The 42,410-nt window shown below is 40.7% G+C and carries 42 protein-coding genes and 1 pseudogene (1 of these 43 cut by a window edge); 21 read left to right on the forward strand and 22 right to left on the reverse strand.

Features of this window, described 5'->3' with window-relative positions; genetic code table 11:
- The 13 genes in view from F957_RS03730 to pseB are tightly spaced (at most 28 nt apart) and all read right to left on the reverse strand, a layout consistent with a single transcriptional unit that may run on beyond the window.
- On the reverse strand, window positions 1-750 hold the 5' portion of the coding sequence (locus F957_RS03730; protein ID WP_016542515.1) for a nucleotide sugar dehydrogenase. The gene continues 510 nt to the left of window position 1, outside the view; the window shows 750 of its 1,260 coding nt (coding positions 1-750); it begins with the start codon at window positions 748-750; the stop codon falls past the left edge of the window.
- Window positions 751-767: 17 nt separating this feature from the next.
- Entirely contained in the window at window positions 768-1,643 is an 876-nt protein-coding gene (gene galU, locus F957_RS03725; protein WP_032861086.1) for a UTP--glucose-1-phosphate uridylyltransferase GalU, read from the reverse strand.
- A gap of 28 nt (window positions 1,644-1,671) precedes the next feature.
- Window positions 1,672-2,292, reverse strand: a complete 621-nt coding sequence (locus F957_RS03720) for a sugar transferase (RefSeq protein ID WP_016660541.1) — start codon at window positions 2,290-2,292, stop codon at window positions 1,672-1,674.
- Window positions 2,293-2,304: 12 nt separating this feature from the next.
- A complete protein-coding gene (locus F957_RS03715) occupies window positions 2,305-3,147 on the reverse strand; it encodes a glycosyltransferase (RefSeq protein WP_016542512.1) in 843 nt (280 codons plus the stop codon).
- An 8-nt stretch (window positions 3,148-3,155) separates the two neighbouring features.
- Window positions 3,156-4,484 carry a DUF6418 domain-containing protein gene (locus F957_RS03710; protein ID WP_016542511.1) on the reverse strand — a complete coding sequence of 443 codons (1,329 nt, stop codon included), beginning with the start codon at window positions 4,482-4,484 and terminating at the stop codon, window positions 3,156-3,158.
- Window positions 4,481-5,911: a capsular polysaccharide export protein, LipB/KpsS family gene (locus tag F957_RS03705; RefSeq protein ID WP_016542510.1), complete on the reverse strand. Its 1,431-nt coding sequence runs from the start codon at window positions 5,909-5,911 to the stop codon at window positions 4,481-4,483. Before F957_RS03705 ends, F957_RS03710 begins: the two co-directional genes overlap by 4 nt.
- Window positions 5,889-7,142, reverse strand: coding sequence for a lipopolysaccharide biosynthesis protein (locus F957_RS03700; RefSeq protein ID WP_016542509.1), 1,254 nt, complete (start codon window positions 7,140-7,142; stop codon window positions 5,889-5,891). The genes F957_RS03705 and F957_RS03700 overlap by 23 nt, the downstream gene beginning before the upstream one ends.
- Window positions 7,139-8,191 (reverse strand): pseudaminic acid synthase, encoded by a 1,053-nt coding sequence (gene pseI, locus F957_RS03695; RefSeq protein ID WP_016542508.1) that lies wholly within the window; start codon window positions 8,189-8,191, stop codon window positions 7,139-7,141. The genes F957_RS03700 and pseI overlap by 4 nt, the downstream gene beginning before the upstream one ends.
- A 1-nt stretch (window position 8,192) precedes the next feature.
- Window positions 8,193-8,708 (reverse strand): UDP-4-amino-4,6-dideoxy-N-acetyl-beta-L-altrosamine N-acetyltransferase, encoded by a 516-nt coding sequence (gene pseH, locus F957_RS03690; protein ID WP_016542507.1) that lies wholly within the window; start codon window positions 8,706-8,708, stop codon window positions 8,193-8,195.
- Window positions 8,702-9,799 carry a UDP-2,4-diacetamido-2,4,6-trideoxy-beta-L-altropyranose hydrolase gene (pseG, locus tag F957_RS03685; RefSeq protein ID WP_016542506.1) on the reverse strand — a complete coding sequence of 366 codons (1,098 nt, stop codon included), beginning with the start codon at window positions 9,797-9,799 and terminating at the stop codon, window positions 8,702-8,704. The genes pseH and pseG overlap by 7 nt, the downstream gene beginning before the upstream one ends.
- A 3-nt stretch (window positions 9,800-9,802) precedes the next feature.
- Window positions 9,803-10,495: a pseudaminic acid cytidylyltransferase gene (gene pseF / locus F957_RS03680; protein WP_016542505.1), complete on the reverse strand. Its 693-nt coding sequence runs from the start codon at window positions 10,493-10,495 to the stop codon at window positions 9,803-9,805.
- Window positions 10,496-10,497: 2 nt separating this feature from the next.
- Entirely contained in the window at window positions 10,498-11,658 is a 1,161-nt protein-coding gene (gene pseC, locus F957_RS03675; protein WP_016542504.1) for a UDP-4-amino-4,6-dideoxy-N-acetyl-beta-L-altrosamine transaminase, read from the reverse strand.
- A gap of 1 nt (window position 11,659) precedes the next feature.
- Window positions 11,660-12,658, reverse strand: a complete 999-nt coding sequence (gene pseB / locus F957_RS03670) for a UDP-N-acetylglucosamine 4,6-dehydratase (inverting) (RefSeq protein ID WP_016542503.1) — start codon at window positions 12,656-12,658, stop codon at window positions 11,660-11,662.
- A gap of 633 nt (window positions 12,659-13,291) precedes the next feature.
- On the opposite strand from pseB, the gene F957_RS03665 reads away from it, so the two are divergent.
- From F957_RS03665 to F957_RS03640, 6 genes and pseudogenes are all read left to right on the forward strand, one after another.
- A complete protein-coding gene (locus tag F957_RS03665; protein ID WP_016542502.1) occupies window positions 13,292-14,392 on the forward strand; it encodes a polysaccharide biosynthesis/export family protein in 1,101 nt (366 codons plus the stop codon).
- 5 nt (window positions 14,393-14,397) lie between these two features.
- Entirely contained in the window at window positions 14,398-14,826 is a 429-nt protein-coding gene (locus F957_RS03660) for a low molecular weight protein-tyrosine-phosphatase (RefSeq protein WP_016542501.1), read from the forward strand.
- A 17-nt stretch (window positions 14,827-14,843) separates the two neighbouring features.
- Window positions 14,844-17,030: a polysaccharide biosynthesis tyrosine autokinase gene (locus tag F957_RS03655; RefSeq protein ID WP_016542500.1), complete on the forward strand. Its 2,187-nt coding sequence runs from the start codon at window positions 14,844-14,846 to the stop codon at window positions 17,028-17,030.
- 177 nt (window positions 17,031-17,207) lie between these two features.
- Window positions 17,208-17,915 (forward strand): FKBP-type peptidyl-prolyl cis-trans isomerase, encoded by a 708-nt coding sequence (locus F957_RS03650; protein ID WP_016542499.1) that lies wholly within the window; start codon window positions 17,208-17,210, stop codon window positions 17,913-17,915.
- 96 nt (window positions 17,916-18,011) lie between these two features.
- Window positions 18,012-18,602 (forward strand): annotated as a pseudogene (locus tag F957_RS03645) (FKBP-type peptidyl-prolyl cis-trans isomerase); the annotation flags it as partial.
- Between the two features lie 42 nt (window positions 18,603-18,644).
- Window positions 18,645-19,328 carry an FKBP-type peptidyl-prolyl cis-trans isomerase gene (locus tag F957_RS03640; protein WP_016542497.1) on the forward strand — a complete coding sequence of 228 codons (684 nt, stop codon included), beginning with the start codon at window positions 18,645-18,647 and terminating at the stop codon, window positions 19,326-19,328.
- A 48-nt stretch (window positions 19,329-19,376) separates the two neighbouring features.
- Here F957_RS03640 and murJ read toward each other — a convergent pair whose 3' ends face one another.
- Entirely contained in the window at window positions 19,377-20,927 is a 1,551-nt protein-coding gene (gene murJ / locus F957_RS03635; RefSeq protein WP_171068324.1) for a murein biosynthesis integral membrane protein MurJ, read from the reverse strand.
- Window positions 20,928-20,989: 62 nt separating this feature from the next.
- Entirely contained in the window at window positions 20,990-21,583 is a 594-nt protein-coding gene (ampD, locus tag F957_RS03630; RefSeq protein ID WP_016660542.1) for a 1,6-anhydro-N-acetylmuramyl-L-alanine amidase AmpD, read from the reverse strand.
- Window positions 21,584-21,728: 145 nt separating this feature from the next.
- Here ampD and nadC point away from each other — a divergent pair, with 145 nt between their 5' ends.
- Window positions 21,729-22,574 carry a carboxylating nicotinate-nucleotide diphosphorylase gene (gene nadC, locus F957_RS03625; protein ID WP_016542494.1) on the forward strand — a complete coding sequence of 282 codons (846 nt, stop codon included), beginning with the start codon at window positions 21,729-21,731 and terminating at the stop codon, window positions 22,572-22,574.
- Here nadC and F957_RS03620 read toward each other — a convergent pair.
- Window positions 22,571-22,762 (reverse strand): ABZJ_00068 family colistin stress protein, encoded by a 192-nt coding sequence (locus F957_RS03620; RefSeq protein ID WP_016542493.1) that lies wholly within the window; start codon window positions 22,760-22,762, stop codon window positions 22,571-22,573. The genes nadC and F957_RS03620 overlap by 4 nt on opposite strands.
- Window positions 22,763-22,957: 195 nt before the next feature.
- On the opposite strand from F957_RS03620, the gene F957_RS03615 reads away from it, so the two are divergent.
- A complete protein-coding gene (locus F957_RS03615) occupies window positions 22,958-23,194 on the forward strand; it encodes a hypothetical protein (RefSeq protein ID WP_016542492.1) in 237 nt (78 codons plus the stop codon).
- 68 nt (window positions 23,195-23,262) lie between these two features.
- Here the strand turns inward: F957_RS03615 and F957_RS03610 are convergent, their stop codons facing one another.
- The 4 genes from F957_RS03610 to F957_RS03595 form a co-directional block, all read right to left on the reverse strand.
- The gene (locus tag F957_RS03610) at window positions 23,263-25,443 is read right to left on the reverse strand and encodes a phosphocholine-specific phospholipase C (RefSeq protein WP_016542491.1); all 2,181 of its coding nucleotides are present in this window, start codon (window positions 25,441-25,443) and stop codon (window positions 23,263-23,265) included.
- Window positions 25,444-25,752: 309 nt separating this feature from the next.
- Window positions 25,753-26,469 carry a ribonuclease PH gene (gene rph / locus F957_RS03605; RefSeq protein ID WP_005277792.1) on the reverse strand — a complete coding sequence of 239 codons (717 nt, stop codon included), beginning with the start codon at window positions 26,467-26,469 and terminating at the stop codon, window positions 25,753-25,755.
- Window positions 26,470-26,566: 97 nt separating this feature from the next.
- A complete protein-coding gene (locus tag F957_RS03600; protein WP_171068325.1) occupies window positions 26,567-27,709 on the reverse strand; it encodes a fatty acid desaturase family protein in 1,143 nt (380 codons plus the stop codon).
- Window positions 27,710-27,742: 33 nt separating this feature from the next.
- Entirely contained in the window at window positions 27,743-28,768 is a 1,026-nt protein-coding gene (locus F957_RS03595) for a flavin reductase family protein (RefSeq protein ID WP_016542489.1), read from the reverse strand.
- Window positions 28,769-29,080: 312 nt separating this feature from the next.
- Here F957_RS03595 and F957_RS03590 point away from each other — a divergent pair, with 312 nt between their 5' ends.
- Together F957_RS03590 and F957_RS03585 are read left to right on the forward strand one after the other, a co-directional pair.
- Window positions 29,081-29,731: a TetR family transcriptional regulator gene (locus F957_RS03590; protein WP_004656756.1), complete on the forward strand. Its 651-nt coding sequence runs from the start codon at window positions 29,081-29,083 to the stop codon at window positions 29,729-29,731.
- 107 nt (window positions 29,732-29,838) lie between these two features.
- On the forward strand, window positions 29,839-30,474 hold the full coding sequence (locus F957_RS03585; protein ID WP_016542488.1) for a TetR/AcrR family transcriptional regulator: 636 nt from the start codon (window positions 29,839-29,841) through the stop codon (window positions 30,472-30,474).
- A 51-nt stretch (window positions 30,475-30,525) separates the two neighbouring features.
- On the opposite strand, the gene F957_RS03580 is transcribed toward F957_RS03585, so the two are convergent.
- The gene (locus tag F957_RS03580) at window positions 30,526-31,146 is read right to left on the reverse strand and encodes a thiol:disulfide interchange protein DsbA/DsbL (RefSeq protein ID WP_016542487.1); all 621 of its coding nucleotides are present in this window, start codon (window positions 31,144-31,146) and stop codon (window positions 30,526-30,528) included.
- Between the two features lie 178 nt (window positions 31,147-31,324).
- On the opposite strand from F957_RS03580, the gene ubiG reads away from it, so the two are divergent.
- The 11 genes from ubiG (at window position 31,325) to F957_RS03525 (ending at window position 41,527) form a co-directional block, all read left to right on the forward strand.
- The gene (gene ubiG, locus F957_RS03575; protein ID WP_016542486.1) at window positions 31,325-32,041 is read left to right on the forward strand and encodes a bifunctional 2-polyprenyl-6-hydroxyphenol methylase/3-demethylubiquinol 3-O-methyltransferase UbiG; all 717 of its coding nucleotides are present in this window, start codon (window positions 31,325-31,327) and stop codon (window positions 32,039-32,041) included.
- Window positions 32,038-32,736, forward strand: a complete 699-nt coding sequence (locus tag F957_RS03570; protein WP_016542485.1) for an HAD family hydrolase — start codon at window positions 32,038-32,040, stop codon at window positions 32,734-32,736. Before ubiG ends, F957_RS03570 begins: the two co-directional genes overlap by 4 nt.
- Before the next feature lie 37 nt (window positions 32,737-32,773).
- Window positions 32,774-33,520: a YciK family oxidoreductase gene (locus F957_RS03565; RefSeq protein ID WP_016542484.1), complete on the forward strand. Its 747-nt coding sequence runs from the start codon at window positions 32,774-32,776 to the stop codon at window positions 33,518-33,520.
- 181 nt (window positions 33,521-33,701) lie between these two features.
- The gene (locus tag F957_RS03560) at window positions 33,702-34,085 is read left to right on the forward strand and encodes an RcnB family protein (RefSeq protein ID WP_016542483.1); all 384 of its coding nucleotides are present in this window, start codon (window positions 33,702-33,704) and stop codon (window positions 34,083-34,085) included.
- Between the two features lie 111 nt (window positions 34,086-34,196).
- A complete protein-coding gene (argA, locus tag F957_RS03555; RefSeq protein ID WP_016660543.1) occupies window positions 34,197-35,552 on the forward strand; it encodes an amino-acid N-acetyltransferase in 1,356 nt (451 codons plus the stop codon).
- A 313-nt stretch (window positions 35,553-35,865) separates the two neighbouring features.
- A complete protein-coding gene (locus F957_RS03550) occupies window positions 35,866-36,858 on the forward strand; it encodes a sulfonate ABC transporter substrate-binding protein (protein WP_016542481.1) in 993 nt (330 codons plus the stop codon).
- Window positions 36,859-36,871: 13 nt separating this feature from the next.
- Window positions 36,872-37,861, forward strand: a complete 990-nt coding sequence (locus tag F957_RS03545) for an aliphatic sulfonate ABC transporter substrate-binding protein (protein ID WP_016542480.1) — start codon at window positions 36,872-36,874, stop codon at window positions 37,859-37,861.
- A 32-nt stretch (window positions 37,862-37,893) separates the two neighbouring features.
- Window positions 37,894-39,069 (forward strand): FMNH2-dependent alkanesulfonate monooxygenase, encoded by a 1,176-nt coding sequence (gene ssuD / locus F957_RS03540; protein WP_016542479.1) that lies wholly within the window; start codon window positions 37,894-37,896, stop codon window positions 39,067-39,069.
- Window positions 39,066-39,869, forward strand: a complete 804-nt coding sequence (gene ssuC, locus F957_RS03535; protein WP_016542478.1) for an aliphatic sulfonate ABC transporter permease SsuC — start codon at window positions 39,066-39,068, stop codon at window positions 39,867-39,869. Before ssuD ends, ssuC begins: the two co-directional genes overlap by 4 nt.
- A 13-nt stretch (window positions 39,870-39,882) precedes the next feature.
- A complete protein-coding gene (locus F957_RS03530; protein ID WP_016542477.1) occupies window positions 39,883-40,683 on the forward strand; it encodes an ABC transporter ATP-binding protein in 801 nt (266 codons plus the stop codon).
- A 232-nt stretch (window positions 40,684-40,915) separates the two neighbouring features.
- Entirely contained in the window at window positions 40,916-41,527 is a 612-nt protein-coding gene (locus F957_RS03525) for a TetR/AcrR family transcriptional regulator (RefSeq protein WP_004907340.1), read from the forward strand.
- A gap of 225 nt (window positions 41,528-41,752) precedes the next feature.
- On the opposite strand, the gene F957_RS21690 is transcribed toward F957_RS03525, so the two are convergent.
- Window positions 41,753-42,410: hypothetical protein (locus F957_RS21690; protein WP_016660545.1), on the reverse strand; the 658-nt coding region annotated here is incomplete at its 5' end.

Raw genomic sequence — 42,410 nt, forward strand, 5'->3', positions numbered from 1 at the left:
ATCATGAGAAAAATTTTCACCACCAAAACCCGCACCTGGCGCCAAGTAAGCTGAACCAATCCGGTTATCCGCTGCCATGCCCTGTCGAACAGAAGCAATATCAATTCCGAGTTTCTCAGCGACCACCGCCAAGTCATTGATATAGCTAATCCGTGTCGCCAACATGCCCGAGATACTAAGTTTGGTAAACTCGGCATCTAAAATTGGCATAAACAGATATTGCTGCGCTAAAGGGAAAAAAGGGCGAAGCAATTCTTTGACTTTAATCTGAACATCGGTTTGAGTACATCCCACAATCAGCTGTTTGGCCTGAGTCAAACTATGTAAAGCATTCCCTTCCTGAATCGTATCCGGCAAATACACCCAGTCATCTTCAGAAAGAATTTGCTTAAAGCGCTCAGTACCCTGCAAACCAAAAGTTGAAGCATTGATCATTAACTTCGGATGAATAATTGGGCGCTGTTTTAAAGATTGCAGTAGTTGAAAAACTTGCTGTTCTTGAGTCTGATTAAAACTAAATAAATAGGCATCAATATCAAGCGGAATACCATCCAACTCACGATAACTTAAGAAACCGCTGTTCCGCTGTTTTTCCAGAAGATGGCTGACATTTTCATCATGAAATGAATATTGCTGCCCCTCCACATTCCCATCAAGTTGAGAACACCAATATACAAAGTGCCCAGATTCGGACAATAAGGCAGACATGACGCCTGCATATAAAGTATTACCAAAAATTGCAACTTTCATAAACATTTGCCCCCAATCTAGAGAGCCAGCTCTTTGATTAAGCTTTTAAAATCTTCGCCAAGTTTTGGATGTTCAATCCCATAGTGTAATACAGCTTTTAGATAACCCAGCTTACTACCACAGTCAAAGGTCTGTCCCTTCATACGATACGCTTCAACCGCTTCCGATTGCTGCAATGCTGCAATCGCATCAGTCAGCTGAATTTCATTGCCCGCTCCACGTGGGGTATGTGCTAGAAGCTCCATAATCTGAGCAGGTAGGATATAACGACCGACAACAGACAAGTTTGAAGGTGCTGTACCTACTGCAGGTTTCTCTACAATACCCTGCATGACGATACTTTCACCTTCATTTGGAGAAACAGCTACATCTACAATGCCATACTGGTCAACCAAGTGATCTGGCACGGCCTCAACCATAATCTGTGCAGCCTGAGATTGATCAAACCGTTGAATCATCAGAGATAAATCATTCTCAGCAGTCTGATTTTTAACTAAAACATCAGGTAATAACACGGCAAAAGCCTCATCACCTACAATATCTTTAGCGCACAATACCGCATGCCCAAGACCTAAAGGCTGTGGTTGGCGCACACTGATAACACTGACATGTTTTGGTAAAATATCAGTGATCTCTTTCAGCAGATCAAACTTCTTTTTCTGCTCTAAGGTTGTTTCTAACTCAAAATTACGATCAAAATAATTTTCAATCGATGCCTTTGATGAGTGTGTCACTAAAATAATTTGTTCAATACCGGCTTCAACAGCTTCTCGAACCACATATTCAATTGCGGGACGGTCAACAACGGTCACCATTTCCTTTGGAATAGATTTGCTTGCAGGCAGGAATCGGGTACCTAGACCTGCGACGGGTAAAATTGCTTTTTTGATCATCATCATTATTACTTTAAAAAATAAATCGTTACTTTACAGATTGGTCAACGTTTTCTTGAGGTCCATTCCCCTTAAACAGTGAAGGACCAACGTGACCAGGGGCATTGATTCCCTCTTTTCTCAACATCACTTTAACGGTCTGGAACATCAATTTAAAGTCAACCCAAGTATTGTGATTATCAACATACCACACATCACATTTGAATCGTTCTTCATAATCCAGTTCATTACGCCCACTCACTTGAGCCAGTCCTGTCATTCCAGGACGGACTTCCAAACGACGAGCTTGTTCTGGAGAATATAGTTCAACAAAATCTTTGAGCATTGGACGAGGTCCGACCACACTCATGTCGCCTTTTAATACATTCAGTAGCTGCGGCATTTCATCCAGACTGGTTGAACGTAGTTTTTGTCCAAACGGTGTTATACGAGCTTCGTCAGGTAATGGATTTCCTTCTGCATCAAAGGCATCCTTCATTGAACGGAACTTGATCATTTTAAATAATTTTCCGTCCTTCCCAGGTCTTTCTTGATAGAAGAATATTGGAGATCCGAGATTCTTACGTACCTTAAAAGCTACGATTATAAATATTGGCGACAACACTACTAAAGCTATTAAAGAGATAACTATGTCGACTAAGCGCTTCATATTTTCATTCACTCATTTTTTAATATCTTTACGAAGAAAGCTATTATAAATTTTCCCTAGCATATTTGCTGGCAACAGCCTAAATGCAGACCTTACCAAGAACAGCATGTTAGCATATAGAGGATTTTGTAACTTTAGCTGTTTCTTTAAATCTAGTAACTGTTTTTCACTTTTAATATATTCGAAACCTTTACGACGTGCATGCATACCATTGCCAACACGAGCATATAGCAGAACATCTGGCAAGTTCGCCACTTTATGATTGTTACCGATCACACGCAACCATAAGTTGTAGTCCTCCATGAACAAGTGATGTTGGTATCCACCAAGAGCTAAAATAACTTCACGTTTGTAAGCAACAGTCATATGGTTAAAAGGGCATCGTTTTTTTGCAAATTCTTTAATTTCTTCATAAGTTTGTGGTACAGCTTTCAAAACATTGGCATCAGAGATATCCTGATCAAATTCCATCACCTGCCCACTAAACAATACTACATCTGGATGCTGTTGTATGAAAGCAGCCTGCTTTTCAAAACGATCAGCGGTACAGATGTCATCCGTATCCATACGAAAGACCCAATCGTAACTACAATGTTTTAAACCTTCATTTAATGCTTTTCCAAGTCCAACATTTTGAGGGAGTGCGATAATTTTTAGCGTCTCACCAATTTTTGACTGCCAATTTTGTACGCAAGCAGTAAGTTCTCCACCTATGGGACCATCAAGTACTAATACAATTTCATTTGGTTTTAAATTTTGATTATCCCAAATGCTTTTCAAACAATTATCTAAATAAACAGGATTCTCTTTATGATATAAAGAGGCCAATACTGAGAAGAAAAAACCATTAAACATATAACACCTTATACATTTTTCCGCATAGACAGCACTATTAAAAGCATGATTACCAACAGGAATAAAAGGTATTTAAAAGTAAATAATTGGTAATTTGTAGCAGAAACAATAACAATCTGCATAGTATACATTAGCCTAAAAACTAGCAGAACAATTATTAAATTATTAGATCTAACAGAACTAACAAACAGCCAAGTACAAAAAGCTAAAACTAATCCGTATATGAAATTTAATAGGCCACCAAGAAAATAACCAAAAAAATACACATGATTAAAAACACCAACTGATGTAAAAGTACTTCCAGTTTCAAATAAACTTTCAGCAACATATGTAGGTGCAAATTGATACATAAAAAAATATGGACCAACTGATTTTGGTTCGGCTCCAAAACCTAAATAATGAACAAAAGCTAAATATATATCACGTGGAAAAACAGAGGAATTTAAATCAGTAATCCACCACATCTGTGGTTGCAAGCTTACACGAGTAAAAAATCTTTCAGATGTTGAAACATCATCTAAGCTTTGGAACCCTAGAAAAATCCCAACCACAACAAAACTAAGAATAAAACCTGATGCAACTATTACTTTCTTATTAAGAAGCCTAACTGAGTTTGCATTTAAGACAATAAAGGGGGTGAAAAACAAAAATAGGGTTGTTATTATTCCAGTAAATCGAACACCAGCGCAAAAAAGAACAAAAATAGATATTAACATCAAATTTAGATATATTTTTGATTTTTTCTTATAGAACAAATACCCCAATCCAAGGTTAAATTGAATTATTGCATTAACTAATGTAGCCCCCCATTCAGGAGCATAAGATGCCCAATAATTCTGCCGATGTAAACTCATTAAAAAAGGGAAACCATAAATTAAAAAAATACCTAATAGCGTCAAGAAACTTATAATAACTACTGCAACAAAAGATCTTTCTATTAAAAAATTAGAATAAGAGTCAAACCTAAAAAACTCGATTTTTCTAATATACCTATCAAGACAAGAATACCCCAAAAAAAGTCCTCCAAATAAAAGAAAGACTTGCATTGCAGCCCGTGTAGGCAGACCAGTTCTGTATGTAATTTCTTGGATTTCCGTAAGAAAAATGCCGTGCTCTAAAATTATAGAAATACAGACTGTAGTTAAGACAGTTAAACAGAAATAAATATTAGATAAAAATGGAACTTTAACTCTCTTAACCACAGCTACAAACCAGCATACCAATATAATTATTGAAAAATAATCAACATAAATACGCATAGTTGGCACTTCATTAGAAATAGAAATGTTTATTCCCAACAATATAAAAGTCAGAATAGATATTATTAGCAAATTCATATTGACATCTTTTCTTCTATATTTTTTGAAAGTTGATCAAAGAAATGTTTATTCTTATCGTACTCAACCATATTAAAGTTAAGAATCCCCTCATAGGTTACACGTCTATAAGCAACAATATCTGCCACGCTCTCTGTAAAAGCAGTGGGGTTTTCTAAACAAGATTTAAGACTATCAAAATTTTCTAGACGAGCAACATTAGAAAAATTTTGATAGAAAACATTTCCTAATAAATATACAGGCTTACCTAAGATAAGAGCTTCATAACCAGCAGTACTATTAACCGTAATCACACCAGCAGAATATTTTATTAAATCCTTAATGTTATACTCTGCGGGAATTAATCTAACTGCAGGCAATGCTGAAATTTTTCGATAAAACTCATCGGAGTTTAAGCCTATAGCACTTCTATGATCTTTCACATACAAATATTGCCCAAACGGCAAATTATTAGAAATATTTAATATATTGTGATACTCATTCGTATATTGAGGGGCTAATACTGACGTTGATGATTCAGGATGATAGTGCATAGGATAGACATAAAACCTATGTTGCTGTTTAATCTCATTAACCTCACTCACCTTCAAAAAGTATTTTTTTGTTTTTTTATGGTTTAATCTTCTATTTATAGCAACTTTCAAAGCCGACAAAATTCTCAGAAACAGAAGCCCACTAGCATAATCTGAGTTTGCTCCATATTTAATATCAGCTTTTATAGACCTGAGAATTTTATAAAAAATATTAGAGCTCACCTTATTCAACAAAGAAACATTATCTAAACCATTTTGTTTCATATAGTCGGGTTCGATTTTATTAATATTAGATTTATAATCTTTATACCAACTTATTTCTTCTTCTGTAAGCGGCTTTTTCTTTACCTGCTCTAAATCTACTAATAAATCATCAATAATAGAAGTTTGAATTTCATAACGTCCAGGTATACGTGATGCAATTAAACCAAAATACTTTTTACCTAACGTTTGAGCTACTCTATATGCTGAGTACTCAAAACTATTGGAAATATTTTCATACAACACGAGGTCGATATTTTTTTCTGTTATAATTTTATAAAAAAAACTATCCATCTTTTTACGGATCTTTACCCACTCTTCAGCATCTTTTTCTAAATTATAACCATGAGTTAAAAATCTATCAAAATCTGAATAGAAATACTCCCCCCAAGTACAATCAAAAAGAAACTCATCATTAGATTGAAAATTTTCTTCTTGACTATTTTTTAAAAAAACGTCGAAAAAGTAACTGTTAGAGGATTCATCTATTTCAGGAATAGGAAATAAAATTTTATTTTTTTCCGTATCATATGCGTAATATACACTATGACCTAAATCCACCAACGATTTAGCAACATTATAGAAAAAATATTTATAATTTTTCGCGGGATTAACTAGAATAAGAATGTTCATATCTCTTTAACAATCTCCAAGAATAGATATATTTCGACAAAAACAAGAAAGAGAATGAAACTAATAGTGCAACAAATATCCCATAATCTTCCCGCAATAATCCAATCAGACCAAAACAGAATAAAAGAAAGATAACTAAACTAGATATTTGAGTTACAATAATAGGCTTATCTGCATCCAAGGCATATAGAATATAATGAGGGATCATGCTAAAAGCATATAAGACCTGCACTAACATTAACAAATAAAAGTAATTTAGATAAGAATTAAAAATATCTTTTCCAATTAGTTTCAACAATAAATCAATAAAAATATATGCGCTAAAATTAATCAAAACCAATAAAAATGCTACTTTTTTATATAGTTTTTTTATAAGTTCCCTATGCTTATTGTCTCGTGTATTCATTGATCTCACTAGTTCAGGGTAATCAAATGAAAAAACTGCTGCATCCATAAAACTCATTGTTGCAGCAGCTAACGAAGCAAAAAAGACATACGCTGCTAAAATATTAGCGTCATAAAAATATTCTAGTATGTAGCGATCACCAGTAAATATTGCGCGTACAGCCAAAGTACCTAGCATAAAAGGCAAGCAAATTTTTAGCCCCTTCCAGATCCAGCTCCAATTCACTTGTTGAAATAAGTAAAGACGAACCTGCTCTCGATAAAGCAGAATAATGCTTAATACAAAACATAATACTTCAGCAATTATCCAGACATTTAAAACATCCATTAAAGTTAAATTAACATGCAAAAAATGCATGAGAATTATAATAAAACTCCAACCACCAGAGCGTACAAACAACAGCAAATTAGAACTAATTGGTTTTTTCAACACAATTAATAAACGCGTAAACTCTTGATTTAAATGCTCAAGTATAATTAGCCCATAAAATGGAATAAGGTATTCCAGTGACAAAAAATCTTTAAAGAAAATAATAGACAAAGTAGGTAAAGCAAATAGATAAGCAAAACATAGCAGTTGTGCATGACTACTCACAATAGTATTTCTTTGAGTATCTGAACTTTTCAGTAGTTCCCGATTGCTGTAAACATAAAAATCAAGCCCGATAAAATACATAGCAAAATTAATTGTTGCAGCAATCAACCCATATAATCCTAGCTCTGCAACTGTTAAAAATTTAGCCAGAAAAACAATTAAAATAAATTTACTGGCTAAATTTAATCCTCGTACTGCTAGATTAAATATGGATAATAAATGCTTTTTCATCTATCAATACAATCAAAACTTGTAGCTGTATTTTTTGAAATATCTTGATTAACTCTTTTTCCTAAAAGTTCATCATAAAATTTTGGTGGTAAACCATAACCAGGTCGTACACTACGAATGCAAGATTCATCAATAATATCGCCAGCTTTTAAATCTTTGACAAAATAAAGTGAACGTCTAAATTGAGCATTTCCTTGTTCACTAGACTTTCTACCGTAATCTACATTGCCCAGTGCTTGCCAAGCCGTTTTAGCACCTTGACACAACTGCTGTAGTTCTTTTGGCTCTAAAGAGAAACTATCATCTGGCCCGCCCCCTTTACGATCTAGCGTAAAATGCTTTTCGATGAGACATGCACCCAAAGCAACAGATGTAATTGCAGTCGTATTATCTAGTGTATGGTCAGAAAGTCCGACTGGCACATTAAAAGATTTTGCCATATCGACCATGGTGTATAGATTATAATCTTCTGCAGGTGCAGGATAACCGCTTACACAGTGTAGAACCACAAGCTCCTTACAACCACCATCATAAGCAGCTTGAATTGCCTCACCTATCTCATCTTTGTCTGCCATTCCAGTCGAAATAATCATTGGCTTCCCTGTCGAAGCCACATATTTAATTAATGGCAAGTCTACCGCTTCAAAAGAAGCAATTTTATATGCAGGGGCATTCAGATCTTCAAGTAAATCTACTGCTGTTTTATCAAATGGGGAACTAAAAATCGTGATATCTAAAGCACGTGCATGCTCAAAAAGTGGCTTGTGCCATTCCCATGGCATTTGAGCTTTTTGATAAAGTTCATATAAAGACTGGCCATCCCATAAACCACCACGAATCATAAACTCTTCAGTTTGACTATTTAGTGTGATGGTATCTGCACTATAAGTTTGTAATTTAATCGCATCGGCACCACAGCGCTTGGCTTCTTCAATAATTTTGAGTGCCGTATCTAAGCTACCGTTATGATTTGCAGAAAGCTCAGCAATAATATACGGTGGAAAGCCTGTACCAATATCACGATTATTAATTGTAATTTTTTTGCTCATTTCATTTATCCTCTAACCATTCTGCTTGTAGCAAACCAAACTGATATATATCAAATGTGCCTCGATGATCTTTGAAATGCTTTCTCAACAAACCCTCTTGGACAAAACCCATTTTTTTATGGAAACTTAATGATTTTTCATTAAATGCCAAAACCTGACCAAAAATCTTATCGAGTCCAAGCTCCTCAAATGCAAGGGTTAATGCAGCACTCCCTAATAAATGCCCCATTCCCTTTTCTGCATCAGGTTTCACATAGAAGCCCCACTCATATGCCGTACTATTTGGAATAGCAACAAAAGAGATGTAGCCTTGTGGTCGATGCTGATATTCAAAAATATAGAACAAGCGGTCAGCTCTATTCTTATTTCTCTCAAACCAAGCAAGATGGTCACTTAAAGCAATTACATCCGAGTTAACCATCCACTTGCGAATATCATCATGGTTACGCCATTGCAGTACCATTTCCAGATCATCATCACTCAATACTCTGAGCTGTGCATCTTTTAGATCTAACATGCATTAAATTCCTCAGAAAAAATGATTTGCAACAATAAATCTGCACCAATACCATCCGTAATAGCTAAGGCTTTTTGATGCATGAGTTGCAATCGTTCTTGATCAAGCTGTTGTAATATCTGTAATAGCTTTGCATCAATTTCTGTTTGATCTAGGGAGATCGTTACTCCTAGATCATGTAAATATTTTGCTATCATTTTCTGATTATCTGCCATACAAATCATAATTGTAGGCAGGCCTAAACAGCTTCGCTCCCAAGCTGTACTACCAGCAGCACCTATTGCTAAATCATGCTCAAGCATTAAATCTGCCATATTATTGGCATTAATCAAAATATGATTGCTGAATGGTAAATTCTTTGATTGCTCCAGAATAGACTCTTTCCAAGGTGCATTTACCCCCATGACGACAGTAATAGATAAATGCTGTTGCTGTGGACTACGTGATAAAACGTCCAACACGCTGCCTGTTAAGTTATCTTTATCTATTCCACCTAAATTCACCAAAATTTTTAACTTATCATAGTGATAGGTTTTTGGATGCTGCTCTAGCCATAATCGTTTGCTACGAAATTCGGGGCGCAATAAAGCATAGCGTGGCCCCATTAAATAATGGCCTTTACGGTTATTTAATTTCTCATAATCTGAAGATGTATGTGCTAAGCCACAATCCAAAATGATATCAGCATCATGTAAACGATTTGCCAAATCATCAATAACGACAATGCGTTTAGCTAACGGACGAACAACTTGTTGCCATACTGCGGACAAAGCATAATGATCAACAATAATCCAATCTACAGGCTGTTCAGTTAAAATTGCTAATGTTTCTTGAGCATCTTTTTGTTCTGTTACCCCTAACCAGCGTTGGTATTCGGACAACTCAGAACTGGTATTAAGCACAGGCTCAGCTAAGGTATAGACGGCATAACCACGTTGTCTAACAAACTCAATTAAATTACCGTGATGCTCGCGACATATAAAATAGGCCTCATGTCCATGTCTAGCCAAAGCGTCTGCTATCGTTAAACAACGTACCACATGCCCTGAACCTATTTGTAAAGATGCATCAGCTCGAAAACAAAACTTCATCGTTTATACGTCTAATAATAATTGTGCCATCAACTCTGCACGATGCCAGTCATCTGGAGTATCAATATCCTGAACTCGTGTTCTAGATAATTCAACAATTCTTGATCTATTAGAGAAAATTACAGACTTATCTAACCATGCCTGTGCAGTTCCCCAATAAAACTGGCCAGCATCATGCCATGCCTCTTCCAAATCTTGAAAGCGTTTATTAAAGTTTTCAGGCTGGAACATTTCAACATTTCCATCTTGATTTAATTTAATTGCTCTTTGAATCGGAAACGCAAATGTTGTTGCACTAAATGCATAATCTAGCGGATGGTTTTGCAACAACTTGAGCCCAGTTTTCAAATCATCTGTTTGTACAAATGGTGCTGTTGCATATAGGCAACAGACATAATCTGGTCGTTGTCCCTGCAATTGTGCAAAAGCGTGTGTTGCATGCTGCATGACATCAGCAGTTGTTGCAAAATCATCGGACAAATGAGCAGGCCGCATGAATGGAATTTTTGCACCATATTGTCTTGCAATATCTGCAATTTCCTCATCATCAGTTGAAACCCACACCTCATCAAAACATTCACTTTTCAGTGCAGCCTCTATAGACCATGCGATCATCGGCTTACCATAAAAGTCTTTAATGTTTTTACGAGGGATTCTTTTGCTTCCTCCTCGTGCAGGAATAACAGCCAGTTGCATTGTTATACCAAAACCTCTTTTAGTGTTTGGTAGATATACTGGATTTGCTCATCATTCAAATCAGGAAACATCGGTAAACTAATTGCTGTTTCATAATAAGCTTCTGCTTCTGGGAAATCGCCTTGCTTAAAGCCTAACTGCGCATAATAAGGTTGAACATGGACAGGAATATAATGCACATTTACGCCGATACCCTTTTCTCGCAATGCTTCAAAGATTTCTTTACGGCCTTTACTTAACTCTGTTTGCTTTAAACGAATTACATATAAATGCAATCCAGAATATGTGTCTGGTAATTGATACGGTGTGATTAAAGGTAAATCTTTAAATAATTCATTGTATTTTTTAGCAATCTCGTGTCGCTTAGCAACAAACGTTTCTAAGCGAGCCAACTGTGTAACGCCCAACGCTGCCTGTAATTCAGTCATGCGATAATTGTAACCCAGCTCAACCTGTTGATAGTACCAAGGACCTTCTGAAGGCTTCGTCATAAACTCAGTGTTTCTTGTAACACCGTGGCTTCGCAACAAGTCAATTTTCTTCGCCAATTCGTCATTATTGGTCAGTGCCATTCCACCTTCTGCAGTTGTAATAATTTTAACTGGATGGAAGCTGAAAATCGTAATATCAGAATATTGATTAGAACCAATATACTGGTCTTTATACTTACCACCAATCGCATGAGAGGCATCTTCAATAATACTAAATCCATACTCTAACGAGAGCGCATGAATCTTTTCCATATCACAGGATTGCCCACACAAATGCACAGGCACTACGATTTTGGGTAGTTTATTATTTTGTTTTGCAAGCTCCAGCTTTGCTTTTAAAGCAGTCACTGAAAGATTATACGTATCTGGGTCTATATCTACAAAATCAACATCGGCTCCACAGTACAAAGCACAATTTGCCGATGCAACAAAAGTAATAGGAGATGTCCAAAGGACATCTCCTTGTTTTAATCCCAAAGCCAAACAAGCCACATGCAAAGCTGATGTCGCACTATTCATAGCAAAGGCATGTTTCGCCCCAACTAATTCTGCGATTGACTTTTCAAACAAAGGAACTTGTGGTCCTTGTGTTAAGAAATCAGATTGAAGAACCTGAACAACTGCATCAACATCAGCCTGATTTATATTTTGTCTGCCATAAGGGATAAACATATTAGATATTTCCTACTTTCTCAGCATTTTGAACTAACCAGTTTTGCAAATCTTCTGGGCTCATCCATTCAGTATTGTTATCGCTAGAATAATGGAAACCTTCTGGAACGCGTTTACCGTCTTTGATACGCTCTTGTGTTTCAGCCCAGTCATTAATCACTGGTAAGATTTTATAATGCTCTGGATACTCATAAGTATAATAAGCGTCTTCAACACTAATCATTTGCTCATGTAGTTTTTCGCCAGGTCGAATGCCGACAACTTCTTGTTTCGCTTCTGGTGCAACAACGCTAGCAAGTTCAGTGACTTTCATTGAAGGAATTTTTTTCACATAAATCTCTCCCCCAACCATGTCTTCAAATGCGTGCCAAACAAGCTCTACACCCTGCTCTAACGAGATCATAAAGCGCGTCATACGATCATCAGTAATTGGCAAGACACCCTTATCTTTAATTGACATAAAGAAAGGAATCACAGACCCACGAGAGCCCATGACATTCCCATAACGAACCACTGAAAATTTCGTGCCATGTTCACCAGAATATGCATTACCAGCAACAAATAATTTGTCAGATGCAAGTTTTGTTGCACCATACAAGTTAATTGGGCTACTTGCCTTATCTGTTGAAAGAGCCACGACACCTTTTACATTTTTATCAATACAAGCATCAATAAGGTTCATGGCACCATTGATATTTGTTTTAATACATTCGAAAGGATTATATTCAGCCGTAGGGACGATCTTTGTAGCTGCAGCATGCACAACATAGTCCACACCATCTAATGCACGATATAAACGCTCTTTATCACGAACATCGCCAATGAAAAAACGAACACGGCTATCATCTTTGAATTTCTTCGCCATTTCCCATTGCTTCATTTCATCGCGAGAAAAAATAATTATTTTTTTAGGGTTATACTTCGCCAATGTCATTGGGATAAATGTATTACCAAAAGAACCTGTTCCACCTGTTACCAGTATTGTTGAATCTTGTAACATCTCTTCCTCATTTTCAAACAATTGAATTATTAATTAACTAAATCAGAACCGAGCATGTGTTTCAAACCCGTTTAAAACACGCTTCAAGTTCAATTCACAGAATATATCGCTTTTTTACCCATCTCTGTTTGTGTACAGGCTTTTACAAATCGTACAATCAACTTATAGCCAGTAATATTACTTCTTAATCACCTGTCATCATCCCTAGTGAGTATATAACTTGCTTTTTTAAGGGCAGAACAATCCATATTTTGATGTCGTCATAATAAAAATAGCTTGGCAACCCTATATGCCATAAAAGCAATAATTACTATATCTTCATAATCTCAACACGCTGTATGTTAAGTAGCCACTACTCTAATACAGCTTTCCTCTGGATCAAAATAATTGTTTCAGCCTTTAATGTCGCATATTCATCATCGTGCGTACTATAGCAAATTTTTTATGAATGCCGCATTTCAATTGTATGATGAATGTGTTTCTACTTATAGCTATCAGTTTAGTAATACTAAACCTACAAACCGAAATGATTCTTCTGTGCTTTTTTAAACTTTTTCAGCTAGAATGAGCCGAATTCTAAGTCCAAAGATATGTTGTTGTGTGACAACAGATATAACTATTCAAGGGTCGAGTGTGAAGCATTACCAACTTTTTTCCATTCTTGCGATTAGTCTTAGTGCGACAGCTTGTGCTGTGACTTCAGGCTTGCAAACACATGATATTCCGAGTGAAGGCGTATACACTACCGACCAAGGAACCAATGTTAATGTTATAAAAATTACCCAAGACAATCTACCAGCGATTCAACCCGCTCAAATTGATTATCGAAATAATTACTCGACGCTTTTTAAACAACAACAACTCGCTTATCGCTTGAGTCCTGGTGATGTACTCTCGATTCAACTGTGGGCTTATCCTGAAATTACGCCGCCAGTCAATAACCTGACCAACGATCAATCGATTCAGGCCAATGGCTATCCGATTGACTACAACGGTTTTGTACAAATCCCCTTAGTAGGTCGCTATAAAGCATCGGGGAAAACATTGGCTCAGTTGAATAATGACCTGCGTAGCCAATTTGCTCAGTACCTTAAAAATCCTGATGTGATTGTGCGTGTACTGTCTTATCAAGGGCAACGTTACTCTGTACAAGGCAGTGTACTTAAAGGCGGACAGTTCTTCCTCAATGATCAACCTATTAGTATCTATACCGCCTTGGGTATGGCGGGTGGCGTGACGGATAAAGGCGATAATACCTTTATCCAGCTGATTCGTAATGGCATCACTTATGACCTCAATACCATTGCACTCGAAAAATCGGGCTATTCGCTGCACAAATTACTGGTACAGCCGAATGATACGATTTACGTCAGTCCGAGAGAAAATCAAAAAATCTATGTGATGGGTGAATCAGGTAAAAATCAGGCCCTGCCAATGCGCGATCAGGGTATGACCCTCAGCGATGCTTTAGGTGAAAGCTTGGGCTTAAATCCAAATTCAGCTAGTGCTAGCCGCATCTATGTGCTAAGAACCAATCCTAATGATCGTCATACCGAACTCTATCATTTAAATTTAATGAGTCTGGGCGACTTTGGTCTAGCCAATCAATTTAGACTGCGTAGTAATGATATTGTTTATGTCGATGCAACAGGCCTAACTCGTTGGCAGCGTGTGATCAACCAAGTTGTTCCTTTCTCTAGTGCGTTATATAACATAGACCGTTTGGGACAATAATTAAAATGGATATTAAAACAATTCTGGTTGTTTGTGTCGGTAACATTTGCCGCAGCCCAATGGCGGAATATCTACTTAAACGACAATACCCAGAAATGCAGATTGAATCTGCAGGTATTTCTGGGTTGATTGGACATGCCGCCGATGATAAGGCACAACTGTGTATGCAGCGCTTAAATATTGATATGAGTCCACATATTGCAAAGAAACTCAATGCAGAACTGCTGAAACAGGCAGATCTGATTTTAGTGATGAGCAACAATCAACAAAAGCATATTGAACAAACATGGCCATTTGCAAAAGGGAAAGTGTTTCGTCTTGGGCATTGGCAAAATAAAAACGTCCCTGATCCTTACCAACACGATCAAGTTTTTTTTGATAATACTTGTCAGCTGATTCAACAGTGCGTTACTGACTGGAAAAATTATATTTAACTTTTTAGATTAAGATTATGAGCCAAAATACCAATACTGAAGATACCATTGACCTCAAAGAGCTGTTCTTTGCCCTCATCGCGCAGTGGAAGCTCGTTGCATTGTGTATTATTCTAAGCTTAGTCATCGCTTTACTGTATCTCCGTGTTACACCAGACACCTATTCTGTTGATGCTTTAGTACAGGTTGAAGACAGTAAAGGAGCATCCGCTGCTCTTTTAGGTGATCTTTCTCAAATGATTGAGCAAAAATCACCAGCTCAAGCTGAAATTGAAATTTTAAAATCTCGTCTGGTTTTAGGGTCTGTTATTAGAGATTTACATCTTAATATTGAAATTTCGAGTACCGAAGACACTCTTAGTCATCGTTTATTAAACAATACAGATTATCAAACGAACTATACAAAAAACTCAGTGATATTTAACGATGGTCTCAAAAGCTTTGAAATCCGTCAATTTGAAGTGCCTTCTTATTACCTCGACAAGCAACTCTCTCTGAATTTTGATAAACAGTCTTTACGTTTAACCGACCCTAAAACTGAAGAGGTCGTCCTAACAGTCCCCCTTAATCAGTTAAATCAAGTCATGGGGGCTAAAGGCACATGGAAAGTTGGCATTTTTACAAAGGATCAATTATTAGATACAGCCTATAATATTAAAAATTTATCTATGCCTGCGGCTGTTGATACACTAAGTTCTAACTATTCCGTTGCAGAAAGAGGAAAACTCACTGGTATTTTAGGTCTCAGCTATCAAGGACAAGATCAAGAGCATATCACCAAAGTTCTTAATGCAATCTTAGTGACCTATAGCGCACAAAACATTGAACGTCGTTCAGCTGAGTCAGCACAAACTTTAAAATTTCTTGATGAACAGCTCCCTGAGCTTAAAAAGCAACTGGATGATGCAGAGCGTGTCTTCAATAAATTCCGTCAACAATATAATACTGTCGATGTCACCAAAGAGTCTGAACTGTATCTGACCCAAAGCATTGCCTTAGAAACCAAAAAAATTGAATTACAACAACAACAAGCAGACCTCGCAGCCAAGTACACAGCCCAACATCCGGCAATGCGTGAAATTAATGCTCAAATTAATGCATTAAATAAACAAATCGCTGAATTAAACAATACCTTAAAACAATTGCCAGATGTGCAAAGACAGTACCTACAACTGTATCGTGAAGTTGAAGTCAAAACCCAACTCTACACTGCGTTATTAAACTCCTACCAACAACTGCGTATTGCCAAAGCAGGTGAGATTGGCAATGTCCGTATTGTCGATACCGCAATCCAGCCCGTTGAACCAATTAAACCGAAAAAACTCTTGGTTTTGATTCTTGCCATTTTTGCGGGTGGTTTTATTGGGACCTTAATTGCATTACTCCGTAATATGTTACGCACGGGTGTGAAAGATTCAACTCAAATTGAGAGTGAGTTTGATCTTCCAGTTTATGCCACTGTACCGCGTTCACCAGTTCAAGAAACACGTATCAACATTTTAAAGAAAAAGAAATCTATTCCTATTCTTGCTGTTAAACATAGTGATGATATTGCTGTTGAAAGCTTACGTAGTATTCGAACCGCGATTCATTTCGCCTTAGCAAGTGCTAAAAATAATATCATTATGATTGCAGGCCCTTCGCCTGAAGTTGGTAAATCGTTTATCTCAACCAACCTAGCCACAATTTTTGCTCAAAGTAATAAAAAAGTCTTACTGATCGATGCGGATATGCGTCGTGGCTATATGCATAAATATTTTAATATAGATGTAAAACCAGGTTTGTCTGAGTATTTAAGTCATCTTGCTGATTTAAACCAAGTCATCCACCAAACGGATGTGGTTGGTTTAAATGTGATTACACGAGGTAAAAGCCCAACCAATCCATCTGAAATGCTCGGTTCAGAACAATTTAAAGCCTTATTGGAGCAACTCAGCCAACAATATGATCATATCATTATTGATACTCCACCTGTGTTAGCAGTCACAGATGGTATTATTATTTCTCAATATGCAGGTGTGAATTTACTTGTTGCGCGTTATGCCAAGTCGCAAATGAAGGAACTTGAACTGAGTTTAAGTCGCTTTGAGCAAGCCAATGTGAAAGTCAATGGCTTTATCCTGAACGATATCCAGCGTTCAAGTGCAGGATATGGTTATGGTTATAACTATTCATATGCGTATAAAGCGCATAAAGAGGATTAAGCCAATCACCATTTGCTTGTTAGAAAACCAGATCTCACGATCTGGTTTTTTTATACTTAAACACATAAATCTTATAAAAAACTCACGCATTTTTGCTGTTAATTATTCAATGCCTAAGCTTATACATGCTAAGATCAAGAGTATATTTTTTATTAAAATCTCACTTTGGGACATCTCATGAGTAAAGCTTTACCTTTCGTTGTCGCAGCCGTTTTAGGCGGTGCAGCGCTAGTTCCTGTTTACTATGCTACTAAAAACCCAACAACTGAACTTGGTGCTAAAGCTGACAAAAATGCTGCACCTGTTGCAAAAATCAGTTATGCATTAGGCTATGAAGTCGCAAAACAAACCCCACCTGAATTAGAAACCAGTGCGTTTATTACTGGCTTCCGTGATGCACATGCTCAAAAACCTGCGGCATACACAGAAGAAGAGTTACAAGCGGCTTATGTCGAATTCCAAAAAGAGCTCCAACAAAAGCAAGCCAATGAGACTAAAAAAGCAGAAGCGACCAACAATAGTTTCTTAGCAGAAAATGCCAAGAAAGAGGGCGTGAAAACCACAGCTTCTGGCTTACAATATAAAATCACCAAAGAAGGTACAGGTAAGCAACCTGCTGCAACGTCTGTTGTAAAAGTCCATTACAAAGGCCAACTCACTGATGGTAAAGTGTTTGATAGCTCTTATGACCGTGGTGAGCCCGTTGAATTCCCACTCAATCAAGTGATTCCGGGTTGGACGGAAGGCTTACAACTGATGAAAGAAGGTGGTAAGGCAACATTCTATATTCCAGCAAACTTAGGCTACGGAGAACAAGGCGTTCCTGGTTCGATCCCACCAAATAGCACGCTAATTTTTGATGTTGAATTAATCGCTGTTAAGTAAATGATTTAAGGAGAGCTTGTGCTCTCCTTATTTTTGGAAAAAATAATGAAAAGATTAGTGCTCATTTTAATTAGTACAGCCATCGGAACCGTTCAGGCAGCACCTGTTGATAAAATTAGCTATGCTTTAGGCTATGAGATTAAACAACAAATACCATCTGAAATAAATGTAGAATCCTTTATCCAAGGGATACGCGATGCCTATGCCAAAAAGCCTGCAACTTATACCGATGAGGAATTAAAAGTCGCTTATTCTGAATTCCAAAAAACCCTAGAACAACAACAACGCCAAGCTTCTAAGCAGGCAGAAGTCGTTAGCCAACGGTTTTTTGCAGAAAATGCTAAAAAAGAAGGCGTCAAAACGACAGCATCAGGCTTACAGTATAAAATGACGCAAGTGGGTAAAGGCCAGTCACCTCAGCTAAGCTCTACTGTCAAAGTAAATTATAAAGGTCAACTGATCGATGGAACTGTCTTTGATAGTTCTTATGAGCGAGGTGAACCGATTGAATTTCCACTGAATCAAGTCATTGCCGGTTGGACCGAAGGCTTACAGTTGATGAAAGAAGGTGGCAAGGCAACACTTTATATTCCTGCGAACTTAGGTTACGGTGAACAAGGGGTTGCTTCGATCCCACCCAATAGCATCTTAATTTTTGATGTAGAATTAATCGCTGTTCGTCAGTGATTCAAGTAGAGCCTGTGCTCTCCTTTATTTTTGGAAGAAATAATGAAAAGATTAGCGCTCATTTTAATTACTGCAACCCTCGGAACGGTTCAGGCTGCACCCATTACACAAAAGAGTTCACAAAAAGATCAATTGGGCTATAGCTACGGTTATCTTATGGGGCGTGGCAATGCCGAAACCTTAAAAGATTTAAATATCGAAACCTTTGTACAAGGTTTGCAAGAAGCCATTCAAGGGAAGGCAGCGTCATTAACCGATGAAGAAATGGCGACAGTTCTAAATCAATATAAAAAGCGCCTAGAGGCCAAACAACTGGTTGAGTTTCAAGAACAAGCACAAATAAATGATCAAGCAGGCAAAGCCTTCTTAGCTGAAAATGGCAAGAAAGCAGATATTGTCACAACCAAATCAGGTTTGCAGTATCAAGTGTTACAGCAAGGTCAAGGTAAATCACCCAAAGCGACGTCAACGGTTAAAGTAAACTATGAAGGCCGTTTACTGGATGGCACCGTGTTCGACAGTTCAATTGCACGTAACCATCCACTTGAGTTCAAGCTGAGTCAGGTCATTTCAGGTTGGACTGAGGGTGTTCAAACCATGAAGGAAGGTGGCAAAAGCCGTTTCTTTATTCCCGCAAATCTCGCTTATGGTGATGTCGGTTCTGGCGATGCGATTGGGCCCAACAGCACCTTAATTTTTGATATTGAATTACTTGAAGTGAAATAATAAAAAAACCCTCCACATGGAGGGTTTAATTTTTTAAATCAATATCATTTAAGGTTTTAAGTGTCTTGGTCGGAAACCCGTGGCCAATAATCCTAGTGCATAAGCAACGACACCAATGACACACAAGCCAATCACTTCAGCAATACGTAGCCATTGCGAAATATCGCCTTGATACCAGGTTAAACCGTACCACAAGGCTGCAATCATGGCGATATTGGCAACCGCATATTGAAATACCAATTTCTTCCAATGCGCACCAAAACGATAAATATTACGTTTATGCAAATAGAAATATAACATCCCCGCATTGACCAAAGCAGAACCTGAAGATGCCAATGCCAGTGCCATATGCTCGGCATGCCAATCAATCAATTTAAAAAAGCCAATAAACACCACGTTTAAAATGGCATTGGCTGCAACCGCCATTAAACCAACACGGACAGGTGTTTTGGTATCTTGCTGTGCATAAAAACCTGGTGCGAAGACTTTAATCAACATAAATGAGATCACCCCTGCACTCATACATTGCAAGGCCAAGGCAGTCATTCGCGTATCTTCCACGGTAAATTCACCACGTTGGAATAAGGCTTGAATAATTGGGGTTGATAGCATAAATAGCGCGATACTGGCAGGAATACCAACCAACATAATCACCTTGGCCGCCCAGTCGATCATACTTCTAAATTTGCTCTGATCCTGCTCGGCATGACGCGCCGACAATGAAGGTAAAATCACGGTACCAATTGCAACACCAATCAGTCCCAATGGTAACTCGGTCATACGTTCAGCACTGTATAGCCATGACACCGAACCATCCTGCATAAACGATGCCCAGATGGTGTTTAATAATAAATTAATCTGAGTCACTGACACCCCAAACAAAGCGGGTAACATCAGTTTTAAAATACGATCTACACCTTCATGTTTGAAATCAACTTTAGGTGGAATCAGTAAATTCTTTTTCCATAATTCAGGGATCTGAATCGCCAACTGTAGAACACCCGCCGCGACCACCGCCCAACCCAGCGCCATAATCGGTTCCGCCATATACGGCGTTAACCACCACGCCCCTGCGATCATCGCCACATTCAGCAATACAGGCGAAAATGCGGGTGAAGCAAATGAGCCATAACTGTTTAAGATACTACTGGCAAAAGCCGTCAATGACATAAACATTAAATAGGGAATGGTCAGGCGAAACATATCCACGGCGAGCTCAAATTTCTCAGGATCGTTATGGAAGCCCGGCGCATATAAATAAATAATCGCCGGCGCAGCCACCATCGCCACAAAGGTCAATAAAGACATGGCCGTGAGCAAACAGCCAAACACCCGACTAATTAAAATCTGGACTTCGGCATGGGCACGGCTGGTCTTATATTCAGTCAGAACTGGAATAAAGGCTTGGGAAAAAGCCCCTTCTGCAAATAAGCGTCGAAAAAAGTTGGGAATACGAAAGGCAACAACGAAGGTATCAAAGTCCTTGCCTGCACCAAATACATTGAGTAGCACCACATCACGGACTAGACCCAACACTCGAGATAACATCGTCATTGCACTGACAATTACAGTCGATCGCCACAATGCCATCGCATTCACCTACGGCTTATCTTTTAAAAAGCGTTATTGTAATGAAAGTCCGAACAGATTTCGTTGTGAAATTATAAATCCGATACTGTTTTTTCGGCTAATTTTTGTTGAGCCAGTAAATTTCGGAATAATTGCCAATCAAAGTGTTCACCGGGATCGGTTTTACGTTTTGGCGCAATGTCAGAATGACCTGCAATATGATGTTGAATCTTTGGATATGCCTGTTGCAAAGTACAGACCACTTCAACTAAAGCTTGATATTGTTCAGGCTCAAAAGGTAAATCATCACTCCCTTCCAGCTCAATTCCAATCGAATAATCATTACATTCTTTTTGTGCAAGGTAACTGGAACGACCAGCATGCCACGAACGATCATTAAAATTCACAAACTGAATCACTTCGCCTGTGCGCAAAATTAACAGATGTGCTGAGACCTGCATCCCTTCAATGGTTTGAAAATAAGGATGTACCGACCAATCCAGTTGATTCTGAAAGAATTGCTGGATATAGCCGCCACCAAACTGTGAAGGTGGCAAACTAATATTATGAATAACGATCAATTGGATCTCGGTATCGAGAGGGCGTGCATTAAAATTAGGCGAGGCAATTTGAGTTGCACCCTCTAAGATTCCATCTTGTACTTGAGCAAATCTAGCGTGTTGCATGGTGACTCGAATCAGCAATTGAATATTTATCTCACTCATTCTGACATGCTTTATCACGAATAATCGAGATCAAATACTTATTTTTTATGGGGAGGGTGTTAATATATGGCACACGTTTTTTAGTCAAACATATACTGGAACTGGTATGAGTATTCCTCAATCTTTGCTTGAACAATCTATTCAAATCAATATTCAACAAGCATTACAGGAAGATATTGGCGAGGGCGATATCACCGCCCTGCTCACACCAGCTGATGAACAAGCCACAGCCACCATTATTAGCCGTGAAGAGATGGTATTGGCGGGTCAACCTTGGGTTAATGCCTTGATTCAAGCCTATGACAGCTCAGTTCAAGTGACTTGGTTAAAACAAGAAGGTGATGTAATTGCAGCAAATGAAGCCTTTTTAAAACTGGCAGGTTCAGCACGTAGTTTACTTACCGTAGAGCGCCCTGCACTGAATTTCATCCAAACGCTGTCTGCAGTTGCAACAAAAACAGCAAGCTATGTGCAACAACTCGAGGGTCTACACACCAAACTGCTGGATACCCGTAAAACCTTGCCTGGTCTACGCATTGCACAAAAATATGCAGTTGCCATCGGTGGCGGACAAAATCACCGTTTAGGTTTGTTTGATGCTTTCTTAATTAAAGAAAATCACATCATGGCCGCAGGTGGCATTGCTCAAGCGATTCGTAAAGCACATGAAATTGCACCTGGTAAACCGGTCGAAGTGGAAGTCGAAACTTGGGATGAGCTCAATCAAGCACTTGAAGCAGGTGCGGATATTGTGATGCTGGATAACTTTAGCCAGCAACAGATGATTGATGCAGTCAAACATGTTGCAGGTCGCTGTAAATTAGAGGCTTCAGGTAACATTACCATCGACAATTTACGTGAAGTGGCAACGACTGGCGTGGATTACATTTCAATGGGCGTATTGACCAAAGACGTGCGTGCCGTTGATTTATCGATGCGTTTTAACGCTTAAGCCTGATCAAGGTCTTTTTGCTGCTTTATAGGCTGTTGCTGAGCAGCCGTCTCTGTCTGAATTGGTTGCGTTGTTGCAACTCGCTCACTCCACGCTGATTTGGCTTCGGTCGAATCAGTCGGTCGTGGATCTGCCGCCATCAGCACAAACGTTACTGCGGTCAGTAAAACTAGAAAAACTTGTAACATCGTTATCCCCTAAAAATACTTCATTTCAATTTGTGTTCAATCTATCAAAGCAACATGAGCCAAATCTGAGGGCTTTGTTACAACATGCAAATGCTCAGTGCGCTATTTGTTGACGATGATGTGTTTGTGTCTACTTTCATTTCGCTCTATGTAAGCTTAAAATGCTAAACAGCTCAATTTATTAAAATAATAACGATGGATAGCCTGTTCGAAGCTGTGTTTCATGTGCTGTTTAAGCTGTTCCGTTTTCTCATCATTGATCTGATTTTTGAGATTATTTTGGAAGGCTTCATTCGTAGCATTGGCTATGGGGTGGTTCGCTGTTATCGTCTGGGGCAACGGGTAGATTTTGACAGTACTGAAGTATTTGTGGTGGGTTTTATCAGTGTGTTGCTGCTGCTTGCACTGTGTCTTTATGTCTTACTGCGCTAATTTTCAGCTCATAAAAAGCAGTTTAAGCATTTGCTTAAACTGCTGATTTAACATGTGCCCTAACAGCTTTAGCTGCCCGAAAAGCCCATATAAGGATCAGAAATTGAGTCCTCATTGGTTTCAATACGACCCGCAAAACGGCGACTATAGCTCGGATCATTTTCAATCGTGACGGTAAAATCATACCAACCACCAAACTCAGTCATGTCCCAGCTCAGTTCTTTTTCAGTCGTGGCCGTTTCAATTTGCCAAGTTTTATTGACCAGATAGGCATTGGCTTTGACCACCAGTTTCACTGTTTTTGCAGCATCGTTACGCACTTTTAAAAACAGTTTAGGGTCACATTCTTCCATACAGACGCGAATTTCAGGGAGTGCCTGAATTTGAGCTGTCTGCGTCAGATTACCCTTAAAGCTACGGTGAAAACCATTTGGTCCCAACACCCACAAATCATACTGATTGTCTTTAGTCTGCCAAATATCATCCAGTTGCTTACCTGCTTCCACCATATAACGGCGTGGAACGGCATCCAGATTCAATTTGTCATAGACATGGAACACGGCCGCATGTGTGCCGGTATTCGAGAACATCAGTTTGACTGTTTTGGCTGTGGCATCAACTTTGGCACTACTATGCAGTATATAAGGCAATGCCCGTGATGGACGAATCCCTATCTCCTGCACTGGATCGGTCTGGCTGAGCGGACGGCTGACCGGCGCCAAACTTTCCTGTGCTTTACGAATCGCATCGGCCTCAGCTTTGCTCTTCTTCCCAGATAAATCAGGCATAGGCAGTAAGTTTGGTGTTTTAAAGTTAAATGCTGAGGTTAAATCACCACACACTGCACGACGATAAGGACTGATATTCGGCTCTTTCACATCAAAACATTGTTCCAAGAAGCGAATCACCGAGGAGTGATCAAACACTTGTGAATTGACCCAGCCCCCCCGACTCCACGGTGAAATGATATACATCGGCACACGAATACCTGGTCCATAGACCCCGACCCCATTACTGACGTTCGGGTCGGTGAAATCAGGCTGTCCATCAGAGGCTTTGGCATGTGTCGCATATTCATAAGACATCTGTTCTTTGCTCAGTGTCGACTTACCATAGACCGTACCTGCTGTATCCATTGACGGTGCGCTTGGTGAAGGCATATGGTCAAAGAAACCATCATTTTCATCAAAGTTAATCAGAAAAACGGTCTGACTCCACAACTCAGGGCGCTCAGTTAGGGCATTCAGTACTTCTTGGATATACCATGCGCCTTGCACGGGGCTTGATGGCCCTGGGTGTTCACTATAAGTGGCAGGCGCCACCAACCAACTCACTTGCGGTAATTGTCCCTGGGCAATGTCTTCCTTGAATGTCCCCAAGAAACCACCATCGGGCATGGTATTGGCAATGCCTTTGTACAAAGGTTGCTGAGCATCAATTGCTGGATCATAAGGCGGACAAATGCTGCTGTTATTGACAGGTTTGCCAGATAACTCATTGGCACGGCGATACTGTTTAAACCCGGCCAATGGATTATCAGTAAAGTTATCGGGCATATTTTGATACACCTTCCAGCTGACCCCTGCTTGCTGTAAACGCTCAGGATAAGTGGTCCAGTCATAACCTGTAGTCGATGGGCCAATGGCATCGAGATCATTGACCACACTGGCGACATTGGCACCTGTTGGGCCATTGGTTCCCGTCCAGATAAACATACGGTTCGAGTTAGTGCCCGTATGCATGGCACAGTGATAAGCATCACACAGGGTAAAGGCATTGGCTAAGGCAAACTGAAATTCGACTTCTTGTTGTTTGTAATAACCCATCGATTGCGGTTGCTTATACTGCACCCAACTGCCCATACGGCCGTGATCCCAAGCAAATTGACCATCAGTCCAAGAATGTGGCGTACCACGGACGCGCTGTGCATTGCCACGACTGCTGTCGAGATGATACGGATAGACGGTATTCTTATTGGCATCGTACTGTGCCCAAACTTTACGACCTTGGCTTAAAGGAATGGTGAAGCGGTCACCAAAACTGCGTACCCCTTTCAAAGTGCCAAAATAATTATCAAAAGAGCGGTTTTCTTGGGTCAAGATCACCACATGTTTGACATCTTTAATCGTCCCTTTCTCGACCTTGGCATCAATCGCAAGGGCTTTTTGAATACTCATGGGAAAACTGGTCAGTGCGGCTGTTCCAAATAAAGCTTTGGTTGAATTTAATAAAAAATCACGACGATTCATGAACTCATTTCCTTATTTTTATTGTTAGGGTGCACAGTGGATTTTGCAGCTTGGCTGTGGCGGCTGCGGATTTGACGTTGAGTTATTATTGTCGTCACTGTCGTTACAAGCGCTGAGTAACACGCAGCTGCCAGCAAGTAACGCTAAAAAGAAATTTCGCATTTGACTATCCGTTAAATATCAGTGCAGATAGTCAATACAATCTAAATGACAGTTCGATGATGATTTGATCGCAATTCGATGACAAAAAAATAGATAAAAAAAAAGGCGGTCTAAAAAAACCAGACCGCCCGCACTATCAACTGGAATTTACCAACCGAGTGCCTGCTGTTGCTTCTGAATCAATTCCGCGATTCCTTTTTCTGCAAGCTCTAACATGGCATTGCACTGTTGGCGCGTAAACGGTTTGTCTTCTGCCGTTCCCTGAATTTCAATAAATTCGCCCGCCTGAGTCATCACCACGTTTAAATCGGTTTGGCAATTTGAATCTTCTTCGTAGCATAAATCGAGTAGCACTTCGTCTTGATACATCCCGACTGAAATTGCTGCGACTAAGCTTTTTAATGGATCTTGTTTAATTTTTTTGTTGCTGAGCAATACGTTCATCGCATCAACCAAAGCCACGGCTGCGCCGGTAATCGCTGCAGTACGTGTGCCGCCATCGGCTTGGATTACATCACAGTCGATGGTAATGGTGTTCTCACCCAATTTCTTCAAATCCACCATAGCACGTAAGCTACGACCAATCAGGCGTTGAATTTCTTGGGTACGACCTGTTTGCTTACCACGCGCCGCTTCACGATCGCTACGGGTATGGGTAGAACGCGGTAACATGCCATATTCCGCAGTGACCCAACCTTGGCCCTGACCTTTGAGGAAACGAGGGACTGAGTTCTCAATGCTTGCGGTACACAACACTTTGGTATGACCAAACTCAACCAAAACTGAGCCTTCTGCGTAACGAGTATAGTTACGGGTAATTTTGACCTCACGTAATTGGTCTAATGTTCTTTGGTCAATACGCATAACGTTTCCTTAAAACTATGGCTCAAATATCATTGCGCCATAGTATAGCTCAATTACGTATGCTTTCAGTTTTACTTATTGGTTACAATTCACCGAATTAAGCAAACTTAAACTTTGACTTAAGGGTGCTCCACCCTTGTGCCAACTGTGCTGACAGATCATTGGGCAATGAACATTTGGCTAAACGTACCCACACCGTCCAGAACTGTTTCATGAAGTTAGCTTCGTTATAGTTCACCCCATATTCAGCACATAAGGCTCTGATTTGTGGTGCAACTTGCTCATAACGATTGGCTGGCATATCGGGGAATAAATGATGTTCAATCTGATGGCTCAAGTTTCCACTCATAAAGTGCATCCATTTGCCACCTGTGAAGTTACTTGAACCCCGAATCTGGCGAAGGTACCACTGCGCCTTGGTTTCGTTCTCGGTATTATCCGCTTCAAAGGTTTCAGCATCTTCGGTAAAGTGACCATTAAAAATCACCGCAGATGACCATAAGTTACGCATGATATTCGCAACGGCATTGCCTGCTAATACTGGAATAAAGTTGATGGTGGCAATCGCTGGGAAGAACACATAGTCTTTCAACACTTGGCGTCTGGCTTTTTTACGGAACTCGGCCGCATCCGCCCAGACCTGTTTCCAAGTTTTGGTTTTATAGACCAGTGCATCTTCTAAATGCAGGTTTTGCACACCGACATACCACTGGAAAAAGAACATCAGCTGTAAGGCCAATGGGATATTGGCCAAATGACGCACTTCCCATTTTTGATCTTCAGTCACGCGTAAAATGCCATAACCCACGTCATGATCTTTACCGACAATATTGGTATAGGTATGGTGCATGTAGTTATGGGTGTAGCGCCAGTCATTACCTGAGCAGGTGTTATCCCAATCGTAGTCTTCGCCACGCAAGCTTGGATCATTGAGCCAGTCAAACTGACCATGCATCACATTATGTCCAAGTTCCATATTCTCGACGATTTTAGAGACACCCAGCATCGCGGTTCCCAACAACCATACCGGTGGAATCCAGCCACCGAACATTAACATGCCACGTGACGCGATTTCGGTATAACGTACAAAATTACGCACTTTATAGATATATTTTGAATCCTGCTCGCCGAGATTCTGCATCACCTCTAAGCGAATTTCCTCGACACGGCGACCAAACTCTTCTACTTGTTCAGGGGTTAAATGCGCTGACTTTGATACAGTCTTAAATTCTAATGCCATATTCATGCTATTCATCCTCAAATATCTTTGTTTTTATAGATCAATCGTGACTGGGCTAAGCGCCTGGCTTACACATAACTTGATCGGACGATTCGGTTGATCATCAATTTCACCCGTGATGACGTTTTGGGTAACGCCACTGACTTTGGTACAGCTACAGCGGTTACATACACCCATGCGGCAACCATGCTGTGGGCGTAACCCTGCTTGCTCTGCACTACTCAGCAAATTGGTCGTGGCAATAAAATTCTGTTGCGCACGACGGAAACTAATCGGTTGAGCCTCACTTGAATGCTCGATTTGTACAGGTTGGAAAAATTCTTGATGGAAGTTTTCCGCAGCACCCTGCTGTGTATAAATGTCTTGTGCTTGGCGCATCATGCTGTGATGACCACAGGCATAGGCTTTTACATCTTTAAAATTCGGAACTAAGGTTTCTAACAATGCAGCATCTAAATGTTGTTTCTGTACCGATGTATTAAAGAAGTGATAGTGCAACTGTGGATATTGCTCAGCCAAGGCCAAGATGTCCTGATGAAACACTTCAGCACGGTTAAAATACAACACATAAATGTCTTCGAGTTGCTGTTGTAATGCTTGTTGCAATAAAGAATAAATCGCGGTAATGCCTGAACCCGATGCAATCAGCACGGCGGGCTGCTGACCTTGGTGCAAGACAAAATCACCTTGTGCTTGCGAAATCTCAAAGTGATCGCCAACACGAAGTTGCTGAGCAGCTTTAGACACCACTCCTTGGACTTTGATGCCCAGACGGATTTCACCCTGTGCAGTTACATCAATAATCGAATAACTACGTTGCTGATATACCCCATTAATCATTAGGGTAATCAATACACTTTGACCTGCTTGAACTTGGCGAATATCAAAATTATGATTTGGCTTTAAGGTCAATAACACCATATCCGAACTAAGTGGCTGTACCGCAGTGACTTCTGCAAGTGTCCGCTTCCAAGCAAAAGTTGGCTTTATCTTTTGCAAAATAAAATCAACAAAATCTTCTCGAATCCAATGTGGCTGATAACTTAACTCTGCGTTCATACGTTCCTCGTTTTGTATCTGGCTATTTATATTGAGTGAACAAATGTTCATGTAGTGAACATGTGTACACTATATTTATTTGTGTTCACTGAGTCAACACTTGTTCACTAATTTTTTGGATATTTTTTATACTTTTTGATAAGCCTTTTAAAATAAGGAAAAAAATAAAAAATTACGCATGCTTTGAGCTCACACCAAATGGGGCTTGATCAGAGAAAGATCAAAAACATTGGCATTTAGCAATGGACAAGGACTAAAAAGTTTCTGTTTTTTTTGCTAGACTCTGCTGTACGGTTTCAATGAGTCTTATTCATGTCGATTAGAGATGAACGAAAACAACAGAGTCGGCAGGCTTTACTCGATGCAGCACTTCATCTCAGCACTGCTGGGCGCTCATTTAGTAGCATTAGTTTGCGCGAAGTTGCTCGCGAAGTGGGTTTAGTGCCGACTGCGTTTTATCGTCATTTCCAAGATATGGATGCGCTTGGACAAGAGCTGGTTGATCAGGTCTCTTTGCATTTAAAAAGTCTGATTCACCAATTGGGGCAGAGCTATTTACAACATAGCGGTTCGGCCAAAACTCGGACCAGCATTGAATTGTTTGTACAAGCGGTCAATCACAGCCCACAACAATGGCAGTTTATGATTGCAGAGCGTTGGGGCGGTTCAGAGACGGTGCGTATCGCGATTGCCCGTGAAATTGAGTTTTTGATTGAAGACCTCGCCATTGATCTGTGCAAACTGGAAACCTTTAAACATATTAAAGAAGCCAAGGACTTGCAGGTACTCTCGACCATTTTGATTAATATGTCGTTTACATGGGCCATGACCTGGATCAATCTGCCGAAACAATTCAGCATTGATCATTTACTCGAACAACAAAACCTGTTTATTGACAATGCAGCGACGCAAGTCCGTTTACTCTTCAGTGGTATCTCCAACTGGGAACCCCAAAACGCTTGACCGGATACAAACCAAAGTTTGATATATAAAAGCATTGCTTAGCGTTATGATGCATTAGACACTAATGTAAACGCAGTGTAGAACACTATGAGGAGCTTATAAGCATCATGAATCCTGATCGTCATACTCAGTTCTTAATTCGTAAAGAAAAAATTTTGCAGGTTGCGGAAAAGCTGTTATTAGAAAACAACCAAGAAATGACCCTAGATGAACTGGTTGCTGAACTGGATATTGCCAAGGGCACCTTATACAAACATTTCCGTAGCAAAAATGAGTTGCTGTTGGAGCTCATTATTCAAAATGAAAAAGAAATTTTAAAAATTTCAGACAAATACAATACCGATGTCAAAGAGTATGCACCACGCTATATGCTTTATCATTTAACCTCACCGAGTCGTACCATTTTGCTGCATCAGTTAGAAGAGCATCTGACCATGACTGAGTCGAAGTTAAAGCATTTGTTTGATGAGCTGTATGCCATTCGCCAACAGCGCATTGTCTCGTTGAAAGATATGACGGAAAAATATTTAAAATCACAAAACTACGATATGTCGATTCGGGATTACCTGTCTTATATCTGGTCACTGACTTACGGCGCGGCGTTGTTATTGAACTCAAGCTATTACCAGCGTTCAATTGGCTCACGTGAGAAATTGATTAATCTATACGTCAATCAGGCCTTGTCGCTACCGACACAGAAAGTTCAGATCGACTTAAAAGACCTGCAAATGGATCAAATCTAAATAAAAAAGGACTGCAATTGCAGTCCTTTTTTGATTGAACATGGGCGTAAATTATTTAGCTTTACGCTCTTTTTCCAACAAATAATCAACAACCTGTGTCACTTTCGCATCTTCACCCTGCACCACATATTTACCATTCACCACAACTGCTGGTACACCCGTCAACTGATACTGCTGCGCCAATTTATTCGACTCAGCAATTTTTGCCGTGATTGGGAAGGAATTAAACATGCTGTTAAATTTCTGCTCAGGTACGCCATAACGTGCAAAGAATTTTGCTTGCGATGCTTGATCAAAAATCTGCTGATTGCCGTCATGAATGGCATGGAACAATGGAATATGGGTTTTCTTGCGTACACCCAGTGCTTCCGAAACGTAGTAACCGCGTGCCCCTTGTTCCCAGACTTTATTCATCGCCGCAGGCGTACGTAAGAAATAAACGTCTTTTGGAATTTGCTTTAACCATGTTTGCATATGTGGTTCAAGCTTGAAGCAGTGCGGGCAGCCATACCAGAAGAACTCACGTACTTCGAGTTGTCCAGCAGGTGCTGAAGTTTTGCCTGGATTGGCAATCACGGTATAGTCTTTACCAGCCACAAAATCTGCTGCCATCGCATTCATTGAGAATGCCAACGCAACTGCACTTAAACCACCTAATACTAACTTTTTCATTGGCTTTGCTTTTCCTCTAAGCATTTTTCGTAAGTTTATATGCTAAATATAAAACAAACACGAGCAATTCGTTTTGCTTGTGTGAAGTTTTTTATTGGATTTATCGCTTTTTTTACCAGAATCGCTACACTACCAACAGATTAAACCGAAATAATCATCCTAAGATAGAGGTGACACCATGTCGCAATTGAATGTTGACCCGCAAGAAATCGCAAAATTTGAAGCATTGGCTGCCAAATGGTGGGATCAACATTCAGAATTCCGCCCACTTCATCAAATCAATCCCTTACGTTTAAACTGGGTAGATGAACGTGTCGGTGGCTTGGCGGGCAAAAAAGTACTTGATGTCGGCTGTGGTGGTGGCATCTTGGCTGAAAGCATGGCACGCCGTGGAGCCGATGTCCTTGGTATCGATATGGGCGAAGCACCTCTTGCTGTGGGACGTTTGCATGCACAACAAGACAATGTGCAAAACATTGAATATCGTCAAATCCCCGTTGAGCAACTGGCGCAAGAGCAAGCAGGTCAATACGATGTGGTGACCTGTATGGAAATGATGGAACACGTGCCAGATCCAGCCTCAATCGTGAAAGCGTGTCAAACACTGGTCAAGCCAGGTGGTCATGTGTTCTTCTCAACCATTAACCGTAACCCTAAATCGTATTTATTTGCGATTATTGGCGCGGAATATGTACTGCGTTTATTGCCTAAAGGCACACATGACTATCATAAATTCATTCGCCCGTCAGAAATGGCGCATGATATTCGTAATGCAGGGCTTAGCCTCAAAGAAATGACTGGTTTGCACTACAACCCGATTACCAAACACTACTGGTTAGCGCCGAATGTGGATGTGAATTACATGGTGCATACCACCAATGCAGGTGCGGAATGAAAGCGGTTTTATTTGACCTCGATGGCACGCTGATCGATACCGCTGCGGACTTTATTCGTATCATCCAGCAAATGTGTCGTGATGAACAACGCCCTGTGGTGGATGCCGATACCATCCGCACTCAGGTGTCAGAAGGCGCACGTGCCATGGTGAAATTGGTCTATCCTGAATTAGAAGTCACAGACCCAGTATTTTTAGCACATCGGCAACGCTTTTTAGATGTGTATGGTGACAATATTGTGGTCGATACCGACCTGTTTTCAGGGATGTATCCGTTGCTTGAAGAGCTTGAAGCACATCAAATTCCGTGGGGCATTGTCACCAACAAGCCGCGTGGTTTAAGTGAATCGTTATTGGCTAAACTGGATCTGACTGAGCGTTGTGCGGTCTTGGTCTGCCCAGAAGATGTCAGCAAGACCAAACCTGATCCTGAGCCAATGTATTTGGCTGCCAAACAGCTGGAGATCGATGCCCAAGACATTATCTATGTCGGTGATCATCCACGCGATATTGATGCCGGTCGTCATGCAGACATGTATACCATCTTGGCAGCCTACGGCTATTTACCCGTAGAATCCCGCGATGATCTTGATGCTTGGCAGGCTGATGCGATTATTCATACCGTTGCTGAACTGCATCAACTGCTTAAACAGAAAATCACGGTGTTGTCAGAAAATCAGGGTATGATGGGTTAAATTTAAATTTTTGCAGATAAGAACAGGAGGCATAACAATGAAATATTCAGAATATCAACCTCGTCCAGATTTACTGAAAGATCGTATTATCCTGATCACTGGTGCTGGTGATGGGATTGGTCGCGCTGCGGCGATGAGTTATGCCCTACACGGCGCAACGGTGGTCTTGCACGGTCGCACGTTAAATAAACTTGAAGTGATCTATGATGAAATTGAGGGCTTAGGTGCGCCACAGCCTGCGATTTTACCCTTACAGCTTTCAACCGCATCAACCCATGATTATGAGCTGTTGGTGAGCACGCTAGAGCAGCAATTCGGTCGTCTGGATGGTATCTTGCATAATGCAGGGATGCTTGGTGATCGGGTTGAACTGGCTGATTATCCTGTCGATGTTTGGGATGATGTATTGGCTGTGAATTTACGCGCCCCTTTTGCCCTGACTCAGGCTTTGTTGCCTTTGCTGGAAAAATCTGAACATGCTTCGGTGGTATTTACCAGTTCAAGTGTTGGTCGTGAAGCACGTGCCTTGTGGGGTGCTTATTCAGTCTCTAAAGTGGCCACCGAAGCCATGAGCAAAATCTTTGCCGCAGAAAACACCTATCCGAACATTCGTTTTAACTGCATCAATCCAGGTGGAACCCGTACAGCGATGCGTGCCAAAGCTTATCCAGAGGAAGATCCAAAAGTGCTCCCGACTCCAGATAGCATTATGCCCGCCTATCTGTACCTCATGGGCGATGACAGTTTAGATATGAATGGCCAAAGTATTGACGCTCAAGCTTAATTTCATCCTAACAATAATTCTAAATAACATTGGACACTGACGTTAAAACTGCTTTTTTCAGAGAAATGGGTGAAAAATCTTCATTGTTTTAAAGCAATAATGAATCGATCTTCACAGTTTCTCTGCATTTTTAACGTACAGTAGTTCACATGAGAGACATCCGAAGTCCATAAGGTGCATCATGAAAAAATTTTTCATTATCTTGGTTTTAGGTTCGACAACCCTGTTCAGTAGTCTGGGGGCTTTTGCAGGTCCGCATGATCGTGATGATGATTCGCGTGGTGGCGGTTGGCAAAATGGTCGTGGCTTTGATCGTCCAGATGGTGAAAATCGTCAACGTGAACGTCGCATGCGTGAAGAGCGCGGGGTCGAGCGTTTAAAACAACATCGTTGGCAGGAAGGCTATGTGATGCCTCAGCATTATCGTGGTAACGGTTATAAAGTCGACTACAAAGACAGTAATCTACCGCGCCCGGGTCGTAACGAACAATGGTACAAGATTAATAATGACTATATTTTAGTCAATTCCGATGATAATAGCATTATTCGAATCATGGGTTTCTAAGCCCCTTTGAGTCACTCGATTCAATAAAGTTGAATGCTCGCTTTAGGAATAGATTTATCTTTTGATTTTTTTCGTTAAAATCAGATCTAGTGCTGCATATCTGAGATCGACATGGCGAACCAAATGACTGAAAATTCACATAGTACCCCCCAAGATTATGTGCATTGGTTCCGCCATTCCGCCCCTTATATCAACGCGCATCGCGATAAAACCTTTGTATTGATGTTTGCCGGCGAAGCGGTTCAGCACGAAAATTTCCAACATATTATCCATGATATTGCCCTGCTGCACTCTTTGGGCATTCGTCTTATCTTGGTCTATGGCGCACGTCCACAGATCAATCAAAATCTTCTTGATCGTGCTATTGAAACCCCTTTTCATCAAAATCGTCGTGTGACGACACGAGAATCCTTACGTGGAGTGATGAATGCGGTTGGCTCAATTCGCCTCGAAATTGAAGCCCTGCTTTCCATGGGATTGGCCAACTCGCCGATGTATGGCGCTCGCATTGATGTGGTCTCTGGCAATTTTGTCACGGCCAAACCCTATGGAATTCGAGACGGCATTGATTTCCAGCTCACTGGAGAAGTCCGTTCAGTTGATACCGATGCGATTCAGCGCCATTTAGACAATCATAATATTGTTCTGCTTGGTCCAACTGGCTATTCCAGCACGGGTGAAGTGTTTAATTTACTGGCAGAAGAAGTCGCCACTAAAACCGCGACGGCACTCAAAGCCGATAAATTGATTTTCTTGGGTGAAAAACAAGGACTGATGAATGAGCAACAACAGTTATTACGTGAATTGAGCCCGCGTCAGCTTGAACCCTATATTCAACAAAATCAGCAGCAATATCCAGAATTTGCATTACACCTAAAGCAAGCACAACAAGCGTCCTTATCTGGTGTACATCGTGTGCATTTGATTTCTTATGCCTATGATGGCGCGTTGATTGAAGAATTATTTACCCGAGATGGTGTCGGGACATTGATCACCGATGCGCACTATGAAGAAGTACGGATTGCCAATATTCAGGATGTCGGTGGTTTAATCAATCTACTCCGCCCATTAGAGCAAGAAGGCATTCTGGTGTATCGCTCACGTGAACGTCTTGAAAGTGAGATTGAACAGTTTGCAGTGATTGAACGAGATGGCATGATCTTGGCCTGTGCTGCGCTGTACCCGATTCCGGCAGGATCAGATGAAATTCGTTCTGCGGAAATCGCCTGTGTTGCAGTCGATTCAAGCTACCGTAAATCTAATCGTGGTAGCCAGATTTTGCAATTTCTGGAAAGTAAAGCCAAACAACAAGGGATTCAGCAACTGTTTGTACTGACTACTCGAACGGCTCACTGGTTCCTTGAACAGGGCTTTGTCCCTGCCAGCGTGGATGATTTACCCAATGCACGTCAGGCCCTATATAACTATCAACGCAATTCGTTAGTGTTTAAAAAGAGACTGCGCTAAGCCCCTCACATGATGAAGAGATATGTTTATTTTTGATAAAGATCTCTCTTCATCATCATTATCTTTGCTTAAGTCTGAATGAAGAATAAATTCACCACTCAGTAAAATAATAAAAATTATATTAAAAACAATAATTTAATAAAATTTATTTTTTAACACTTATTCCATTTATCGATAAGATTATGCAATCTTCTATTTTGCACTTTTCATCATAAGCAAAGCCCGATTATTTATTTTTTATGCAATAAAAAAAGTTTTAGCTTAGTTGCTCATCTTATTTAAATCTTTTGATTTTTCGGGGAGCACAACCAACATGACCATTTCAATCCATCGTTCATGGGCAACATATAGCATCATCGCAGCAAGTCTTGCCAGCCTGATGGGTGTTGCAGGTTGTGCAAAAAAACCTGAGCAGCAAGAGACCACAAAACAAGAAACCACAACATTAAATATCGGCTTTCAAAAGTATGGCATCTTGCCGATTCTCAAAGCAAAAGGTGAATTAGAAAAAAATCTTGCTGCTCAAGGTGTCACGGTGAAATGGGTGGAATTCCCTGCGGGGCCACAGCTGTTAGAAGGACTAAATGTCGGTAGTGTGGTCTTTGGTGAAGCAGGTGAAGCACCACCGATCTTTGCTCAAGCAGCCAATCCCAATCTGGTCTATATGGCCAACCAACCGCCTGCACCTAAGGCCGAAGCCCTGATTGTACAAAAAGACTCGCCGATTCAATCGATCCAAGATCTGAAAGGTAAACGAGTTGCGCTGAATAAAGGCTCAAATGTTCATTACCTGTTACTCAAACTATTAGAAGCAAACAATCTCAGCTTAAAAGATATTCAACCTGTTTACCTGCCACCCTCCGATGCCCGTGCGGCATTTGAAAAAGGTGCAGTCGATGCTTGGGTGATCTGGGATCCATTCTTTGCCGCAGCAGAACATCAAATTCATGCGCGAGTGATCGCTACAGGCGAGCATTTGGTCAGCAATCACCAGTTTTATTTGGCAGACCGTCAATTTGCCGAAAGCCATCCTGAAGCACTTAAAACGCTGGTCAGTACACTGAACCAGACCACAGATTGGGTGCAAACCCATCCAGATGATGCAGCTAAATTACTGGAAAAACCAACAGGGCTCGAGTTTGATGTTTTAAAAAGCTCAATTTCGCGCATGGGCTTCGGGGTTCAACCGATCTCCGACAAAGTCGCCAAAGAACAACAATATGTGGCCGATGCCTTCTTTGCACAAAAACTGATTCCGAAGCAATTGCTGATTCAAGATGCCGTTTTAAAGAACGAGCTTAAATAATAAGGGGATGATGATGAGGTTATTATTGAAGGTTTCTGTTCTCGGCGTGCTGATTTCTACATTTTCACTCAGCGGTTGCCAAAAAAGCGATCCCCAAAATACTGAAAAAACAGCTTCAAGCAATGAAAACACGGCGGTCAAAACCCTGTCGATTGGCTTCCAGAAATCATCGCTCAATTTATTGGTAGCCAGACAACAACAACTGTTTGAGCAAGCCTTCCCGAATGCAAAAATTGAATGGCGTGAGTTTCCCGCTGGCCCGCAAATGTTAGAAGCACTTGCTGTTGGTGCAGTCGACTTTGGTTATGTCGGCAATACGCCACCGATCTTTGCGCAAGCCGCAGCAAAGCCGCTAAGCTACGTGGCTTATGAGGTGGTTGCACCGACAGGCCAAGCTGTGCTGGTCCATGCCAACGATAAGATCAATACCCTGCAAGATTTAAAAGGCAAGCGTGTCGCCGTACAAAAAGGGTCAAGTGCACATGAACTACTCGCCAAAACTTTGCAAAAAGCAGGGTTATCTTGGCAAGACATTCAACCCATCTGGTTACCGCCTGCCGATGCACGTGCAGCCTTTGATAAACAGGCCGTAGATGCTTGGGCAATTTGGGAACCCTATCTTGGAACTGCGGAGTTACAAGGCCACACCAAAACCTTGGTCGATGGCTCAGCCTTTCCAACCACCTATTCCTTTTATATCGGCAATCCAGACTTCATTCAAAAGCATCCCGATTCAGCACAGAAATTCATTCATAGCGTGAACAGTGCCGATCAATGGATTGTGCAACATCAAGATCAAGCCTTACAGATTTATGCACAAAGTACTGGACTCAGTACGCCTGTCGCTCAACAAGTCCTTAACAAACGACCAAAACCATCACCTGTCTATGCGCTCAATAGTGAAGTGATCAAGAGCCAGCAGCAAATCGCCGATTTATTTAAACAAGAGCAACTGATTCCTGTGAAGATCGATATTCAGCACAGTGTCTGGTCTACCCAATAAACATACATTTCATTTTCATAAGGAACATCGACATGAATATTTTCTGGTTTATTCCCACTCATGGTGACAGTCGTTATTTAGGCACCAGCAAGGGTGCTCGTCAGGTCGATCATGCTTATATGAAACAGATTGCCGTTGCCGTAGATAATCTCGGTTATGCAGGGGTATTGATTCCGACTGGCCGTTCTTGTGAAGATCCATGGATTACCGCAGCCAGTTTAATTGATGCCACCAAGCAACTTAAATTTTTGGTGGCGCTGCGTCCAGGCATTACCACACCTGCGCTTGCGGCACGCATGGCAGCGACCTTTGACCGCCTCTCCAATGGCCGTATTTTATTGAATCTGGTCACAGGTGGCGATGAGCAAGAGTTGAAAGGTGATGGTCTATATGAAGATCACAGCACCCGTTATCAGACCGCATCCGAATATGTCAAAATCTGGCGTGAAATCTTGACCCGTTCACATACGGGTGAGTCTTTTACTTTTCATGGTGAGCGCCTGAGTGTGGATGATGCCAAATTACTCTACCCACCTGTCCAACAGCCTTATCCACCGCTTTGGTTTGGTGGTTCTTCAGAGGCGGCAACTGAGTTGGCAGCGGAGCAAGTTGACACCTATCTGACCTGGGGCGAACCCCCTGCGGCAGTGAAAGAAAAGATTGAGTATTTACGTACTAAAGCAGCAGCCAAAGGCCGTACACTCACTTATGGCATTCGCTTGCATGTGATTGTACGCGAGACCAATGAACAAGCATGGGCCGCTGCCGATGAACTGATCCAATATCTGGATGATGCGACCATTGCCGCAGCACAGAAAAAATTTGCACAAATGGACTCAGTCGGTCAGCAACGTATGGCTGCACTACACGGTGGACGTAAAGATCAATTGGAAGTGTCGCCAAATCTATGGGCGGGTATCGGCTTAGTCCGTGGTGGTGCAGGGACCGCTCTAGTGGGTGATCCTGAAACCGTTGCCGCACGTATTCAAGAATATGCCGACTTGGGGATTGATACCTTTATTTTTTCAGGTTACCCACATTTAGAAGAATCGATCCGTTTTGCAGAATTGGTATTCCCATTACTACCACTCAAAACCTGTGAAAAACTGGCACAACCGCATTTAACTGGGCCTTTCGGAGAAATCATTGCTAATAACTATGTCCCTGAGACCAAGGAAGCAAAAACCTTGATCAAGGAGGACGCATGAGTGCGAAACCTTTTTTGAAGGATGTTTCACGTGGAACACAAAAAATAGGCAAAGGTTTACTGCCCTGGTTGTTTCCGATTTTACTGATCCTGATTTGGCAAGCGGCTTCTAGCTCTGGTGTGTTGCAAAGTCGAGTCTTACCTGCTCCGACGGCTGTCGTAAGTGCCTTCTGGCACTTACTGCTCAGTGGTGAACTTTGGCAGCATGTTAAAGTCAGTGCGGGTCGTGCCTTACTCGGTTTATTGATTGGTGGTGGGCTGGGTCTGGCTTTAGGACTACTCAATGGTTCATCGCGTGTGGCTTCAACCTTGCTCGATACCACCTTGCAAATGATTCGTAACATCCCTGCACTGGCACTGATTCCACTGGTGATTTTATGGTTTGGCATTGATGAAACTGCCAAGCTGTTCTTGGTTGCTGTCGGTGTGTTTTTTCCAATGTACATCAACACTTATCACGGTATCCGCTCGGTCGACCCACAACTGATCGAAATGGGCAAAAGTTACGGTCTCAATCGTTGGCAGCTCTACCGAGACATTATTTTACCGGGTGCGATGCCCTCGATTTTAGTTGGACTACGCTTTTCCCTCGGTCTGGTTTGGGTCCTGTTAATTGTGGCAGAAACCATTTCTGCTCAAGCAGGAATTGGCTATATGACCATGAATGCACGCGAATTTTTACAAACCGATATCGTCTTGGTCGGTATTTTACTCTATGCCCTGCTTGGAAAATTAGCTGATGTATTGGCTCAAGTCTTGGAGCGCTATTTATTGCGTTGGCATGCAGGCTATCAAAAATAAAAGGAATGAAAAGATGAGTAATCTTAATTTAAATTTTTACGATAACAATCTCATTCAGCCGATTGCCGAGCCAGAAACTACCACCGCACCTGCCAATGGTGCTGATATTCTGATTGAGCAACTGTATAAATTCTATGGTGAGGTTAAAGTCCTTGAAGATTTAGATCTCAAGATTGAAGCTGGTGAGTTCGTTGCCATCGTCGGACGCAGTGGTTGCGGTAAAAGTACCCTACTGCGTTTGATTGCCCAATTGGAAAAAGCCAGTTACGGTGAAATCAAATTCCAGTCCGCTCGCAATTTCCGCGAAGGCATTACCAGCGCTGATATTCGGGTCATGTTCCAAGACCCGCGATTATTGCCGTGGAAAAGCATTTTGCAAAATGCGCAGCTCGGCTTAGCGAAAGATCAACATCAACTTGCAGCCACATTATTGGAAAAAGTGGGTTTAAAAGACAAAGCCAGCCAATGGCCTGCCCAGCTTTCAGGTGGACAGCGACAACGTGCGGCACTTGCACGCGCATTATCACATTCGCCACGAATTTTACTGTTGGATGAACCACTCGGTGCACTCGATGCATTGACTCGTCTAGAAATGCAGAATCTGATTGAACGTCTCTGGAAAGAACAAGGTTTTACCGCGATTCTGGTCACCCATGATGTCAGTGAAGCAGTACAGTTAGCAGATCGAATTATTTTGCTGGATCAAGGGCATATCGCACAAAGTTTTGAGGTTAATTTACCTCGTCCACGGAAAAAAAGTATTGCTTTCGCACAACTTGAACAACAAGTCCTTGATGCGGTTTTAGCCACCTAAAACCGTGCTTTTTTGCACTTTTCTGGGGCGATATTTAGCATATGCCGCTTCAATCTCAAATGAATTTTTTACAAAATATGTATGCGCTTTTTTAGATTTCAATAATTATCAAATACATCGTTAGCATCGCGATAAAGTCGGCAATTTTTTCGATAAAAAATCTGGGTTATTGTGCACAAATCCGACAATTTATCTTACAATGTCAATGACATTTTTTGAATTAAGCTCGCAGATGGAACAGAAAAAAAGTACACAAAAGCGCAATCAACTGCTGAATGCTGCCCTGGATGTTTTTTCCGTCTATGGGTTTAGTGGTGCCAGTCTGGATGAGATTGCGCAACTGGCAAATATGCATAAATCGAATATTTTCTATTACTATGAAAATAAAGAGTCGCTATATGTCGAAGTGCTCACCACGGTATTACAAAAGTGGCTTGCACCCTTGCAAACCCTGGAGTCTGAGCTTGAGCCTACTGAAGCCCTCACTCACTATTTAATTCAAAAAATTGAAAGCTCACGTGATCAGCCTAAAGCCTCACGTTTATTTGCGCTTGAGATTATTCAAGGTGCCCCGCATATTTTACCGATCTTAAAAGGGCCGTTAAAAAAACTGTTTAAGCGTAAAACCAAGGTGATTCAAACTTGGCAAGAACAAGGTAAATTGTCGGCAGAGATTGATCCTGAATTGTTGATTCTCAATATCTGGGCAATCACCCAAAACTATGCTGATTTTTCGACGCAAATGGAAATGGTCACGGGTAAAACTTTGCGTAACCGTAGCATGTTTCAACGCACGGTTGAGCATACCGTGCATATGATGTTATACGGCGTGTTACCTCGTTAAATTTTCTTCACAAGCCTTATTTTAGTGATTGAAATACATAAAAAAAGCGACTTTATGAGTCGCTTTTTTTATTCAGTGCATGAGAATGTTATTAAGTTGACCTAAACAAAATAATGGAACATGAAAAATCACAGAAAAACTGTTTCAGTGCGCAGAACACAAAATCCACTAAAATATTGATATTAAATAAAAAATATCAAGAATTTCGTATAGTGGGGTATTATGTTAATTTTCTATAGTTAAAATGAATGGATCACTCGGATTCACAGATTTATATAAATGCATGTAAAGATTTAAGTAAGCAGGATTTGCGATGATACTTTTTGCATCTCCCCAAGAAATACTGGTCATACTATTTCCTTGTTCATAACTTCTTGTATTTGTTAATGTATTATGAGTTAAAGTTAAGTTAAAAGATCCCTGAAATACTCCACGAATATAAATCTCAAATTGGGTATTAGCTCTTAATAAGTGACTTTTACTTGGATTATTATCTGAATGCCATGCTAGTCCATTAAAAATTTTTGAATAAAAATCATGTAATTGGTCTAAATTACTTAATCCCTTTTTCCATAACATGGATCCAGTGACATTCGTATTAGGTCCTGTTGGGACATTTAAATCTCTCTCTGTCAGTGGTTTACTTTGCCATACATGAGAATAATGCTGAGGAACGACAAATGGTTGCTGTACAGGAACGACAAATGGTTGCTGTACAGGAACGGCAAATGGTTGCTGTACAGGAACGGCAAATGGTTGCTGTGCAGGAACGGCAAATGGTTGCTGTACAGGAACGGCAAATGGTTGCTGTGCAGGAACGGCAAATGGTTGCTGTACAGGAACGACAAATGATTGCTGTGCAGGAACGGCAAATGGTTGCTGT

The organism is Acinetobacter gyllenbergii CIP 110306 = MTCC 11365 (assembly GCF_000413855.1).
In the GTDB taxonomy this organism is placed as follows: domain Bacteria; phylum Pseudomonadota; class Gammaproteobacteria; order Pseudomonadales; family Moraxellaceae; genus Acinetobacter; species Acinetobacter gyllenbergii.

Bases quoted from the DNA above. Each gene is read 5' to 3' on its own strand.
- F957_RS03545 (WP_016542480.1), top strand. From the start codon at position 36,872: ATGAGGTTATTATTGAAGGTTTCTGTTCTCGGCGTGCTGATTTCTACA.
- F957_RS03590 (WP_004656756.1), top strand. From the start codon at position 29,081: ATGTCGATTAGAGATGAACGAAAACAACAGAGTCGGCAGGCTTTACTC.
- F957_RS03595 (WP_016542489.1), bottom strand. From the start codon at position 28,768: ATGAACGCAGAGTTAAGTTATCAGCCACATTGGATTCGAGAAGATTTT.
- F957_RS03600 (WP_171068325.1), bottom strand. From the start codon at position 27,709: ATGGCATTAGAATTTAAGACTGTATCAAAGTCAGCGCATTTAACCCCT.
- pseG (WP_016542506.1), bottom strand. From the start codon at position 9,799: ATGAAGTTTTGTTTTCGAGCTGATGCATCTTTACAAATAGGTTCAGGG.
- ubiG (WP_016542486.1), top strand. From the start codon at position 31,325: ATGTCGCAATTGAATGTTGACCCGCAAGAAATCGCAAAATTTGAAGCA.
- ssuC (WP_016542478.1), top strand. From the start codon at position 39,066: ATGAGTGCGAAACCTTTTTTGAAGGATGTTTCACGTGGAACACAAAAA.
- F957_RS03585 (WP_016542488.1), top strand. From the start codon at position 29,839: ATGAATCCTGATCGTCATACTCAGTTCTTAATTCGTAAAGAAAAAATT.
- F957_RS03530 (WP_016542477.1), top strand. From the start codon at position 39,883: ATGAGTAATCTTAATTTAAATTTTTACGATAACAATCTCATTCAGCCG.
- ampD (WP_016660542.1), bottom strand. From the start codon at position 21,583: ATGCAACACGCTAGATTTGCTCAAGTACAAGATGGAATCTTAGAGGGT.
- argA (WP_016660543.1), top strand. From the start codon at position 34,197: ATGGCGAACCAAATGACTGAAAATTCACATAGTACCCCCCAAGATTAT.
- F957_RS03525 (WP_004907340.1), top strand. From the start codon at position 40,916: ATGGAACAGAAAAAAAGTACACAAAAGCGCAATCAACTGCTGAATGCT.
- pseI (WP_016542508.1), bottom strand. From the start codon at position 8,191: ATGAGCAAAAAAATTACAATTAATAATCGTGATATTGGTACAGGCTTT.
- F957_RS03710 (WP_016542511.1), bottom strand. From the start codon at position 4,484: ATGAATTTGCTAATAATATCTATTCTGACTTTTATATTGTTGGGAATA.
- F957_RS03550 (WP_016542481.1), top strand. From the start codon at position 35,866: ATGACCATTTCAATCCATCGTTCATGGGCAACATATAGCATCATCGCA.
- ssuD (WP_016542479.1), top strand. From the start codon at position 37,894: ATGAATATTTTCTGGTTTATTCCCACTCATGGTGACAGTCGTTATTTA.
- F957_RS03565 (WP_016542484.1), top strand. From the start codon at position 32,774: ATGAAATATTCAGAATATCAACCTCGTCCAGATTTACTGAAAGATCGT.
- F957_RS03640 (WP_016542497.1), top strand. From the start codon at position 18,645: ATGAAAAGATTAGCGCTCATTTTAATTACTGCAACCCTCGGAACGGTT.
- F957_RS03610 (WP_016542491.1), bottom strand. From the start codon at position 25,443: ATGAATCGTCGTGATTTTTTATTAAATTCAACCAAAGCTTTATTTGGA.
- pseF (WP_016542505.1), bottom strand. From the start codon at position 10,495: ATGCAACTGGCTGTTATTCCTGCACGAGGAGGAAGCAAAAGAATCCCT.
- F957_RS03705 (WP_016542510.1), bottom strand. From the start codon at position 5,911: ATGAACATTCTTATTCTAGTTAATCCCGCGAAAAATTATAAATATTTT.
- F957_RS03620 (WP_016542493.1), bottom strand. From the start codon at position 22,762: ATGTTACAAGTTTTTCTAGTTTTACTGACCGCAGTAACGTTTGTGCTG.
- rph (WP_005277792.1), bottom strand. From the start codon at position 26,469: ATGCGTATTGACCAAAGAACATTAGACCAATTACGTGAGGTCAAAATT.
- F957_RS03580 (WP_016542487.1), bottom strand. From the start codon at position 31,146: ATGAAAAAGTTAGTATTAGGTGGTTTAAGTGCAGTTGCGTTGGCATTC.
- nadC (WP_016542494.1), top strand. From the start codon at position 21,729: ATGAGTATTCCTCAATCTTTGCTTGAACAATCTATTCAAATCAATATT.
- F957_RS03650 (WP_016542499.1), top strand. From the start codon at position 17,208: ATGAGTAAAGCTTTACCTTTCGTTGTCGCAGCCGTTTTAGGCGGTGCA.
- F957_RS03615 (WP_016542492.1), top strand. From the start codon at position 22,958: ATGGATAGCCTGTTCGAAGCTGTGTTTCATGTGCTGTTTAAGCTGTTC.
- galU (WP_032861086.1), bottom strand. From the start codon at position 1,643: ATGATCAAAAAAGCAATTTTACCCGTCGCAGGTCTAGGTACCCGATTC.
- F957_RS03660 (WP_016542501.1), top strand. From the start codon at position 14,398: ATGGATATTAAAACAATTCTGGTTGTTTGTGTCGGTAACATTTGCCGC.
- pseH (WP_016542507.1), bottom strand. From the start codon at position 8,708: ATGTTAGATCTAAAAGATGCACAGCTCAGAGTATTGAGTGATGATGAT.
- F957_RS03715 (WP_016542512.1), bottom strand. From the start codon at position 3,147: ATGTTTAATGGTTTTTTCTTCTCAGTATTGGCCTCTTTATATCATAAA.
- F957_RS03700 (WP_016542509.1), bottom strand. From the start codon at position 7,142: ATGAAAAAGCATTTATTATCCATATTTAATCTAGCAGTACGAGGATTA.
- pseB (WP_016542503.1), bottom strand. From the start codon at position 12,658: ATGTTACAAGATTCAACAATACTGGTAACAGGTGGAACAGGTTCTTTT.
- F957_RS03560 (WP_016542483.1), top strand. From the start codon at position 33,702: ATGAAAAAATTTTTCATTATCTTGGTTTTAGGTTCGACAACCCTGTTC.
- F957_RS03720 (WP_016660541.1), bottom strand. From the start codon at position 2,292: ATGAAGCGCTTAGTCGACATAGTTATCTCTTTAATAGCTTTAGTAGTG.
- pseC (WP_016542504.1), bottom strand. From the start codon at position 11,658: ATGTTTATCCCTTATGGCAGACAAAATATAAATCAGGCTGATGTTGAT.
- F957_RS03655 (WP_016542500.1), top strand. From the start codon at position 14,844: ATGAGCCAAAATACCAATACTGAAGATACCATTGACCTCAAAGAGCTG.
- F957_RS03570 (WP_016542485.1), top strand. From the start codon at position 32,038: ATGAAAGCGGTTTTATTTGACCTCGATGGCACGCTGATCGATACCGCT.